The 41,717-nt window shown below is 67.7% G+C and carries 40 protein-coding genes and 2 pseudogenes; 21 read left to right on the forward strand and 21 right to left on the reverse strand.

Features of this window, described 5'->3' with window-relative positions:
- Nucleotides 1-135, reverse strand: a pseudogene (locus AB0878_RS47115) (IS5/IS1182 family transposase); the annotation flags it as partial.
- Nucleotides 136-251: 116 nt separating this feature from the next.
- On the opposite strand from AB0878_RS47115, the gene AB0878_RS47120 reads away from it, so the two are divergent.
- A complete protein-coding gene (locus AB0878_RS47120; RefSeq protein ID WP_366589640.1) occupies nucleotides 252-1,013 on the forward strand; it encodes an IS630 family transposase in 762 nt (253 codons plus the stop codon).
- 35 nt (nucleotides 1,014-1,048) lie between these two features.
- On the opposite strand, the gene AB0878_RS47125 is transcribed toward AB0878_RS47120, so the two are convergent.
- Entirely contained in the window at nucleotides 1,049-2,401 is a 1,353-nt protein-coding gene (locus AB0878_RS47125; protein WP_366589724.1) for an MFS transporter, read from the reverse strand.
- 412 nt (nucleotides 2,402-2,813) lie between these two features.
- Between AB0878_RS47125 and AB0878_RS47130 the strand changes: the two genes are divergently transcribed.
- A complete protein-coding gene (locus AB0878_RS47130; protein WP_366589643.1) occupies nucleotides 2,814-3,662 on the forward strand; it encodes an AraC family transcriptional regulator in 849 nt (282 codons plus the stop codon).
- Between the two features lie 47 nt (nucleotides 3,663-3,709).
- Here the strand turns inward: AB0878_RS47130 and AB0878_RS47135 are convergent, their stop codons facing one another.
- Entirely contained in the window at nucleotides 3,710-5,074 is a 1,365-nt protein-coding gene (locus AB0878_RS47135; RefSeq protein WP_366589645.1) for an MFS transporter, read from the reverse strand.
- A 767-nt stretch (nucleotides 5,075-5,841) separates the two neighbouring features.
- Between AB0878_RS47135 and AB0878_RS47140 the strand changes: the two genes are divergently transcribed.
- The 6 genes from AB0878_RS47140 (at nucleotide 5,842) to AB0878_RS47165 (ending at nucleotide 12,138) form a co-directional block, all read left to right on the forward strand.
- Nucleotides 5,842-6,780 (forward strand): zinc-binding dehydrogenase, encoded by a 939-nt coding sequence (locus AB0878_RS47140; RefSeq protein WP_366589648.1) that lies wholly within the window; start codon nucleotides 5,842-5,844, stop codon nucleotides 6,778-6,780.
- A 34-nt stretch (nucleotides 6,781-6,814) separates the two neighbouring features.
- Nucleotides 6,815-7,246, forward strand: a complete 432-nt coding sequence (locus AB0878_RS47145; protein ID WP_366589650.1) for a tautomerase family protein — start codon at nucleotides 6,815-6,817, stop codon at nucleotides 7,244-7,246.
- A gap of 33 nt (nucleotides 7,247-7,279) precedes the next feature.
- Nucleotides 7,280-8,158: an NmrA family NAD(P)-binding protein gene (locus AB0878_RS47150; RefSeq protein WP_366589652.1), complete on the forward strand. Its 879-nt coding sequence runs from the start codon at nucleotides 7,280-7,282 to the stop codon at nucleotides 8,156-8,158.
- An 85-nt stretch (nucleotides 8,159-8,243) separates the two neighbouring features.
- On the forward strand, nucleotides 8,244-10,199 hold the full coding sequence (locus tag AB0878_RS47155) for an acetoacetate--CoA ligase (protein ID WP_366589654.1): 1,956 nt from the start codon (nucleotides 8,244-8,246) through the stop codon (nucleotides 10,197-10,199).
- 428 nt (nucleotides 10,200-10,627) lie between these two features.
- On the forward strand, nucleotides 10,628-11,062 hold the full coding sequence (locus tag AB0878_RS47160) for a VOC family protein (protein WP_366589657.1): 435 nt from the start codon (nucleotides 10,628-10,630) through the stop codon (nucleotides 11,060-11,062).
- 173 nt (nucleotides 11,063-11,235) lie between these two features.
- The gene (locus AB0878_RS47165; protein ID WP_366589659.1) at nucleotides 11,236-12,138 is read left to right on the forward strand and encodes an NAD(P)-dependent oxidoreductase; all 903 of its coding nucleotides are present in this window, start codon (nucleotides 11,236-11,238) and stop codon (nucleotides 12,136-12,138) included.
- 104 nt (nucleotides 12,139-12,242) lie between these two features.
- Here AB0878_RS47165 and AB0878_RS47170 read toward each other — a convergent pair whose 3' ends face one another.
- Complete coding sequence (locus AB0878_RS47170; protein WP_366589661.1) at nucleotides 12,243-13,154, reverse strand: LysR family transcriptional regulator; 912 nt, start codon at nucleotides 13,152-13,154, stop codon at nucleotides 12,243-12,245.
- 88 nt (nucleotides 13,155-13,242) lie between these two features.
- Here AB0878_RS47170 and AB0878_RS47175 point away from each other — a divergent pair, with 88 nt between their 5' ends.
- From AB0878_RS47175 to AB0878_RS47185, 3 genes are all read left to right on the forward strand, one after another.
- The gene (locus AB0878_RS47175) at nucleotides 13,243-14,466 is read left to right on the forward strand and encodes a CoA transferase (protein WP_366589663.1); all 1,224 of its coding nucleotides are present in this window, start codon (nucleotides 13,243-13,245) and stop codon (nucleotides 14,464-14,466) included.
- A gap of 53 nt (nucleotides 14,467-14,519) precedes the next feature.
- Complete coding sequence (locus tag AB0878_RS47180; protein ID WP_366589665.1) at nucleotides 14,520-15,959, forward strand: aldehyde dehydrogenase family protein; 1,440 nt, start codon at nucleotides 14,520-14,522, stop codon at nucleotides 15,957-15,959.
- 675 nt (nucleotides 15,960-16,634) lie between these two features.
- Nucleotides 16,635-17,471, forward strand: coding sequence for an alpha/beta hydrolase (locus AB0878_RS47185; RefSeq protein WP_366589726.1), 837 nt, complete (start codon nucleotides 16,635-16,637; stop codon nucleotides 17,469-17,471).
- A gap of 218 nt (nucleotides 17,472-17,689) precedes the next feature.
- Here AB0878_RS47185 and AB0878_RS47190 read toward each other — a convergent pair whose 3' ends face one another.
- Nucleotides 17,690-18,457 (reverse strand): DUF899 family protein, encoded by a 768-nt coding sequence (locus tag AB0878_RS47190; RefSeq protein ID WP_366589668.1) that lies wholly within the window; start codon nucleotides 18,455-18,457, stop codon nucleotides 17,690-17,692.
- A 216-nt stretch (nucleotides 18,458-18,673) separates the two neighbouring features.
- Here AB0878_RS47190 and AB0878_RS47195 point away from each other — a divergent pair, with 216 nt between their 5' ends.
- A complete protein-coding gene (locus tag AB0878_RS47195; RefSeq protein WP_366589670.1) occupies nucleotides 18,674-19,192 on the forward strand; it encodes a helix-turn-helix domain-containing protein in 519 nt (172 codons plus the stop codon).
- Between the two features lie 190 nt (nucleotides 19,193-19,382).
- Here AB0878_RS47195 and AB0878_RS47200 read toward each other — a convergent pair.
- The 9 genes and pseudogenes from AB0878_RS47200 to AB0878_RS47240 all read right to left on the reverse strand — a co-directional run.
- A pseudogene (locus AB0878_RS47200) lies at nucleotides 19,383-19,785 on the reverse strand (hypothetical protein); the annotation flags it as partial.
- Nucleotides 19,786-19,985: 200 nt separating this feature from the next.
- Nucleotides 19,986-20,576 (reverse strand): hypothetical protein, encoded by a 591-nt coding sequence (locus AB0878_RS47205; protein WP_366589673.1) that lies wholly within the window; start codon nucleotides 20,574-20,576, stop codon nucleotides 19,986-19,988.
- A gap of 107 nt (nucleotides 20,577-20,683) precedes the next feature.
- A complete protein-coding gene (locus AB0878_RS47210; RefSeq protein WP_366589675.1) occupies nucleotides 20,684-21,727 on the reverse strand; it encodes an LLM class flavin-dependent oxidoreductase in 1,044 nt (347 codons plus the stop codon).
- A complete protein-coding gene (locus AB0878_RS47215) occupies nucleotides 21,727-22,227 on the reverse strand; it encodes an SRPBCC family protein (RefSeq protein ID WP_366589677.1) in 501 nt (166 codons plus the stop codon). Before AB0878_RS47215 ends, AB0878_RS47210 begins: the two co-directional genes overlap by 1 nt.
- 192 nt (nucleotides 22,228-22,419) lie before the next feature.
- Nucleotides 22,420-22,902 (reverse strand): helix-turn-helix domain-containing protein, encoded by a 483-nt coding sequence (locus tag AB0878_RS47220; RefSeq protein ID WP_366589680.1) that lies wholly within the window; start codon nucleotides 22,900-22,902, stop codon nucleotides 22,420-22,422.
- 164 nt (nucleotides 22,903-23,066) lie between these two features.
- Entirely contained in the window at nucleotides 23,067-24,461 is a 1,395-nt protein-coding gene (locus tag AB0878_RS47225; protein WP_366589682.1) for an MFS transporter, read from the reverse strand.
- A complete protein-coding gene (locus AB0878_RS47230; protein WP_366589684.1) occupies nucleotides 24,458-26,191 on the reverse strand; it encodes a long-chain-fatty-acid--CoA ligase in 1,734 nt (577 codons plus the stop codon). Before AB0878_RS47230 ends, AB0878_RS47225 begins: the two co-directional genes overlap by 4 nt.
- Nucleotides 26,192-26,285: 94 nt before the next feature.
- Entirely contained in the window at nucleotides 26,286-26,984 is a 699-nt protein-coding gene (gene npdG, locus AB0878_RS47235; protein ID WP_366589687.1) for an NADPH-dependent F420 reductase, read from the reverse strand.
- A 30-nt stretch (nucleotides 26,985-27,014) separates the two neighbouring features.
- A complete protein-coding gene (locus tag AB0878_RS47240) occupies nucleotides 27,015-28,013 on the reverse strand; it encodes an LLM class flavin-dependent oxidoreductase (RefSeq protein WP_366589690.1) in 999 nt (332 codons plus the stop codon).
- A 273-nt stretch (nucleotides 28,014-28,286) separates the two neighbouring features.
- Between AB0878_RS47240 and AB0878_RS47245 the strand changes: the two genes are divergently transcribed.
- The 3 genes from AB0878_RS47245 to AB0878_RS47255 all read left to right on the forward strand — a co-directional run bounded on the left by AB0878_RS47245 (nucleotide 28,287) and on the right by AB0878_RS47255 (nucleotide 29,458).
- Nucleotides 28,287-28,598 carry an LLM class flavin-dependent oxidoreductase gene (locus AB0878_RS47245; protein WP_366589692.1) on the forward strand — a complete coding sequence of 104 codons (312 nt, stop codon included), beginning with the start codon at nucleotides 28,287-28,289 and terminating at the stop codon, nucleotides 28,596-28,598.
- A gap of 370 nt (nucleotides 28,599-28,968) precedes the next feature.
- Nucleotides 28,969-29,286 (forward strand): hypothetical protein, encoded by a 318-nt coding sequence (locus tag AB0878_RS47250; RefSeq protein ID WP_366589694.1) that lies wholly within the window; start codon nucleotides 28,969-28,971, stop codon nucleotides 29,284-29,286.
- Entirely contained in the window at nucleotides 29,279-29,458 is a 180-nt protein-coding gene (locus AB0878_RS47255; protein ID WP_366589696.1) for a hypothetical protein, read from the forward strand. The genes AB0878_RS47250 and AB0878_RS47255 overlap by 8 nt, the downstream gene beginning before the upstream one ends.
- Nucleotides 29,459-29,844: 386 nt before the next feature.
- Here the strand turns inward: AB0878_RS47255 and AB0878_RS47260 are convergent, their stop codons facing one another.
- The 6 genes from AB0878_RS47260 to AB0878_RS47285 form a co-directional block, all read right to left on the reverse strand.
- Entirely contained in the window at nucleotides 29,845-30,312 is a 468-nt protein-coding gene (locus tag AB0878_RS47260) for a CGNR zinc finger domain-containing protein (protein ID WP_366589728.1), read from the reverse strand.
- Nucleotides 30,313-30,431: 119 nt separating this feature from the next.
- The gene (locus AB0878_RS47265; protein ID WP_366589730.1) at nucleotides 30,432-31,385 is read right to left on the reverse strand and encodes an alpha/beta hydrolase; all 954 of its coding nucleotides are present in this window, start codon (nucleotides 31,383-31,385) and stop codon (nucleotides 30,432-30,434) included.
- Nucleotides 31,386-31,419: 34 nt separating this feature from the next.
- Nucleotides 31,420-32,301: an NmrA family NAD(P)-binding protein gene (locus tag AB0878_RS47270; RefSeq protein WP_366589699.1), complete on the reverse strand. Its 882-nt coding sequence runs from the start codon at nucleotides 32,299-32,301 to the stop codon at nucleotides 31,420-31,422.
- A gap of 72 nt (nucleotides 32,302-32,373) precedes the next feature.
- On the reverse strand, nucleotides 32,374-33,141 hold the full coding sequence (locus AB0878_RS47275; RefSeq protein ID WP_366589702.1) for an SDR family oxidoreductase: 768 nt from the start codon (nucleotides 33,139-33,141) through the stop codon (nucleotides 32,374-32,376).
- Nucleotides 33,142-33,184: 43 nt separating this feature from the next.
- Entirely contained in the window at nucleotides 33,185-34,093 is a 909-nt protein-coding gene (locus AB0878_RS47280; RefSeq protein ID WP_366589704.1) for an MBL fold metallo-hydrolase, read from the reverse strand.
- Nucleotides 34,094-34,417: 324 nt separating this feature from the next.
- Complete coding sequence (locus AB0878_RS47285) at nucleotides 34,418-35,005, reverse strand: TetR/AcrR family transcriptional regulator (RefSeq protein ID WP_366589706.1); 588 nt, start codon at nucleotides 35,003-35,005, stop codon at nucleotides 34,418-34,420.
- 161 nt (nucleotides 35,006-35,166) lie between these two features.
- On the opposite strand from AB0878_RS47285, the gene AB0878_RS47290 reads away from it, so the two are divergent.
- Together AB0878_RS47290 and AB0878_RS47295 are read left to right on the forward strand one after the other, a co-directional pair.
- Nucleotides 35,167-36,174: a zinc-dependent alcohol dehydrogenase family protein gene (locus AB0878_RS47290; RefSeq protein WP_366589708.1), complete on the forward strand. Its 1,008-nt coding sequence runs from the start codon at nucleotides 35,167-35,169 to the stop codon at nucleotides 36,172-36,174.
- Complete coding sequence (locus tag AB0878_RS47295; RefSeq protein ID WP_366589711.1) at nucleotides 36,171-37,019, forward strand: patatin-like phospholipase family protein; 849 nt, start codon at nucleotides 36,171-36,173, stop codon at nucleotides 37,017-37,019. The genes AB0878_RS47290 and AB0878_RS47295 overlap by 4 nt, the downstream gene beginning before the upstream one ends.
- A 362-nt stretch (nucleotides 37,020-37,381) precedes the next feature.
- Here AB0878_RS47295 and AB0878_RS47300 read toward each other — a convergent pair whose 3' ends face one another.
- Nucleotides 37,382-38,041, reverse strand: a complete 660-nt coding sequence (locus tag AB0878_RS47300) for a maleylpyruvate isomerase N-terminal domain-containing protein (protein ID WP_366589732.1) — start codon at nucleotides 38,039-38,041, stop codon at nucleotides 37,382-37,384.
- A gap of 27 nt (nucleotides 38,042-38,068) precedes the next feature.
- Here AB0878_RS47300 and AB0878_RS47305 point away from each other — a divergent pair, with 27 nt between their 5' ends.
- The 4 genes from AB0878_RS47305 (at nucleotide 38,069) to AB0878_RS47320 (ending at nucleotide 41,641) form a co-directional block, all read left to right on the forward strand.
- Nucleotides 38,069-38,797 (forward strand): hypothetical protein, encoded by a 729-nt coding sequence (locus tag AB0878_RS47305; protein WP_366589714.1) that lies wholly within the window; start codon nucleotides 38,069-38,071, stop codon nucleotides 38,795-38,797.
- A gap of 101 nt (nucleotides 38,798-38,898) precedes the next feature.
- Nucleotides 38,899-39,735, forward strand: coding sequence for an alpha/beta hydrolase (locus AB0878_RS47310; RefSeq protein ID WP_366589717.1), 837 nt, complete (start codon nucleotides 38,899-38,901; stop codon nucleotides 39,733-39,735).
- A gap of 62 nt (nucleotides 39,736-39,797) precedes the next feature.
- Complete coding sequence (locus AB0878_RS47315; protein WP_366589719.1) at nucleotides 39,798-40,151, forward strand: Lrp/AsnC family transcriptional regulator; 354 nt, start codon at nucleotides 39,798-39,800, stop codon at nucleotides 40,149-40,151.
- A 101-nt stretch (nucleotides 40,152-40,252) separates the two neighbouring features.
- Complete coding sequence (locus AB0878_RS47320) at nucleotides 40,253-41,641, forward strand: protease pro-enzyme activation domain-containing protein (protein ID WP_366589722.1); 1,389 nt, start codon at nucleotides 40,253-40,255, stop codon at nucleotides 41,639-41,641.
- Nucleotides 41,642-41,717: the final 76 nt, after the last annotated feature.

Genomic DNA, 41,717 nt, shown 5'->3' on the forward strand with positions numbered 1-41,717 from the left:
CGCCGTGAACACCTGCCGCGGTTCCAACGGCGCTGTTCCTCCGCCCTGGGGACGCGCCACGAACACCGGGATCAACGGCTCCACCAGGTCCCACAGCTCGTCCGGCACCAGCCGCAACGACAAACGATCAACCACAACCAAGATCATGACGCATCAGTCGTTGATCACCACGTAAGACACGCTCTAAGTTCGGGCCGGCCGCCCGTGATCAAATCAGCCGCATCGCCGCCTGCAAGCCCGCCGAGCTGGGATTGCCGTTCACGACCTGGAGCCTGACCAAGCTGGTCGCCTACCTCGCCGAACACGCATGGATCAGGGCGAGCACCGAGACCGTCCGGCAGATCCTGCGCAAGGCAGGCGTGTCATGGCAGGCGACGAAGACGTGGAAAGCCAGCAAGGATCCCGATTTCGTGGCCAAGAAGAACCGCATCCTCGACCTCTACGATCGCCCACCCGCCGACGGGCGAGTGATCTGTGTCGATGAGTTCGGGCCGCTGAATCTGCAACCCCGCCCCGGCCGCGGCTGGTTTCCCCGCAGCCGCCCGGCCCGGCAGCGCGCGACCTACACTCGCACCAAGGGCGTCCGGCAGATGTTCGCTGCGCTCGACCTGGCCTCCGGGCAGATGTTCTACCGGTTCCGCGACCGCAAACGCTGGCCGCAGTTCCTCGACTTCTGCAAGCAACTGCGCCGCCGCTTCCCGACCGGGAAGCTCTACCTGGTCAGCGACAACTACGGACCACACGGCAAGGCCGAGGTCAAGACCTGGTGCGCGGACAACGACATCGAACTGATCTACACACCCACCAACGCGTCCTGGCTGAACTGGATCGAGTGCGAGTTCACCGCGGTCCGCTACTTCACCCTCGACGGCAGCGACTACCCCAGCCACGCAGCCCAGGAAGCCGCCATCACCGGCTACCTCCGCTGGCGCAACCGCCACAGCCACCCCAAACGCCACTTCGCCATCAACTCCAAAATCCGCCGCCCCGATTACCTACCCAACGTTGCTTGATACGGCACTAGTCCGACCAGGACGCCTTCGCCCGGTCAAATGTCAGAGCGAATGCCCCGGCGCGCGCTTCGGGAGTCGCGGCGGCTCCCGAAAAAGGCGACGATCGCCGCAGCCACCGACGACCCGAACACAAACAACCAGCCACGTCGAAATCCGGTGACACCACTGTGTGACGTGCCGAGGAGTGCGACCTGGACCGCGACCCCGAGGGCACTGCCGATCTGCCGGGACGTGTTGAGCACAGCACTGCCGGTCGTGGCCCGATCCGAGGGCAGGGTGGTGACGGCCGCGAACAGCGGCGCCTGGGTGAGACCAGAGCCGATTCCGCACAACAGCAGGCCTGGAAGGAAGTGGGCCACGTATCCCGGCTCGGGCACCGCGGCGACGTACCAGAACGCGCCGGCTGCCGCGAACGAGGCCGTGCCGAACGCCGCGGTGAGCGGCCTGCCGAACAGCCCGGCCAGGCGAGAGCTGCCGAAGGCCGCGACCACGGCCATCAGTGGTCCGGGCGCGATCGCCAGCCCGGCGTGGAGGGCGTCGTAGTGCCAGACATCCTGTAGGAAGAGCACACTGCCGAGCAGCCAAGCCGAGAACGCCAGAAAGAACAGAAACAATGCGGCGGTGGCGGCGGTGAATGGAGGACTGGTGAAGAGGCGTGCTTCCAGCAACGCGTGCGGGTGACTGCGACTACGCCACACGGTGAGGGCGACGGCGGCCAGCGCGGCCAACAGCAGGACCAGGCCGCGCGGCGAGCCCCAACCCCACTCACCGCCCTCGATCGTGACGAGGGTGATCAGGAAAACGGCCGCCAGCAGGGCCACCGCCGACAAAAGGTCCGGCAGCCGAGCCTCGCCCGCGTCTTTCACTTCGGGGACAACTACGTACGCACCAACCAGCGTTACCACCCCGATGGGCGCGTTGATCAGGAAGATCCACCGCCAGTCGACCGCGACGAGCAGGCCACCCACCGTCGGCCCGGATGCGCCCGCTATCGCGGCAACGCCGGCCCAAATGCCGACGACGAGGTTGTGTTCCCGGTCAGGGAAGGTCGGCCACAGCAGTCCCAGCGACGTCGGCACGATCAACGCCGCTCCTGCCCCCTGGACTGCCCGTCCGGCGACCAGCACCGCGACGGACGGCGCGAACGCACACACCACCGAGGCCGCAGTGAATGTGACGACACCCACCATCAGCACCCGGCGCCGGCCGAACTGGTCGGCAAGCCTCCCGGCCGGAACGAGTAGCGCCGCGAACACCACGGTATAGCCGTTGAGAATCCAGGACAGCACGCCGAGCCCTGACCCGGCGAACGTGGCACCTATCGCCGGCATCGCCACGTTCACGATGAACAGGTCCAGCTGGGCCATGAACGCCACAGCGGCGAGCACGAACAAAACACCCCACCGCCGCCGGGAACCTTGGATCGAGCTCTTAGGTGCTCCGTCGTCACTCTCCGTCGCCACTTGGGTCAATCCGTCCTGCGGGCTTCAGCCCAGCCGTCGACAGTCTTCAAAGATCGGAGTCAGTCCGTCGCGTCATAGAACTAACCTTGTGCGACACCGCAGCGAGGAGCCAGCGGATCACCACTCGCGACTATTATTCACGTTGCTCAGAAACGTCTGCACAGCAAGGAGAAAATCCGGAACGGCTCTCCTGCGAGCGGAGCAGGCAAAAGCCGTCGGAGGAACTTCTCACATCCTGTCATGCAATGGTCGATTCGGGGCGTACATTGATTCGAGGACCGCGCCGGCGCTGTCGACGCCCGCGTGGCCGCTTGGACAGCCAAAGGAGTTGATGGCCGTGGCCACGACGGAGTCCGCCGCGGTGCGCCGGTCGCTCAGCGACGAGCTGGTGAACCGCATCGTCGAGGAAAGCCCCACCGTCCGCCTCGAGGTATTCGAACGACACGCCCGCGGCATCGTCGACTGGGCCTTCTGCCAGCCCTCGCCCGCGCTCTTCTGGTTCAGCCGTGGGGTCCGGCGCGTACGCCTGTCCGTCGACGGACGCCGGATCGACGCCAGCTTCTCCCCTTCGGCCGACCTCGGACTCGTACCCGCGCTGTCAAGTCTCGAGGGTGAGATCGAGACTGATGAGTACTACCGGTATGCCGTCGCCTTCCTCGACGAGTCCCGGCTGGATCGGCCATTGGGACCAGGGCAGTGTGTGTTCGCGTTCGGCAATCCCACCGTGCAGTCGAGCTTTGCCGAGGTGGTGCGCAAGGCCGGGCGGAGCGATTCCAGGTTCACCCTCCTGCTCGAAGGCTGGTCCTTGCAGACCCTGGCCAGGCTCGGACCAGCCCTTGCCGGCACCGGGCGTCCGAGCGCCCTCCCGGCAGCCTCACTGCGGAAGGTTTCCGATTTCGTCCATGCCAACCTGAACGCAACCCTCACGGTCAGGCTCCTCGCCGAAGTCGCCGGTTACAGCGAGCGACACTTCGCACGGGCCTTTCGCGACTCCACCGGTCAGACCCCGATGGAGTTCGTCACCGAGGTCCGGATAGCCCGCGCGAAGGAGTTGCTCATCCAAAGGCGGCGTCCCATCACGGAGATCGCCCTCGACTGCGGTTTCAGCCAGGCACAGCATTTCTCGGTTGTCTTCCGGCGAGTCACCGGCACCACACCCCGTCGTTATTCGCTGCACGGCGAATGAGCGCACCCGGGCGGCGCCCGTCCTGGCGCCGCCCGCGGGTGCGGTACTCAAGCCGTGGTCACCTCCGCCTCGTCCGGCGCTACCTCATCCGGATCTACGACGCCGGACTCGGCGCGCCGCATGCTCCTGAGGAGCCCGAGACAGCCCAGCGTGATCAAGCCCATCACGACGACATACACCGACACGGAGTACGAGGAGCCGGTCGCGGCGAGCAGGGAAGTCATGATCAGCGGGGCGAATCCACCACCGACCACGTTGGACAGCTGATAGCCGAGCGATGCGCCGCTGTAACGCATGTCCACCGGGAAAAGTTCGGAGAACAGGGCCGCGGTCGGCCCGTACATGATCCCGCTGATGAACATGCCGACCACCACGGCGATCCCGGCAAGCAGCGGCTGCCGAGTGTCGAAGAGCGCAAACATCGGCCAAGCCCAAAGTAGGGTGAGAACGACCCCGAGCACGTAAACCCGGCTCCGCCCGATCCGGTCACTGAGGATGGAGAAGCCGGGAATGGACACGCACATGGACAGGGCCCCCAGCGAGATCACGGCCAGCATCGTGTTGCGGGAAAGACCGAGGGTGCCAGTCCCGTACGCCAGTGCACCGGTCGTGCAGACGTAGAACGATCCCCCGACGACGAGGTAGACCCCGACCGCGATCAGGATCCGGCGCGGGTGCTCGCGAAGGACGCGCAGGACAGGAGAGCGCTTGGGTTGCTTGGCCACCGCACGGAACGCCGGAGTGTCCTCGAGGCGCAACTGCAGGATCAGCGCGCCGATCACCACGACGCCGCCGGCCAAGAAGGGAACCCGCCAGCCGTAGGCCAGGAACGACGCCTTGTCCGTCAGGCCGGCGGCGGCGAAGAACGCACCACTCGACAAGATGAGCCCGATCGGCAGGCCGATCTGGGCCCAGGCACCGAACCGGCCACGTTGCCCCTTGGGCGCGTACTCGGTCGCGAGCAGCACGGCGCCGCCCCAGAGACCGCCCAGCGCGAGTCCTTGCACGACCCGCAACGCCGTCAGAACCAGCGGCGCCATAAGGCCGATCGCCGCGTAGCCCGGCAGGACGCCGATCGCGAAGGTCGCCAATGCCATCAGGACGAGCGTCACGGCGAGCGCGGGCTTGCGACCGCGGAGGTCACCGAAGTGACCGAAGATCGCACCACCGATCGGCCGGGCCACGAATCCCACCGCGATCGTGGCGAACGAGGACAGGGTCGCGGCGAGCGGGCTGAACGACGTCGAGAAGAAAACCCGCGGGAAGACAAGCGCGGCCGCAGTGGTGTAGAGGAAGAAGTCATACCACTCGGTCGACTGCGCCAGGATCGTCGCGGCACGGACTTTTCGCAGCTCCGCCCTCGATGGCGGCGGGACGCCGTCCGTGCTCGCCCCTGGGGTTGTCGATGTCATGTGAGGCCTCCTGGGCTCGGCAGCCGTTTCGGGCTGATGGAAGGGCGCAAGCGACGGGCTCGGTCATGCCCGCCGCCCCGGCTCACCGGTCCCTCCGGGTCCGGCGGTCACCGTGGCGGGTAGCCCCAGAACCGTGGTTCCGGACGCCGCACGGACAAATCCCGGGCGTGTGGCGAGCATTCTTGAGCGCGCGTCGCTCGTAGCGCGCGAACACATCCGGGCAACCAATTCCGGGAGATAGATCGCTATTCGCTTCACATCGATCTCCAGGGCACTCAGGCGCGATAAATGTTCCGGACGGGTCCACGTCGCGACGCCGGTTATCGAGCCAGAAGAGGCCCCGGACCGGCACCACTGCCAGGTGACGGCAGACTGTACCGATGTCAGCCACATCCCTCAACGCTTTCTTCCGACTTTCTCCGCGTGTATTATTGTTGAAGTTCGACTCAACGAAGTTGCTTTCAAACATGGCAGTCAGAGAAACTTTTCGACCGTATTTCGGAAGACTTCCGGAATACGTTGCGGCATACTCACATTTCAGCCGTGGCCGATGATTTCAAGGCATTCGGCAGTTCCTGGCCACCCGACGGCATCGGTGCCCGCACCGGTGCCGGGAAGTAGGTGAAATGGCATACTCCGAGTCCACTGCTCCCGCGCTCTTTCGAGCTGAGAGTGGGCCGTGCAGGGCGGTCGGCTACACCACCGCAGGTGACGCCGACGTGCTGCGAGACGCTGAGCTCGCCGGCAAGCCGCCGGGACCGGGAGAGGTGCAGATCGAGATCGCGCGCTCCGGGGTCAACCCCACCGATGTGAAGGCGCGCAGCAACTTGCGCCTGCCCATTCCCGATGGCCTGATCCAGGTTCCTCACCACGACGGCTCCGGCGTGATCCGCGCGGTCGGCGCCGGAGTCAAGGAGTTCACGCCCGGACAGCGCGTATGGACCCACTTGGCCGCGTACCGCCGGCTCGATGGCACTGCCCAGCAGTTCGTCACCCTGGCCACGGACCTGGTCGCGGCTCTGCCGGATCACGCATCGCACGAACTCGGCGCCGCGCTCGGCGTCCCGTTCCTGACCGCGCACAGGCTACTCACGCTCCGCGCCGGCGGTCCGGAGGAACTCGGGCCGGGCGCCCTCACCGGCACCGTGGTCCTCGTGGCCGGCGGCGCGGGTGCGGTGGGCAACGCCTCGATCCAGCTCGCCAAGTGGGCAGGCGCCACCGTGGTGACCACGGTCAGCTCACCCGAGAAGGCGGAACTCGCGACTGCCGCCGGGGCAGACCACGTCATCGACTACCGCCGCGAGAACGTCGTGGCCAGGGTGCGGCGGATCGCGCCGGAGGGAGTCGACATCGTCGTCGAGGTCTCCCCCGCGGTGAACGCGCGCATCGACTTCGGCGTCGTGGCGTCCAGCGGAACCCTGGCCATCTACGCCAACGACGGTGGGACCGACCTCGCCATCACCGTTCAGGACGCCATGTGGCTGAACCTGCAGATCGGGTTCGTAATCCTGTACACGCTCCGGGCAAGTGAACGCGCCGCCGCCGTGCGTGCCATCGTCCGCGCGCTCGAAACCCAGGCCATCGGGATCGGACCGCGTTACGGCCTCCCCGTACGCACCTTTGGCCTCGACGAGGCCTCCGCCGCGCACTCTGCGGTCGAGAACGGCTTCATCGGCAAGGTGCAGCTCGCGGTCGCCGAGCTCTGAGTACTTCCCACCCATCCCATCCGAGGAGGAACAAATGCCCATCTACCGCTGCTCGCTGCCCGAGGGGCTGCTGTCGTACGAGCAGAAGCTGCAGATGTCGAAGGAGTTCACCGACATCCACTGTGAACTGACCAATGGCACGCCGCGCAAGTTCGTGCACGTGATCTTCGAGGAGGTACTCGAGGGCGGAGCGTTCACCGGAGGCGCACCGTCGACCGTCTCCAAGACTGTCGGCTTCATTCGTACCGGCCGCACGCAAGAGACGCGCAGCGAGCTGGTCCGCCGGCTCACGGAGATGTGGCAGCGCATCTCCGGGCAGGACAATGCCGACATCGTCGTGGCGCTGCACGAGGTCCGTCCGAAGGACGTGATGGAGTGGGGAGAGTTCCTGCCCGATGACGGAGCCGAGGCGGACTGGGTCGAGGAACACGACCTGACCCGCGTCGGCGTGTACGCCACCAAGTAGGCCGGCTCCGGCCCCCACAGAACGGACACGACATTGTCAGCAGAACTACCTTTTCTGGTCGCCTCGGCCTCCGGCTTCACCGGGACCCGTGTGGTCGAACTGCTCCTCGAGCGAGGGCACGCCGTGCGCGCGCTGGTGCACCGGGAAGACGCGCGCTCACAGCGGCTTACTGATATCGGCGCCGAGGTCGTAGTGGGGGACCTGCTCGACCTCGGCTCCGTCAGCAACGCGCTACGGGGAGTCGGCTCGGCCTACTTCGTGTACCCGATCGCCCCGGGCCTGCTCGACGCCACCGCCGTCTTCGCCCAGGCAGCGGCCGAGAACGAGATCCGCGCGATCGTGAACATGTCGCAGATCTCGGCCCGGCGCGACTCGGAGAGCAAAGCCGCCCAGCAGCACTGGATCGCGGAACAGGTCCTGAACTGGGCCCCCGTGCCGGTCACCCACATTCGGCCGACCTTCTTCGCCGAATGGCTCGTGAAGCACGGGAAGTCCGTGGCCCAGGAGAACATCCTGCGCCTGCCGCTCGGCGACGGCAGGCACGCCCCGATCGCGGCCGAGGACCAGGCCCACGTCATCAGCGCGGTGCTGGAAGACCCCCGGCCGCACGCTGGGCAGGTCTACACCCTGCACGGCCCGGTCGAGATGAACCACTACGAGGTCGCGGACGTCTTCTCGCGGGTGCTCGGCCGTCCGATCAAGTACGAGCCGATCGAGCTGGACACCTTCGCCGCCAACCTCACTAGGGCGGGGCGCTCCGAACACCTCGTGCAGCACCTCTGCGCCGTCGCGGTCGACTATCGCCACGGCCTGTTCGCGGGCACCAACGATGTCGTCGAACGGATCGGCAAGACGTCCGGCACGACCGTCGAAAGCTTCGTGGAGCAGAACCGAGGCTTTTTCACCGCCTGAGGCGGCCGGCCCGGTGCGGTACCAGTGGCGAACAGCCGCAGGTACCGCACCGGGCCCGTCGTTTCCCTAACCCCTGGAGGACGAGATGCGTCTGCCCGTCACCGGACGCCCGCCGGAGGGCAGCGGTATCGCTGCCTACACGCACTGGCTCGCCGCGGAGCACGGTTTCGAGTTTCCCGACCACGAAGCGCTGTGGCGATGGTCCGTCGAAAAGCCGGCCGACTTCTGGAAGTCCGTCGCAGACCACTTCGGTGTGCGAGGCACGACCGGACCGGCGCTCGGGAAGCGCACCATGCCGGGTGCCGAGTGGTTTCCCGATGCCCGCTTGAATTATGCCGAGCACGCACTGGGCCTGCCCGAGGACCGGGACAAACTGGCGGTGATCGCGCGCTCCCAGACCCGCGCGCCTTCGGAACTGACCTACGGACGGCTGGCCGAACTCGTCGCGAGGGCCCGCGCCGGCCTGCGACGCCTCGGCGTGGGCCGCGGCGACCGGGTTGTCGCTTACCTGCCTACCATCCCCGAGACCTTGGTGGCCTTCCTGGCCACCGCCTCACTCGGCGCGGTGTGGGCTTCGTGCGCCCCCGAGTTCGGCGCCCGGAGCGTCGTCGACCGCTTCGCGCAGCTCGAGCCGCAGGTCCTGATCGCCATCGGCGGCTACCGCTACGGGGACAAGAGCGTCGACAAAAGCGCGGACCTCGCCACCATTCGTGCCGGTCTCCCGACGCTGCGCCACGTGGTCGGCGTCCCCTACGGCGAACACGTACCGACGGGCACATCGACCTGGGACGACCTGCTCGCCGTGAACGAGCCGCTCGAGTTCGAATCCCTCTCCTTCGACCACCCGCTGCACGTCCTCTTCTCGTCAGGCACGACCGGTTTGCCCAAGGCGATCGTGCATGGCCATGGCGGGATCCTGCTCGAGCACCTGAAACTGCACGGCCTCAACCTCGACACCCGCCCAGGCGACCGCGTGCTCTGGTTCACCACGACCGCCTGGACGATGTGGAACATCCTGATCTCGGGCCTGCTGCGCCGGGCCGCCGTCGTTCTCGTCGATGGAGATCCGCAATACCCTTCGCCGGACGCACAGTGGCGGCTCGCCGCGGAAACCCGGGCAACTCTGCTGGGCACCAGCCCGGCCTACCTGACGGCGTGCCGGCGAAGCGGGGGCGGGCTGTCCGATCTCGACCTGTCGGCGCTGCGAACCCTCGGCGTGACCGGCGCGCCTCTCACGCCGGAGGCGTTCTATTGGGCGAACGACCAGCTCGGCGCCGGCGTGCTGATCAACTCCATCAGCGGTGGCACCGACGTCTGTTCGGCGTTCGTGGCCGGAAACCCGTGGTTGCCGACCGTTGCCGGCGAGATCGCGGCGCCGTGCCTCGGCGCAGACACCGCCGCGTTCGACGACTATGGCCGTGAAGTCGTCGGCTGCGTGGGCGAGCTGGTCGTCCGCGCAGCGATGCCGTCCATGCCCTTGCGCTTCTGGAACGACCCGGGGGACGCCCGCTACCGGGCAGCCTATTTCGACACCTATCCCGGGGTCTGGCGCCACGGCGACAGCGTGACGTTCACCGACCGCCGCAGCTGCATCATCAGCGGGCGTTCGGACGCCACCTTGAACCGCGGTGGGGTACGCATGGGGACCGCCGAGTTCTACAGTGTGGTTGAGGAGATGCCGGAAATCGCCGACAGCATCGTCGTGCACCTCGAGGACGCCGGCGGCGGCCCGGGCGAGTTGCTGCTCTTCGTCGCTTTGCGTTCCGGCACGCGTCTCGATGACGACCTCCGGGTACGGATCGGCAAGACCGTGCGGTCGCAACTCTCGCCGCGTCACGTTCCCTCGGAGATCGTTCAGCTGCCCGCGGTGCCGCGCACGCTGACCGGCAAGAAGCTCGAGACTCCAGTAAAGCAGATTCTGCTCGGCCGGTCCGCGTCCGAACTCGTCACGTCCGGCACGGTCGCCGGCTACGCGGGGATCACGGCGGTCGCCGAGCTCGCGCGCCGACGTGCGACGGCATCAGCGCCCGAAGACGCCTGACCCTCATCCCGGTGTGGAATCTGGGCCGGCCGGGCTGCTGGCCCGCCCGCGAAGACGCAGGTCCGCTCGCCCAAGTCAACGACACGATTGCCAACCACTCGCGCTCACGTTCGAGCGCAGTCATCGGGTCGGCGTTGACCCGATGGGGAGGCGCACTTTCCCGGACGGGAAAACGATCAAGGTCGCCCTGGCTGTGGCTGGACGCGGCGGCTTGACGCGTCTGTCGTCCTCGTCGACACCGGTGCCCGGCCCAAACCACTGGTGATTCGGTGCGCTGTGGGCCAACGCTCGTGGTCTCGAAGTGCGGCCCGGGGATCGGCCACACGTGACGGACGGCCGACTATGCCAGTTGACAACACAAGCTGGCAACGCCAATTCGGCGACGGGTTCCGACTCGTCGCTGTTCCGGAACAACTGGAGGTATTTTGATGTCCGAGCCGAATGTGTCCTCGCCGGCACGCCTGATCGACCACGTCGCCGTCGTCACAGCGGACGCCGATCGTACGGCAGCGTGGTACCAGCGCACGCTGGGCCTGCGCGTGGTGCGTGACGAATTTGTGGTGGCCGCCGACATTCGGCTGGTGTGGTTGTATCCGGACGGGATCGTGGCCAGAGGCGTGGCCGCGGCCGTGCAGGTCGTCGAGCCCGGCGAATCGGGTGCGGCGCGCACATTCCTTGAGCAGCACGGTGAAGGGCTGCATCACATCTGTTTCGCGGTTGACGACATCGAAGCAGCTTTGCGCGACGTCGGGCAAAGCGCGAAGAACGTGTTCGTCGGGGGATACGGTCTCCCGTGTGCGTTCCTGACCGACGCTCCCGGTCGAACCGTCATCGAATTCGTGCAACGCCCGACAATCGTGTGACCGTGTCGACAGCTTCGTCTACCGTTCTGGCTGTCGTACTGCGCTTTTGCGTCGGTGCACAAGGCGTCTGCAGTGATGCTTGTTGTCTGCTCCCCCACCGGATCGCACGATGAGGGTATTCGCGGCGGAGAAGAGATCCGGTGCGCCGCACTCGGCTTCCGAAGGAGTGAGCGATGAGCACTATTGCGTGGATCGGACTGGGGCACATGGGTGTGCCGATGTCGAAGAACATGGTCGACGCGGGCCATACGGTTCGCGGTGTGGACATCGTCGAGTCCGCGCGCGCGGCCGCGCGCGCGAACGGCGTCGATGTGGTGGGTTCGGTCGCAGAGGCGGTGCGGGACGCCGACGCGGTTTTCACAATGCTGCAGAACGGCTCGGTCGTCGAGCAGGTGCTGACCGGACCGGACGGTGCGTTCATGAACATGCCGGCAGGTTCGGTCGTCGTGGACTGCTCCACCATCGGATTCGAAACGGCCCGGTCACTGGCAGACCAGGCCAGGGAGCAGGGTGTCGGGTTCGTCGACGCACCGGTGTCCGGCGGTGTCGAAGGCGCCGAGCAGGCGAGCCTCACACTGATGCTCGGTGGAGATGCGCGTGACGTCGGTATCGCGGAGCCTCTGCTGAAGTCTGTCGGGTCGTACATCGTGCACGTCGGCCCCAGCGGGGACGGCCAGGCGATGAAGGTGGTCAACAACGCAATGCTGGGTGTCTGCATGGCGAGCGCCTGTGAGGCGTCAGTGTTGGCCAAGCGCCTTGGTCTTGACCCTCGGGTCTTCTACGACATCGTCCTTCATTCCTCCGGGGACAACTGGGCGTTCCGCAAGTGGTTCCCGCTCCCGGGCGTCGTCGAGTCCTCGCCGAGCTCGCATGGCTACGAGCCCGGTTTCATGGTCGACCTGTTGCACAAGGACCTCTACCTGGCCACCACGACCGCTGAGGACTTCGACGTCCGGTTGGACACGGCCGCGGCTGCGATGAAGCTTTTCGCCGAGGCATCCGCGTCCGGCGCCGGGCAGCGTGACTGCACCGCGTTGGTGCTCGAATTGGATGCCGCCGGGGAAACGCGGTCCTAACAGCTTTCGTATCGGGTGCCACCGAGGCATCCCGAACGAGGTGAATTCCCACAGCTCATATCGTGCAGCGGCCGGACGCTCCGGCTCCTGCACGATATGAGCTATCAAATCAGTTCGGCCCGACGGCTTCGAACCTCGTCGTGGAGAGCGTCGCGAACGATCTGCACCGGGCGACGGGTCACGCTGTCCCGCCGTGCGGCGAGAGTGAAAGAGAGCAGCATGGGCTTCTGCCCAGCTCGAACGGCCCGCAGATTTCCCCCGCGGATGGCGAGGAATTTCGGGAGCAGGCCGATTCCCGCACCAGCGCAGGTGGCTTCCAGCTGGGCGAGGATGTTCGTCGAAGTGAATCGCGCTGTCATGCCGGGCGCGAGCTTCGCGGCGTCGAGATCACCGACCTGGAGCAGCGAGTCGATGTAGAAGATCAGCGAGTGGGTCTTCAGCTCGTCCATTGTGGTCGGTTCGCCGTACCGGGCAAGGTACTCGTCGCTGGCGTAGAGATCGAGCGTGTAGTCGGTGAGTCGTTCGGTATACAGCCGGCTGGCGACCGGTTTGCCAACCGCGATAGCGAGATCGAACCCGGACTGGTGCAGACCGAGCTGACGGGTGGCGGTGATGAGCTCGACGCTGAGGTTCGGGTGCTGGTCCCGCAGCCTTGCCAGCGCGGGAACGACGAACGCGGTCCCAAAACCGTCCGGTGCGGTGATCCGGAATGTGCCCGTCAGTGAGTCGTCGTGGACTCCGGCGGCTGCTTTGGCAGCCCGCTCCACCGCTTCCTGGATCGGGCGGGCATGTTCTGCCACTGCGCGGCCGGTCTCGGTGAGTTCCCAACCATCGGCGCCACGCTCGACCAGCCGGACACCGAGCGTCTTCTCCAGTGCACGCACACGACGCGACACCGTGGTGTGGTCGACGGCGAGCGCATCGGCCGCGGCGACCAGGCGTCCGGTGTTCGCGACCGCCAGAAGATAACGAAGGTCGTCCGCGCGAAGGCTGCGGACATCGACTGTGCCGGACATCGACCACTCCTTCTGCGGTGCAATTCTGCACAGATGGTCTGTGTCTTTGGTGCTTGTCCGCAGAGCGTAGCACCCGGACATTGGAGCCATGGAAGAATGGAGCCCACGTGCCGACAAGGAAATCGGGCCGCTGTCAGGCGCACTCGTGGTCGACCTGTCCCGTGCTCTGGCAGGGCCGCACGCCACCATGATGATGGCAGATCTGGGCGCTCGGGTGATCAAAGTGGAACCGCCGGGCACCGGGGACGACACCCGGACGTGGGGGCCGCCGTTCGTTGGATCGGGCGAAGCCCGCGTGGCGACGTATTTCCTCGCGGCGAACCGGAATAAGGAGTCGCTGCAGCTCGATCTGAAGCGGCAGGAGGACTTCCAGACGCTCTGTGCGCTCATTCGCCGTGCCGATGTGCTTGTCGAGAACTACCGGCCGGGCGTGCTCGACCGCCTGGGACTGACTGCGTCCACATTGGAAACCCTCAACCCCGGTCTGGTCGTACTCTCGATCAGTGGTTTCGGCCACGACGGACCGGAGGGCGGCCGCGCCGGGTACGACCAGATCGCCCAGGGCGAGTCCGGGTTGATGAGTCTGACCGGCCCGTCGTCCGACCAGCCCACCCGAATCGGAGTTCCGATCGGTGACATCCTGGCCGGCCTCAACGGCGCGGTCGGGGTGCTCGCGGCGCTGGTGGCCAGGGCGCGTACCGGTCGCGGCATGGTGGTGCGGACCTCACTGCTCGCCGGGCTGGTGGGTGCGCACGCGTTTCAGGGGACTCGCTGGACGGTCGCGCACGAGGTGCCACGCTCTAGTGGCAACCAGCATCCGCAGATCGCACCGTACGGCGCGTTCCGCTGTGCTGACGGCCAGCTGCAGATCGCCGTCGGCAGCCAGCCACAGTGGCGGCGCTTCGCAGGGCTCGTGGGGCTCGATCCGGATGATCCGCGCTTCGCCGACAACGCCGGCCGGGCCCAGAACCGCGCAGAGTTGACCTCCGTCATCGAACGTGTCTTTCGACGGAAAACCCGGACACAGTGGCTGGCCGATCTCGCTGAAGCAGGAATTCCGGCAGGCGCCATCCGCACCCTCGACGAGGTGTACGAGTGGGACCAGACGCGCAGCCAGGGCTTGGTGATCACCGTCGACCACGTCACCGCAGGAAAAATCGAGTTGCCGGGCCCCGCACTCCGGCTCGAATCCTTCGACGGCACACCGGCAGGACGCGCCAACCACGAGCCACCGCCATTGCTGGGCGCAGATGCTGTGCGGATCCGCGAATGGCTGGCAGGACAAACGAGTTCTCGGGAGGAAGTCGGATGACAACCACACACGCGACACAGGAATCCGCTGCGGGCCCAGCACCCGATCGCCTGATGCTGATCGACGGTGAGTGGGTCGAAGCCCGGTCAGGACGGTGGCGCGAAGTCACGTCCCCCGCACACCGCGGGACTGTGCTGGCTCGCGTACCCGAGGCCGACCGCGAGGACATCGACCGGGCCGTGACTGCGGCGCGTGCCGCGCTCGGCCCGTGGCGGGCCCAGCACTTCAAGACGCGGCAACGTGCCCTCGGCAAGATCGCCGACGCCATCGAGGCACGGGCTGAGGAATTGGCCCGCACGACCGCCGCCGACACCGGTAACGCGCTGCGGACCGAAGCTCGTCCCGAGGTCGCCACGCTGGTCGATCTGTTCCGGTACTTCGCCGGTGTCGCCGGCGAAGTAAAGGGCACCACCCTGCCCGCCGGAGACGGGCAATTGCAGTACACCCGCCTGGAACCGCTGGGGGTCGTGGGAGCGATTGTGCCGTGGAACTCGCCGCTGGCAATCGTGGGTTTCAAGATTCCTGCGGCGCTGGCCGCAGGGAACACCGTCGTCCTCAAGGCGGCCGAGGACGCGCCGCTGTCCGTTCTCCAGCTGGCCCAGATCTGCGCAGAACATCTGCCGGCAGGAGTGCTCAACGTGCTATCCGGAGACGGCAGAGTCGCCGGAGCGGCTTTGGTCGAGCACCCCGGCATCGACAAGATCTCGTTCACCGGCTCGACCGAAGTCGGCCGAGTTGTCGCCCGCAGCGCAGGGGAACGCCTCATTCACGCGTCCCTGGAACTCGGCGGGAAGAGCCCGTCCATCGTGTTCCCGGACGCTGTCGACGACCAACTGATCGACGGACTGCTGCTGTCCACTCGGTTCTTCCGCCAAGGTCAAAGTTGCACAGCAGGAACACGGCTGTTTCTCCACGAGGAGATTCACGACGAGGTCGTCGAGAAACTCGTGGCCAGACTCAGGACATTGACCGTCGGCGACCCGCTCGACGAAGCGAGTGACATGGGCGCCGTGATCAACGAGAAGCAGTTCGACGCGGTCAGGGCTTACCTCGACGACGGTAGAGCGCAGGCAGGCATGACCGCCGCCATCGGCGGAACTGCGCCTTCCGACGGGCCACTCGCCAACGGCCTATATCACATTCCGACGGTGTTCACCGGTGCCCGCAATGACTTCCGGTTGGCCCGGGAGGAAATCTTCGGCCCTGTACTGGTGGCCATCCGCTGGCGGGACCGTGACGAGGTCATTCGCATGGCCAACGACAGCAACTACGGCCTTGCCGCCTACGTGTGGACCGGTGACCTGGATCAGGCATTGACCACGGCACATCGGCTGGAAGCCGGATGGGTACAGGTCAATCAGGGCGGAGGCCAGGTGGTCGGCCAGTCATACGGTGGCTACAAGGACAGCGGACTCGGTCGTGAGGTGTCCCTGGAAGGCATGCTGGCGGGATTCACCCAGACCAAACAGATCAACGTGCGCCTACGCGGCTGACAAGGGAGCCGACGATGCGACCGGTTGCGGGGACCAGTCCCGCGGGCCGGGCATGCTGACCGTCGTCGACACTCGCGAGCCGGCACCCGGATCGAGGTGCCCGGCCCACCCGTCACCGACCACACGGCCACTACACCAGAAATGCGCGCCCAAGACGGCCGGAGTATTCGGCTGGATCGCGGCCCGAGGACTCAAACCGCGGATCGGTGGCGACCATCCCCTGGACCAATTCGTCAAGGCCCGCAGCGAACTGCAATCATGTCGCACGATGGGATAACTGCTCGTACGACCGGGATCGCGGACCCTGTTGCTGGTGCCGTGAGGCCTGAACGGGTGGGCGTCCGTAATGGGCCCGCGTTCCGACCGTGCCCGCAGCCACGGTGGGCCAGTAAGGGGCCGGTTCACCGCTAGCCATAAGGCATTCGCTACGTCCAATTCGGATTCGGTCACCAGCCACCGGCCGAAACCGGCGAGGTGGGACCACTCGGTGGGCATCTCGGGATGTTCAGAATTCCGTCCCGTCAAGGCGGTGGGGAAAACGCGTTGTGTTGACCAGGTCGAGACACAACGGCCCGCCGAAGAAAACCCAATCCATGTCACGCAGTCCAACCATTGCCCGCGACTAGGGAGCAATCTAGAATCGACCTCGTGAAAGGATCAGAAATATCTTCGAAAATGACACGGGTCGGCGATCTGCGGATGCACTACCTGCGCGGCGGTGAAGGCCCGCCATTGTTCCTGCTGCACGGCTGGCCGCAGACGTCGCACTGTTGGCATCGCATCGCGGGATCGCTCGCGGAGACGCATACCGTGGTCATCCCCGATCTGCGCGGCTATGGCCGCACCGACAAGCCCCGCGACGGCTACGACAAGCGCACCATGGCTGCCGACCTCGCTGGCCTTGCCGAAGAGCTGGGTTTCGAACGCTTTGCGGTGGCCGGGCACGACCGCGGTGGTCGCATTCTGCACCGCTGGGCGCTGGATCGCCCGGACCAGATCGATCGGCTGGCCGTGCTGGACATCGCACCGACGCGCGAGATGTGGCGCCGGATGGACACCAAACTCGCGAGGAGCTACTGGCACTGGTTTTTCCATCTCCAGCCCGATCTGCCGGAGTTGCTGGTCGGTCAGAACATTCCGGCGTACCTCGGTTACATCTTCGAACACTGGACCTTCCAACGTCAGAGTCTGCCCGCCGAGGACGTCGCCGAGTATGTCCGCGCCTTCCAGGCACCCGGTGCGTTGCGGGCCGGGTTCGACGACTGCCGCGCCGCATTCCCGGCCGACGAGGAACTCGACGACGCGGACTACGCCGCGGGCAGACGAGTCACGCAGCCGGTGCTCGCACTCTGGGGAATGGCCAGCATCCTCGGAGGAATGCCGGTGCTGGACATGTGGCGCGAATATGCGGACGACGTGACCGGGCACGGCCTCGAAGACTGCGGCCACTTCTTGCCCGAGGAACAGCCCGAGCAAGTGCTTCGCCACCTTCGAGAGTTTCTGAGCACCTGAGGGCTTGCGCACCAATGTCGGACGCCGCGGGCTCATCCGACATCCCCGACAGCGGATGGAGCAAGACCCACGCCTGGCGCGTGGGTCTTGCTCGACGGGACCGGTTCGGTGGCGCCGCGAGACCGTGGTGGCCGCAGCGGCGGCGCCGTGACACTGCCGGCATCGTCAAAGTCCGGCTGGGAGTCAGCGAGCGCTGCTGGCTCCAGCATGCGGTACGCCTAGTACTGCAGGGAGGGGTAGGCGGCCAGATCCCCACGGCCTTCCGGAGTCAGGTCGAGGGCGCCGAAGATCGGCCAGATCGCGTCCATGGCGCTGGAGTCGCCGCGGGCGAAGACCTGTTCGCTCGTCCAGCGGTGGTTGATGCCGTCGTCGTCCTTAGTGAACACGTGCAGCAGCGGAATCTGCACGCCGTCCGGGGTTTCCGCGTGGTAGTCGCGGTTGAAGGTATTGTTCTTCGACGACACCGCGCGGATATTGCGCCAGCGGCGTTCCCGGGCGTAGGTACCGAGCCGATCGGCATCGGCCTTCGCCACGACCACGAGGTTGATGCGTTCGGCGAGGTGGAAGGCCGCGCCTTCGAGCCCGTCCACGACCGACGTGCACGAGGGGCACGGCTGCTCGACCAGCGGCAGCTCGGCGGTCTTGCCCCCGGACGCTCCCGCCCGCGGGTCGTCCGCCCAGCGCGGGAACATCATGTTGTAGATGACCAGCGTGTTCCGGTCGGGCTCGAACAGCTCCGAGAACCGCACCGGGGTGCCGTCCACTCCGGACTCGAAAACGTAGTCCTCGGCGACGGGGCCACCCACCGGCAGCGAACGGCGCTGCGCCGAGACCTGCTCGGTCAACAGCTTGAGCTGCGCCTCGGACTCCAACAGCCGTTGCCGCGCCTGGCGGTACTCGCTCGGCTCGCCGGGGAACCGGACGTCGGGGTCGCGAAGGATCTCCGACCACTTCTTCATGTCACGCGGACCGCCCACCAGGGCCATGACTACCGTCCTTTCCGTGGCTCCGCGCCGGGTTCACCGCAAAAGGGAGACCGAGCCGGAGCAGTTGTTGTTATCCCTCGCGCGGCCCGGGACAGCGGCGCCGCCGGAACTCGCGGCAGGCGCGCGACGAGATAGTTCGTTGACCAGACTTCCTACGGTCATTAGAGCACAGCGAGGATGGTTCGGTCAACGAACCCTACCTGGTAGCATGAACTTATGGCTCTCCCCAAGTACTACGCGGGTCAACAGTGCTCCCTGGCTCGCAGCCTCGAGATTGTCGGCGAACGCTGGACGCTGCTGATCGTGCGCGACGCCTTCTTCGGCGTGCGCCGCTTCGGAGATTTCCAGGCCCACCTCGACGTGTCGCGAGCCGTGTTGACCGAGCGCCTCGCGGGCCTGCTCGAGGCAGGTGTGCTGACGGAGGCTCGCGGCAGCCACGGTTACCGCGAGTACATGCTGACCGATAAGGGCGTGAGCCTGTGGCCGGTCGTCCGCGACTTGCTCGCCTGGGGTGACGAACACTGCTCGGAGCGGGGCCCGCGTCGGGTGTTCCGGCACGTGCAGGATTCCGGTCTCGTCGCACGCGACGGGTCGTGCGCGACGTGCCGTCGCACGATCGCCCCATCCGACCTCATCGTCCTTCCGGGCCCCGGCTACGACGATCACGCCGACGACTTCGTCAGCGAAGCGCTTTCAGAGGCACACCGCATACTGGAACCCCTCCGCGGTCGATGATTCCGGCCGCATTCGCCAAGAACGCCGAAACAGCCCTCATCCCGGCCTGGACCGGCAACCGGACACGCTTCCGACTCAATCGCGGGCGGCAACCGATAACGCCGCCCTGCACCAGATCGCCGTGAGCCGAAGGCGCGTAAACCGGCTCATCCGGAACGGGGTGTAGTCGTCGTCTGAAGCCGCCGGCGCAGACCGCGAGGGCTTCGGCGACGCGAGCGACCGGCAAGCGCTGGCACATGATTGCCTCCAGGGCCCAGCGCAGCGCGTCGCGACAGACGAGCCCGCGGCTCAGCCGCGTGGCTGGTGCCCTGGCCCCAGACGTGTCGGCACTCGGCGCAGCGGAAACGGGTGAGCGTGAGCAGCAGCGTGATCTGCCGGTACCCGGACGGCTCGTGCGCGAGCTCGCGGATCACCGCGTCGCGTGGCGATCTCTCAGCGCCGCAACGGTGGCACCAGCGGTCGAACTCGCCCTGCTCGACACGGCAGGCAAGTACCGCGCGTCCGGGCTCGAGCCGTTGACCGACCACCTCCAAACCGAGCTCGTCGCGCCCCCACAGAACGCGATCTTCGCCGATCCGCCACCGGCGGTAAATCACCTCATGCCGCACCGGCGGCGGGGTGACCCCCTTATGATCGGGCCTTGCCGCGGGTGACGTCGATTCATCGCTTCGCTCCACGATCTTCGACATCGAGATGCGGTGAACATGCTGATCGCACCACCATCGGCGAAAGCCTTGAACTTCCGAACCGCATGTGATCCGCCGGCGGGCTCACGGGGGGGTGCCTTGGCCGTTCACAACGGATCGCGGCCGCAGGCGACCCGGCCCAGCAGGCGGCTCTCGAGGGCGAAGACGGCTTCGTCGTGGTCGGAGGTCGCCGGGTCGAGGATCCAGATGCGGCTGTCATAGGGGCGGAAGCCGAGGGTGGCCCATGTTCTGCGGGCACGGTGGGACGCCGGACCGCCGGTGCTTACGAACGGCGCCACGGCGATCAGGCAAGGCTCGGCGCACAGCCACTGCAGCAGCCGGCTCGTGAGGAGCCTGCCAACGCCGCACCCGCGCCAGGCCGGTGCGAGCACCACGTGTCCGATCAGGACGACGTGGCTGCCCGACGCTCTGATCGACCCGTCGAGCGATTCGGTGAGCCTGCCGTACCCGGAACCGTCCGGGTCACCGAAGAGCGCGCCGAACTCGGTGAAGCCGCTGTGAGCGCCCAGTTCGGCGACAACGTCGCCCACGTTCTGGAGATCGACGAGGAGCCCGCCGGCTTCGAAGAACGTGCCTGTCACACTGCCGTCGGCCGCGCGGCACTCCGACAGGAACGCCGCACTGGCGGCGGCCCGGTCCGCCGGCTCGACCGTGACGCTCGCCTCGCCCGACCACACCGCCACACCGGAGCTGCCCAGCGTGTCACCGGTCAGGGAGGTGGTGGTGCCCACGGTCATCCGCGCCCGGCCGAGCAGTCCGGCGAGCCCGGCCGGTGAGCCCGGGGTCACGAGAGGTTGTGCGCGAGGTCGATGGCGCGGCCGAGGTTGTCCAGCTTCTCCGCGACGGTCGACCCCGCCGGGTAGAACCGCACGGTCGTGATGCCGCGGTCCCGCCAGGCGCCCAGCCGCTCCCGCACCATGGACTCGGTGCCGATCAGCGTGGTCGCGAAGATCATGTCGTCGGTGATCAGGGCCGCGGCGTCCGCGTGCCGCCCGGCCTGCCAGAGCAGCTGGACCTCGGCCGCGATCTCCGACCACCCCTGGCGGCTGTAGGCGCTGTTGTAGAAGTTCGTGGTCGCCGAGCCCATGCCGCCGAGACTGAAGGCGAGATCTTTCTTGCGCCTCGCGGCGACCGCGGTGAGCTGGCCTTCGTCGTCGACGAAGTTCACCTCCGCGCCCTGACACAGGTCGATTTCGCCGAGCGATCGCCCTACGCGCGCGGCTCCGGCGTTCAGCGCGTCGAGGTAGGCGGAAGCCCCCTCGGGCACGAAACTGCTGCCCAGCCAGCCGTCGGCGATTTCACCGGCGAGCTCCAGCATCTTCGGCATCAACGCCGCGATGTAGATCGGGATGTCGGGGTTCGCCGGCAGCGAGGTGCGCATCGGGACGCCCTCGCCGCCGGCACGCGGCACGGTAAAGACCTCTCCGCCGTACTTGATCTTGCCACCGGCGAACACCTGCCGGACGATGTCGATCGTCTCCCGCATACGGCGCAGCGGCCAGTCGAACGGCACCCCGTGCATGCCCTCCACGACCTGTGGGCCCGAACTTCCCAGGCCGAGCACGAATCGGCCACCGGACAGCTCAGCGAGCGTCATCGCCGTCGTCGCGATCAGCGTCGGGGTGCGCGTCGCGAGCTGGATCGTGCCGCTGCCGAGGGTCATGCGGTTCGTGCGCGCCGCCAGATACCCCAGCGGCGAGGGCGCGTCCGAACCCCAGGCCTCCGAGATCCAGCAGATGTCCAGGCCGAGCTTTTCCGCTTCCACGGCGAGCGTGACGTTGTCCTGCCACGAACCGACCAGCGCTTCGATCGTCGTCGCCGTGCGCATCAGCGTGCTCCCTCGGCCAGCTCCTTGATGAGGCGCAGGTTCGACTCCAGCCCCGCCTGGAACTCCCCGAGCCGGTTAGCGACGATCTTCTCCTCCTTGTGCGGGAGACGGTCGATCGCGTGGTTCAGGCCGGACCGGCCCGGGCCCATCTGCCCCCACTGGCTCAGCTCCGTGCCTACCGGGCACGGCTGTAGGGAGAAACCCCACACCGACGACGGCCGCACGTCCTGGCCGGCGTTGACCTCCCACGTGAACGCGGAGTTCGGCTCGAACTCGATCACCGTCGAAGTCGATTCCCACTCGCCCAGCGCTTCGTGGAAGCAGCGTCCGCGGAACCTCTTGCCGACGCCGGGTTCGCCGGCACCGTCGAGCCAGGTCAGTTCCAACAGCTCTTCGCTGAGTTTCACCATCAGGTGGATGTCGCTGACGAGAGCCCAGACCGCCTCGGGGGTGGCGTTGATTTCGACGGTGGCCCGGGCGGTCGGAAGATCGGCATACATCATCGGAGCCGCTCCTTGATCGAATTGTCAGTGAGTTTTATTATAGAACTAATAAGCTGTGTTCACAATGCAGTGAAATCCTGGGTTTTCTGCGACTTTCCCTTAGACGCAGCAATCCGCTCCGCAAAAAAGCCCGCCATCGCGTCGTCGCGATGGCGGGCCCCCGGATCGGCTTCCGGCGTGGGTGCTGGCTCAGGAGGCGAACCGCTTCCCCTTCTGCTGGACGTACGGTGCATCGCGCCCTTCGACGGTCCGCCCGGTGAACGGCTCGCCGCAGTGCGAGCACGTCTCGACCGCGCGGGCGTCGTGGCCGCAGGTGGTGTGGTGCAGCAGCACCGGGGGCCCGTCGGGACCGGTCGCCCACTTGTCGCCCCAGTTCAGCAGCGACATGATGATCGGGAACAGATCCTTGCCCTTGCGGGTCAGGTGGTATTCGTACCGGGGCGGGTTCTCCTGATACGCCCGCTTCTCGACCACACCGTTGCGGATCAGTCCGTCGAGGCGCTCGGTGAGGATGTTCCGGGAGATACCCAGATCCTCCTGCAGCTCCTCGAACCGGTTGTGCCCTTTGAACCCGAACAGGTCGCGGACGATGAGCAACGTCCACCACTCGCCGACGACCTCGAGCGTCTGGGCGATCGAACAGTCGAAATCAGCAAAGCTCTTCCTGCGCATGATGCAACTGTACCTTGATTGAGACCTGGACTGAAGGGGATCGAAACAGCTGCTCTCCGGGACCGAATAGCCGTGCCAGCACTTCCGAAATCCATGTCCCGCAGCGTCTCGCGCTAGCGCGTTCGATGAAAGAACTGTGGATCTCGAAGCGCCCGCTTTCACGATCAGCTCGAGCCGTAGCCCGCCGACGATGCCGGCACCTCCCGGCCCGGCTCACCGGCTCCCGCGGTGACATCACCCTGCCCGGACCACGAAGGCCGCAGAGCGAGCAGCGCCCCGATCGTGATGAGGCCCATCACGATCACGTACGCCGACACCGAGGCCGAAGTCCCGGTGGACGCCAGCAGCGAGGTCATGACGAGCGGCGCGAAGCCGCCGACGACGTTCGACAGCTGGTACCCGAGCGAGGCACCGCTGTAGCGCACCGACACCGGGAACAGCTCCGAGAACAGCGCCGCGGTCGGTCCGTACATCACGCCGTTGGTGAACATCGCGACGGCGATCGCGAGAGCCACGACCGGCGGTGCGGCGGATTCGAGCAGCGAGAAGTACGGGAAGGCCCAGAGGATGGTCGCGACCGCGCCGACGAGGAACACCTTGCGCCGGCCGAACCGGTCGCTCAACCTCGACGCGATCACGATCGACACGGCCATCGCGACGGCCCCGATCATGATCGACACCAGCATCATGTTCCGGGAGATCTTCAGAACCTGGGTGGCGTACGCCAGCGTGCCGGTCGTGTAGACGTAGAACGACCCGCCCACGACCAGGAAGACGCCGATGGTCACGGCAATGCGCCGGGGGTGCTCCCTGAGTACCTGCAGCACCGGCGACCGGTGCACTTCGATGCGTCGCTTCGCCGCACGGCGGAACGCGGGCGTGTCGTCGATCCGCATCTGCACCAGCAGCGCCACCACGACGAGTGCGCCGCCGAGCAGGAAGGGAACCCGCCAGCCCCAGGAGAAGAAGGCGTCCGCACTAGTGACGCCGGCCACCACGAAGAACGCCGCGCTGGACACGATCAGCCCCAACGGCAGCCCGAGCTGGGCCCACGCGCCGTATGCGCCGCGCTTCCCCCGGGGTGCGTACTCGGTGGCGAGCAGGACCGCGCCACCCCATTGGCCGCCGAGCGCCAGCCCCTGACTGACCCGCATGACCAGCAACGCCGCGGGCGCGCCGAGGCCGATCGCGGCGAATCCCGGGAGCAAGCCGATGACGAAGGTCGCCACCGCCATCAGCGCCAGCGCGATGACCAGTGCCTTCTTGCGGCCGTACCGGTCACCCAGATGGCCGAACAGCGCGCCGCCCACCGGGCGCGCGACGAACCCCACCGCGATCGTCGCGAACGAAGACAACGTCGCCGCGAGCGGGCTGAACGAGGCACTGAAGAAGACCCGTGGAAAGACGAGCGCCGCTGCGGTGGTGTAGAGGAAGAAGTCGTACCACTCGGTCGATTGGCCGAGCAGTGTCGCGATCCGCACTCGTCTCAGCTCGGCGGGACCGATCGTCGGATCGCCCGGCGTGGAGCCGGTGGGGAAGCGGGCGTTGTTCGAGTTCATGACAGGCCTCCGGTTGCTCGTTGACGCGAGGTCGCGATGGGTTCGTTGTCCTGGAACGGCTCTGCGACAGCGGGCGCCGGAACCGTCGCTCGGGCGGCACGGTCCGGGCCGGTGCCCGGCACGTGCTCGATCCGCAGCTCCCCCGAAGCGGCGACAGCGCGAAGCCGCTTCTTATCGATCTTTCCGACACTGGTGCGTGGCAACGTTTCCGCCAGCACCCACCGTTCGGGCAGCCACCAACGGGGAACGGCTGCCGACAGGTGTCCGTGCAGGTCGGCCATCGATGCGGTGGCCGTCTCGCACAGGACGACCACCGCCAGTGGACGTTCCTCCCAGCGCGGGTCGGGCACGCCGATCACCGCGGACTCGAGCACGTCTGGGTGCGCGTCGAGGTGGTTTTCCAGAGCCACCGAGGAAATCCACTCGCCACCGGACTTGATGACGTCCTTCGACCGGTCGGTGATCCGGAAGTACCCGCGGCGATCGAGCGCACCCAGGTCACCGGTGCGCAGCCAGCCGTCAGCGCTGAAGCAGTCTCCGCTCTTGCCTCCGACGTACGAGCCGGTGACCCACGGCCCGCGCATCTGCAGTTCGCCGACCGACTCGCCGTCGCGAGGGAGGACGTCGCCGAACTCGCCCACGACGCGCATCTCGGCGCCAGGCAGCAACCGGCCGGACCAGCCGCGCCACGGTTTCGCCGGATCGGACAGATCACGCGCGGCCGGGAGCGAAATCCCGCCCCACGGGCTGACCTCGGTCATACCCCAGCCCTGGAAGAGACTCGTGCCGTGAACCCGCTCGTAGTAGTCGATGAGCGCGGGAGCCACCGGCGAACCGGCGCACACGATGGAGTCCAAAGAGGACAGGTCCACCGGGTGCGTTTCCGCGTAGACCTTGACCTGCGCCCAGATGAGCGGAATCGAGACCGCCAGTGTCGGCTTCGCCGCGGCGGTCAACGCCGTGATCGCTCCGGGGCTCACGTCCCGGCCCGGGAGCACGATCCCCGCGCCGGTAAGCAGGGCCGCGTGCGGCAAGCCCCACCCGTTAACGTGGAACATCGGGGTGATCTGCAGGATCCGGTGCCGGTCGGAAAGCGCGAACGCGGCGCCGGAACTGATCGCGAGCGCGTGCAACCAGATCGAGCGGTGGCTGTAGACGACGCCCTTGGGCAGTCCTGTCGTCCCGGTCGTGTAGCAGATCGCGGCCGGCGCCCGCTCGTCCGGCTCGTGCCAGGTGTCGTGCACCGCGACGCTCGCGAGCAGTTCGTCGTAGCCCGCGTGTTCTCCCCTGTCCTCGCCGACCACGACCAGTGTGTGCACCGACGGAAGTCGCGGGAGCAGCGCGGTGAGACGGGGCAACAAGTCGTCGTCCACGATGATCACGCCGTCCTCGGCGTCACCGATCACGTAGACGAGCTGCTCGTCCGACAGGCGCGAATTGATCAGGTGCAGGACGGCGCCCATCGCCGGTACGCCGTAGAAGGCTTCGAGATGGGGCTGGTGGTTGCAGCAGAACGTGCCGACCCGGTCGCCCGGCCGAACACCGAGGCCGCGCAGGGCGGTCGCCAGCCGTGTCGCGTTCTCGGCGACTGTCCTGAAGTCCGTCTCCCGGACGACCCGCCCCGCGGAGCCGCTGACGACCGGGCTGTCGGGGTGTACGTCGTAACCGTGGCGCAGCATCGCCGCCACAGTCAGCGGGAAATCCTGCATCGTGCTCATGAGCTCGCTCATGGCCCGACCACCTCCACTTCGTTGTGCGAGGTTGAGCCTCGGCTGCGCCACCTGCGACCCAGCCGAGTTGTCCTGGTGTATCGGAAACTCCGGCTCAGGCGATGTCCACGTCCTGGTCCATCTCGGGCAGGTTGACCCCCACGAGCCGGACCCCGGCCTGGGTGCGGTAACGCTTGTTGACGCTGATCAACGTGGCGGTGAGGGGTTCGAGCTGGCGGGCCAGCCGCAGCGGGCCGGCTACGACGCCGGGCCTCCCCGTGACCGCCGCGCACAGCTCGCCCGCGACGGTGAGCGCGTGCTCGTCGTCGCCGACCATCAACACGTCCTCGTCCGCGAGGTCCTCCTTGGCGCTCCACAGCGTCACCGCCGACAGGTGGTGGAACGCGCCCACGACCCGGGCTTCCGGTACGAGCAGCTGCAGTTCCTCCGCGGCGCTGCCGTCCGGTACGTCCAGCCCGAAGGGGCCGCGCCGGTCGAACCCGAGCGGGTTACAGCAGCTCACGATGACCTTGCCGGCCAGGGCATCGGCGAGCGACTGCACCAGGTCGGAGTGGCCGCGGTAGGGCACGGCCAGGATGACGACCGGTGAACCCGCCGCCGCTTCCCGGTTTTCCGCCCAAGCCACCGATTCCGTGCCCGCGAGGCGCTCGTTGACCGTCCGGGCTCCCTGTTCGGCCCGTTCCGCGTCACGCGACCCGATCACCACCCGGCGACCCGACCGCGCCAGCCGGTAGGCCAGTCCCCTGCCCTGCGGGCCGGTGCCGCCGATGATGGCGATGCGCTCTTCTTCCACCCGTTCCTCCTGTTGGCTCCGAACCGGCGATCACAGATCTGCGATCGCCGGGATGACGCTGTCGCCGATGCGGCGCATGGAATCGAGGATCAGCTTGTGATCGCCGACGATGTGGCGCACCAGAACCGTTTCGAATCCGATCTTGCGGTAGAACCCCAGTCGTTTCACGACGGTTTCCGCCGACCCCACGAGTGAGGTGTCCCGTTCGCGGCCGAATCCGCGATAGCCGGCCGCGACAACCGGTTCGACCGCCTCCCACGCCTTCTCGTCCGTTTCCGCGACGTAGATGTCGCGGCGCAGGACAGCCTTCGGAACTCGGCCGTGTTCCGAGCAGATCCGGCTGTAGACCTCGAGCTGTTTCTCCAGTTCCTCAGGAGACGTGCCGGGGGCCGTTTCCCAGGCGTCGCCGAGCCGTCCCGCCCGTTCGACGGCCTTGCCCGCCATGGCGGCCACCCAGATCTCCGCCGGGGTACTCGGGACCGGGTTGATCTGCAGGTCGTCGAACTGGAAGAACTCGCCCTCGTGGCTGAACCGCTCCCCGGCCAGGAGCCGGCGAACGACGGTGAGGAACTCTTCGCTGCGCCGGCCGCGGGAACCCTTGGCGATTTTGAACGCGTCGAACTGCTCGCTCACGTCGCCGTTGCCGACGATGAGCGTCAGCGGTTCCGGCGCGAACGCGGCGAGCGTGCCTACCTGCTCCGCGGCCAGCACGGGGTGGTGGAAGGGCGCGAGGTAGAGCAGGCCGACTGGCATGTCGCCGGTGACGGCGAGCATGCGGGCGAGTGTCGGAGTCGGCGCGAAAGCGTTCGCGTACGACGAGGCGTGACTGTCGCCGACCATCAGGAAACCGTAGTTCCACTCGGCGGCGGTCTTCGCGATCTCGAGCAGCTGCCGCGCCTGGAGCCGGACGTCGGTGACGCCCAGCGGGATGTCGCTGAACTCCCCGCGGTCGACGACGATTTCGTGGTACTTGCGAAGGGATTCCTCGGACGCGGCGAAGATGAAGCGAAGTGAAGTTCCGAGCTTCATTCACGTTCCTTCCGGTGTGGGCTTCGGTGCCCTCCGGCGCGAGGGGAATGGGCTCACGCATGAGGATCAAGTGAGTTTCAACATAGAACCCTAGACTCCGTCATCGCACTGGAGCAAGGGTCATGGAGCGGCTATTTTTCAATCGATCTTGCAGGTCACAGGGCTATCCCCCCCGAGCGCCCTGTGGTTTTATCAAGCTACCCACATGCTCCTTTGCCGGAGACAGGTCGGCGTAATCGGCCGAAATGATCAATCACCTTCGAGGAGGATGGCATGCGCCTGGGGTGGGATATGGGGTACTGGAGTTCGGCACCACATCCGTTCCTCGACGAGGGCACGCGGGAGGCCGATCGGCTAAGCCTGCATTCGATCTGGGCCGCCGAGTCCTACGGCTCGGACTCCCTGACATCACTGGCGTGGCTGGGTTCGCGAACGACCGGACCGGCGCTGGGCGCTGCGTGCACCCAGATGGCGGCGCGCACGCCCATCGCGGTTGCGATGGCCGCGATGACCACGGACCACCTGCCCGACGGCCGGTTCATCCTCGGGCTCGGGTCGAGCGGGCCGCAGGTGGTCGAGGGCTGATCGCACGGGAATGTCCGGTCGAGTTCCACGCGGAGCACTTCAGGATTCCCGCGGTCGGCGGCACCGGTTTCGGGAAGCCGCTGCGGGCCAACATTCGGCCGCGGCGGTCCGAGATCCCGATTTTCCTCGGTGCCCAGGGCCCGAAGAACGTGGCCCTCGCCGAGATCGCGGACGGCTGGCTCTCGATGTTCTTCGGCCCCATGCTCGACGCGTGCTACCGCGCGGCACTTGTCGAGGGCTTCGGTCGTCCGCGCGCGCGCCACCACCGAATCGTTCACCGTCGTCGCCACCGTCAACGTGCGCGTCGACGACGACGTGGAGCGCGCCGCCGACGGCCTGCGTCCGCTGCTGGCGCTCTATATTCGGCGGCATGGGCGCTGCCGAGGTGAACTTCCACCGCAACATGTTCACGAGGCTTGGGTACGAGACGGAGTGCGAGAAGATCTCCCGGCTCTACCTGGACGGCCATCGGACCGAGGCGATCGCCGCGGTCAGCACCCGGATGGTGGAGGGAGTCGCCTTGATCGGGCCCACGCACAAGATCCGCCACGACCTCCAGGCCTGGGAGACGACCGTCGTCGACGTCATCAGCGCGAGCATGGCGGACCCGGCAACGCTGCGGACCCTCGCCCCGGGAATTTGCCGAGGAGGCCGACCGGGCCCCAGAGGACGAGCACGGGATGCGTGAGGGGCTTGCCTGCCGCGTAATCGACGTCGCCGGCATCGGCGTCGTCCAGGAAGGCCACGTGGCAGTCGTCGAAGCCAACGCGCAAGGCGCCCGGGGCGGAGAACCCACGTACTCGTCGACGCCTTCTGCGGCCAGACCCTGGCGCTGGAACGTGCAGCGTTCGAAGGAATAGCCCGGGCACGCGACGGTGTTGCTGCCCGCCGGCAGCTGAGGGAAGAACCCCGTGTCAGTAACTCTCCTTCGCGAGGACGGAATCCATCCGCCGCCACATTTCCCGCTTCGGCGCCATGTCGAGCACGGCCAGGCGCTCGACCCGCTCCGGGCGGTCCAAAGCCCAGCGGTGCCCTATCCAGGCGCCCCGGTCGTGTCCGACGACGGCGGGCGCGCGTTGGTTTCCCGTGTGAGTCCGCACCCGACGTGACGAACCGGTCGCCGCCGCGATACGCCGCACCGTCGGACACGAAGTCGGCGTCGAAGTCAGCGAGCACGAGTTCCCCGCACCGCCGACTCCCGGCGCTGAGCGAAGCTCTCTCCGGGTTCGGGTACCACCCAACGCGGTCACCGTCGTGGCCCCGCGCGGCCGGCCCGGGCGGCGGCGCGAGCCCGGGAGGCACGCAGTTTGATGGCGTTGCCGCAGGCGCGAACGTCGTGCCAGACCGCGCTGTTGTTGCGCGACCTGTCGTAGAACGCCGCCCGGCAGGTCGGGCTACGACAAATCTTCACTCGCCGCCACTCGTCCAGCTGCTGCGCCCGGTGGACTTCGAGCAGCACTGCGCCCGCGACGACCTGCCACCCGGTGCCGACGGGTTCGAGCACCAGCCGCCCGCCGGAATCCCACCCGGCGACAACGGGCAGCGCGGCCGGCAACGGTCCACCCTCGTCTCCGACGACTCCCGCGAGCTGGTCGCGGAGCGTTCGGAGCTCCTCGACGTCAGCGGCCCTGAGCCGAACGCGGCGGATGCGGCCACCGCGAGCGCCCGCCCACTCCGCAAGCGCCGCACTCGCCCACTCCTGAGCCGAGCGCACCGACGACAAGAGGTCACCGTGGCTCCCCCGCGGGCCGACACCAGTGTTGAGCAAATCCTGGACGATGCCGAGTCCACCCGGCGCCGGGGCGAGAGCGTAGCGGCAGTTCCCCGGCCACGTCACGACAACTGCGCAGAAGTCGGCGGCGAATCGGCCAACGCTCGCCGCAACGCGTCGGTCAAGTCGGCCGTCATTCGGCGCGATACCGAGGCACCGGCGACGAACGTCGACCCGTGGAACGTGCCCGGGTACAAGTGCAGTTCCACCGGCACGTTCGCCTGCGCGAGCCGCCGCGCGTACTCCAGTGCCTCGTCCCGGAACGGGTCGAACTGGCTCGCCGTGACGTACGCCGGCGGCAGCCGGGTCAGGTCGGTAGCACGCGCCGGTGCGGCATACAGCGACACGAGCGGACCGCCGGCCTCGTCGCCCAGGTAGGCGGCCCAGCTCTGCTTAGCGTTGCCTCGGTGCCAGACCGGCGTGTCCGCATAGGTCCGCATCGACTCGGTGCCGAGCCGGTCGTCGAGCTCCGGGATGCCGAGTGCCTGGAACGCCAGTGCCGGGCCGCCGCAGTCGCGGGCCAGCAGCGCCATGGCCGCCGCCAGTCCGCCGCCGGCGTTCTGCCCGGACACCGCGATCCGCGCCGGGTCCACCCCGAGACCTTCGGCCGTCTCCGCCAGCCACAACAGCGCCGCGTAACAGTCCACTACTGCCGCGGGGTGCGGGTACTCGGGCGCGAGCCGGTAGTCGACGGAGACGACGACCGCCCCCAGCGATTCGGCGATCGCCGCCGCGCCGTCGTGTTCGGTGTGCAGGCCACCGGTGACGAAGCCACCGGAGTGCATCTGCAGAACCGCTGGCACGCGTCCGCTCCCCCGCCGCGCCCGGTACACGCGGACCGGCACAGGCGGCGCGCCGTGCCGGCCGGGCACCTCGCGATCTTCGACGGCCAGTCCGGCCAGGTCCGGTGCCGGGCGCCGCGCCAACAGGGAACGCTCGGTCTCACGAGCCTTCCGGGTATCGCCGACGTCGATGTCCGGGACCCGGGGCAACCAGGGCGCGGGCTCCGGGTCCACCGCGTACGACAAGGAGAACTCCTCGGATGAGCCGTCAGGGAGCGGGGACGAAGCGCGGTCCGCTGGCCTCGAAGTCCGCGCGCTTCTCCCGCACGAACTCTTCGACGGAAAGCGGTGAGCGGCCGCCGATCTGCTCGATGACGTCGTTCGTGCCGGCGAAGACGCCGTTCTGGTAGTCGACCGCGACGTTGCGCAGGTGCTGCACGAGGTGCGGGTCGTGACCGCGCTCGAGCATCGACGCTGAGAACTCCTCGACGCCGATCGGCTCGTAGTGCACCGGGTGACCGAGCTCGCGGGCCATGGCCTCGGCGATGTCGTGGTGGTTCATCTCGACGGGTCCGTGCAAGGAGTAGACCTCGCGGTCGTGCGGCTCGGGATCGACCAGGAGAGCCGCGATCACGTGGGACTGGTCGGCCGAGGCGATCGGCGCGTGCCGGCCCTCGCCGAACGGGAGGCGCAGGTAGCCCTCGCCGTCACGCAGTTCCCACGACACCGTGAGCCACTCGGCGAAGAACGTGGGCCGGACGTGCGTGGTCAGCAGGTCGGTCCGGTCCAGCAGGCGTTCGCACAGCCAGTGCTGCCGCGCGGCGTCGCTGCCTGCCTCTCGGCGGGCGGGCAGCTGCGACATGTTCACCACCGAGCGCACCCCGGCTTCCGTCGCCGCCTGGGCGAAGATCACCGTCGCCTCCACCAGCCCGGGGAGGATCGGGTGGCAGAAGTACGCACTGGTGACCCCCTGCACCGCGGCGGTCACCCCGTCGAGGTCGTGCAGGTCGGCCACGACCACCTCGGCACCGGCTTCCGCCAGCGCGCGAGAGCGGTCGTCCTCGCGGTGCACCATCGCGCGGGCACGGTGGCCGCGTTCGAGGAGCAGCCTGATCGCCCCTCCCCCGGTGCGGCCGGTCGCTCCCGTCACCAGGAAAAGCCTGTCGTCTGCCCCGTGAACACCTTTCGCAGGGCCGAAAATCGTGATCGGGGAGAGAAAGCGTTACCAGTCGATCTCGCGCATGAGGAAGGGCTTGTCCTCCGGCGCCGACTTGCGCGCTTCGAGGACTTCCCAGGCCGGCGCACCGACCGGGACGCGCAGCGGGGGTTCGGCTTGCTCGATCGTGTCGGCGACCGCGGCCGCCACCGTTTCCCGGGTGACGACCGCACCACGAAGGATCTCCAGCGCGCCGATCAGCGGCGTGTACGGATCACCGTCGGGCAAGGTCACCTTGGCAGGCCGGCCGTCGCCCGAGGACACGACGCCGGGCTGCACGATGCTCACCTTGACGCCGAAGTGGCCGGCCTCGATGGCCAGGGTTTCGGCGAGCGCCTCCAGCGCCCACTTCGTCGCGCCGTAGGGACCGACCAACGGCAGCACCAGCCGCCCCTGGATGCTCGAGACGAACACGAGCCGCCCCGATCCCCGCGCGCGCATGGCCGGCAGCACGCCCTGCGCCACCCGCAGCGGCCCCAGCGTGTTGAGCCGGAAGAGCCGCTCCACCTCGTCGGGCGGCGCACTCTCCAGCGGCACGCGCACGGTCGCGCCGGCGTTGCTCACCAGGACGTCGACCTCACCGGCTTCGCGCAGCGCCGCGTCGACGCTGTCCTGATCGGTGACGTCGAGGCGCAGCCGCTGGTCCACCGGCAGATCGGCGAGCGTCTCCGGACGGCGCGCGGTGGCGATCACGCGGTGGCCGCGACCGGCCAGCTCGATCGCGATGGCGCGGCCGATACCTCTCGACGCGCCGGTGATGAGGACAGACGACATCGTGGTTCTCCTTGGTGTTGAAAGGGTTCACTCGGTGCGTCCCTCAGACGGTCGTCCAGGAGTCGATGCGGAACGCGCCGCCGGCCGCGCTGATCCGCGCGCCGCGGCCGCCGGGGAAATGACCGCCGAAGACGGGTGCGGAGTGCTCAGCCGCCCAGCCGAGCATCCGGATCCGCGACTGCTCGGCGGTCGCGGCATCGGCGTCGAGGGCGTTGCGCTGCCTCGGGTCGAGGATCTGCATCGGGTGGTGCACGAGATCGCCCGCGAGCAGCGCGTGGTCACCGCCCGAGGAGATCGTGACGGCGGCCGCCCCCGGCGAGTGCCCCGGCACCGCGACGAGCCGGAGGGCTTCGTCGATCACATGGTCTTCGCCGTCCCACAGCTGCGTTTCGGCGTGCTCCACGACGGGCGCGATGCTGTCGAGGAACCCGGTCACGTACCCGAGCGGGTCGGGTGCGTCGCCGCTCTTCGCCAGGCCGGACAACAGGTCGAAGTCGGCCTTCGGCAGCAAGTGCGTCGCGTGGGGGAACGTCGGGCGCCACACCCCGTCCTCCAGCGTGGTGTTCCACCCGATGTGGTCGGGGTGCAGGTGCGTGCACACCACCAGGTCCACGTCCTGCGGCCGCACGCCGAGCGCGGCGAGGTTGGTGAGGTAGCCGGTGTCGAGGTGGTCGAACGGCGGCACACCCGGGCGCGGTTTTCCGTTGCCGATCCCGGTGTCGACCAGGATGGTCCGGCCGCCACTGCGTACGAGGAAGCTCTGCGAGGTCAGCCAAGCGTCTTCCGACTCCGCCGACCAGAAGACGGGCTCGAGCCAGTCCTTCTCCGCTTCCCACTCCTGGCGGGCGGAGTCCGGCAGGAGGTCGGGCCGGGAGAACAGGTGATCGGTCCACTCGTGCACGCGGGTGATTTCGACGTCGCCGAAGGAAGTCGAGGTGGTCTTGTCGGTCATGGAATTTCCTTCCCGCTGTGGTTGGACGGCCGCAGGGCCGAGTCATCGGCACCGCCCGCAATCCCGACAGCCTGGCCGGCCTCCCCCTCGCCGAGAGGCTCCGGCTGGACGTGACCGATCAGTCCAGTGTGGACACGGCGATTAAGGCCGCGGGCGAGACCGATTGAAGACATGTCTGGATCTCCCGTTCGCAGCGCGGCGCTGCAGTCGCGGCGGTTGGGTGACACGTCGCGGCGAGCAGGCCCTGAACCGACGCTATCACATATATATACTGACCGACATAATTTGAGTGTATCGGTCGGGTGATCCAGGCGGCTCGGGAGATCAGTCGCCGACGGCGGTGAGCGCGCACGCCCGGGCTGCGACGGTCTCGCGGATCGCGTCGAACGGCTCAGGGCTGCGCAGCGCGCGCGAGGTCACCATCGCGCCTTCGACCCCCGCCACGGTGGCGTGCGCCAGCTCCCGCGCGGCGGCGGCATCGGCGCCGAGCACCGTGAGCCGCAGCGCCAGCGTCTCGGTCATGAGGATGAACGCCCGCCGGCTGGCGGCGCCGAGCTCCTCCGAGTCCTCACCGACCTCGAGCACCAGGGGCGCGATGGTGCACCCACGGCCGTAACCGCTGGTCAGCATGCCTTCCTGGGCCGAGTCGACGTAGGCGCGGACCAGCTGCTCGGCCGACGAAGCCTCGCCGGCGAGCTCGTTGATCATGTCGACCTGCTCGCGCGTGTGCGCCTCGGCCGCCTCGGCGGCCATCTGCACCTTGCCCTGGGGGAAGTGGTAGTAGACCGACCCGCGGGGCGAGGCGCTGCGCTCGACGACGTCGGACAACGCCATGGAGTGGTAGCCGTGTTCGCGGATGAGCTGACGGGCGGCCCCGACCATGCGCTGCTTGGTGTCCGACCGTCTGACCATGCCGTCGAGTGTACCCCGGTTGCCTGTATGTCGACCGACATATATAGTCGCTCTCAGTTCTATGTCAAGCGACATAATACGGTCGCCATTCCGGAGCCGCCGTCCCCGAGGGCGTTCGCACCGGTCGGATCCGGTCCATCCCAGTTTCCCGAGGAGTAACCATGAGCCGTGCTGTCCGCTTCCACGAGATCGGCGGTCCTGAGGTACTGCGACTCGACGACGTGCCCGAGCCGAAGCCGGGTGCCGGCGAGGTCCTGATCCACGCCCGCGCGTGGGGGCTCAACCGCGCGGATTCGCTGTTCCGCCAAGGGTTGTACAGCGTCGCCCCGGTCGTGCCCGCCGGAATGGGTTTCGAGGTCGCGGGGGTGATCGCGGCCGTCGGCGACGGGGTCGGCGAGCTCCGCGTCGGCCAGGCCGTGAGTGTGGTGCCGAACTTCAACCTGCTCGACTACCCGATGCACGGTGAAGCGGTTCTCGCACCCGTCCACGCCGTCGTGGCGCATCCCGAAGAGCTTTCCTTCGAGCAGGCGGCCTCGACGTGGATGCAGTACATCACCGCGTACGGCGGTCTGGTGGAGTTCGCGAACACCCGCCCCGGCGACACCGTGGTGATCTCGGCCGCGTCGAGCAGCGTCGGTCTCGCGGCCATCCAGATCGCGCGGCGGGCCGGCGCGAAAGCCGTGGCCCTGACCCGCACCAGCGCGAAGCGGCAGCAGCTCCTGGCCGCCGGAGCCGACGAGGTCATCGCCACCGCCGAGGAGGACGTCGCCGCCCGCATCCGGGACCTGACCGAAGGCCGCGGCGCGCGCGTCGTCTTCGACCCGGTCGGCGGCGCCACCCTGGCCACCCTGATCGAGGCCGCCGCCCAGGACGCGGTCCTCGTCGTCTACGGCGTGCTCGACTTCAGCCCGGCCACGGTGAACGTGATGGACGTGCTGCTCAAGCGGCTCACCATCCGCGGTTTCGGCGTCGCCGAACTCGCGGCGGACCCCGGCCGCCTGGCCCCCGCCGTCGACTACGTGCGCAAAGGCATCATCGACGGCGACCTCGTGCCGGTCATCGACAAGGTGTTCCCGCTGGAGAAGTTCGCCGACGCGCACCGGTACCTGGAGGGCAACGACCAGGTCGGCAAGATCGTGATCGCCGTCGGCCCGGGTGTTTCCCGGTGAAAGCTCTGGTTCTGGGTGGCGGAGGACCCGTTGGTGCGTCGTGGGAGGCGGTGCTGCTCGTCGCCCTCGGCGCAGGGGGGTTCGCGGCCGCCGATGCCGACGTCGTCCTGGGCACCTCGGCCGGCGCGATCGTCGGCTCCTGGCTGACGATGCGCCCGGAAGGCCTCACCCAGCTGCCCGACCGGATGCGCGAACGGGCTGCCTGGCACGCCGCCCGCGCAGCGAACGGTCGCAGCGACCGCGAGAAGCTGACGAGCCTCATGACCAAGAAGTCCGATGCCGGCGCGCCTTCGATGTTGACCATTGCCCGGGCCGCGGTCGAAGCGGAGTCGCCGCTGTCGGCGGGCGAGGCCGAAGAACTGTGGAAACCGGGCGCACCCAAGGGATCGTGGCCGCGCAATCTGGCGATGGCGGCAGTGAACGTCAGAACCGGGCAGGCACACGCGTGGTCGGCCGAAGACCACATCCCGGTGGCGGTCGGCATCGCGTGCTCCACCGCCGCTCCGGGCGTCGCCCCGGCCGTCGAGGTGACCGGCACCGTCTGGGTCGACGGCGGAGTGCGCTCAGCCACCAACGCCGACCTGCTGGCCGAGGCAGAAGACGACCCGATCCGTGGCCGGGGCAAGGTGCTGATCGTGGCGTGCCGGCCGTCGGACGACCTCGCCCGCGAGAAGTCCGTGCTCACCGAACGCGGGTACGACGCGCGGGTTCTCGTCTCCGACCCCTACTACGAGAAGCCCACGGATCTGCTGGACCCACACTTCATCGACGCGGCCACGGAGGCCGGCGCACAGCAGGGGCGCAACGTCGCCGAAGATCTCGGGAACTGGTGGAACAAACACTAGGAATCGTTGCGAGTCCACTTCGGACACCGGATGCAACACCCGGCCCCGGATCTTCTCCCGGCCGGGTTCGGGCAGCCCCACGGTGTCCGGAGTGGACTTCCAGCGCCTCGACCTTCGAAGGGGGAAGCCGCACCACTGATGGCGGTCGGCGGCACCGAATCAGAGGTGCGCCTCGCAGGCCCAGACGTCCAGCGCGCGTCCATCTCCCCGCACGTCCAGGCCCGTGGCGTCACGCCGGTTCCAGAGCAGCAGGAGCAGTTCGCCCGGCCGGGCGGTCACTCGGTGTCCACTGTGGCGGGTCCGCGGCCGAACTCCGGTGCGTCCGGTCCGATCCGCACCCACCATCGCGATCCGGTGCCCGATCAGGTCAGGCCGAGTGACGTGGGGACTGTGGAGCGCAACGTGGTGGCGTATCGCTGTGCGAACCCGGTGACCATCTCGTCGACACCGCCTGCAGCAAGGGCCTGCTCGAGGTCGTCGCCGGTCTCGCGGCTGCCCCGGCCAGCATTGCGCGCGTCCACGGCGTGGACGACGGTCTCGTGCACCATCCGCCGGGCCCAATACAGCCGAGACTCACCGGCAGGCCACATCGTCCAGCAGTCCAGGTCTGCCGACGCGGTGCGAAGGGCCTCGAGCACGTCATGGTGAGCCGCAGTCAGCGCCTCGACGCGATCGGTGAGGGAATCCGGCTCCGGCTCAGGCAGGGCCGGTGGCCTGCTCCGTGCACCTCGGACGATCAGCTCGACCCAGCGGTACACGCTGGTGGTGTGCGTGACGAGGTCGTCGCGTGTCCAATCAGGACAGAACGGGACGCGGTCCCGGGGGGGGGCAGCCCGCTGGGCCGCAACCACCAAGACAGGGCCGTGTTCGGCCAGTTTGTCGAGGTAGTACCCGGCATCCGGCCGCAGACGATGGACCGCGGTCCGGGCATCAGGGCTGGGCCGAAAGGGCATCGAGGCACTCCGTTTGCCGACTGGGCTTGATATGTATGTCAGACGACATAGTATCGGAGGCGTGATCATCGCCAACAGCAGACGGAGGTGCCTGCGGTGCCCGAAGCCGATCTCCACTTCTACTTCGATCCGGTGTGCCAGTTCGCCTGGATGACCAGCAAGTGGATCCGGAAGGTGATCGCCGCGCGCGACTACCGGGTCGAGTGGCGGCTCATCTCGTTGCGCATGATCAACTCGCACGTCGCCTACAGCGCGCACTTCCCGCCCACGTACGAGGAAAGCCACAACGCCGGGCTGCGGATGCTCCGCGTCGCTGCCCGTGTCCGCGAACAACTGGGCTCGGAAGCCCTCGCTCCGTTGCAACGGTCGTTCGGCGCGCACATCTTCGACATCCCGCCCTGGCGCGACGACGCCGAGCGCACCGCCACGCTGGGGCACCCCGAGCACATGGAGCGGGTGCTGAAGCACGCCGGCCTGCCGGTCGAGTTCGCCGGTGCGCTGTTCGACGAGTCGTGGGACACGGAGATCCGTGCCGAAACCGACGCCGCCCGCGCGCTGACCGGAAAGGACGTCGGCACCCCGATCCTGCACATCGACCCACCCGACGGCGTCGCGTTCTTCGGCCCCGTGATCAGCCGCCTGCCCGGCGACGAGGAGGCCGTGCAGCTGTGGGACAACGTGCTCGGGCTGGCGCGATTCGGCGGCTTCGCCGAGTTGAAGCGCAGCATGCGCGAGCGCCCGCAGCTGCGGGTCTACGGCCTCGACGAGTCGCAGGTCGGCAAGCAGGAGGACTGGCACCAGGGCAGTCGCCGGCTCAAGCACTAGGACGCCTCGTCCGCCTAGCCTGACGGCCGGACACCGGCGCTCAACCAGTTTGCAAGTCGCGTTCAGGCCGAACGAAGTCCGAACTTCCCCAGGAGCAAGAAATGCGCACACGTACTCACCTCGCCCGGATCACCGCCGCCACAACAGCGCTGGCCGCCGTCGCCGTTTTCGCCGCCGTGCCATCGTCGGCGGCACCGCAGCAGGTGGAGCATCATGCGCAGGCGAAGGCGAAGGCGAAGCCGACGATCGTGCTGGTGCACGGCGCGTTCGCCGACACGTCCAGCTGGAACGGTGAGATCACGCGGCTCGAGCAGCGTGGCTACAACGTGATCGCCGCCGCAACCCCACTGCGCGGCGTCGCGTTCGATGGCGCCTACATCAAGGCTTTGGTCGACAGCGTCGACGGATCGGTCGTGCTGGCCGCACACTCCTACGGCGGGTCCGTGATCACTGACGCCGCGCTGAACGACCCCAAGGTGCAGGCACTGGTCTACATCGCCAGCTTCCTGCCCGACCAAGGGGAGAACGCGCTCGACATCACGAAGAAGTTCCCGGGCAGTACCCTCAGCGCGTCGCTGCAACAGGTCGCCCTCCCCGGCGGCGAGACCGACCTCTATGTGAAGCAGGACCTCTTCCCGGAACTCTTCGCCGCCGACATCCCTCTGCCACAGGCTCGTCAGATGGCCGCCGGCCAGCGGCCGGTGACGGCGACCGCTGTGAACGAGGTATCGGGCGCGCCCGCGTGGAAGAACATCCCGGTGTGGGACCTGATCCCGACCGCTGACAACAGCATCCCGTTGGCCGCGCAGGAATGGATGGCCGAACGCGCCCACGCCCACACCGTCGTAGTGCGGGGCGCCGCGCACGACGTGTACGTTTCGCACCCTGATAAGGTCACCGACATCATCGTGGCTGCCGCCGACGCGACCACACGGTGATTCGCGGACTCCCGACCGGAAGCCCGGAGCACGGCAAACCGGTCTGCCCCTCATCCATTGCGATGGGCGACCGCATTCGCCAATTCAGCAAGCAGACGGGGAAGGTCGTGTTTGCCCAGCACGACCTCGATGAAGACCATTCGCCCGGTTCGTCAACGGCGCTGGTGCGGGTTCGCGCCCTGCGCGACTCAGGCGTGATCTCGGGCTACCACGCACAACGTGATTCTCCAAGCGGTCGGCCGGACCGTGCACGCGATGGTCTCCGTCCGCATCCGCCGCCTTCACGCAAGGTCATCGCCGGCTTCCGCGAGTGGGCGATCCAGCTGCCGGAGACGCTGAACATGTTCGTGACCACCGGTGGCTGGGACTTCCTGATTCACGTCGCCGGCACCGGCACCGGCACCGACGACCTGTAGGCCTTCATCCGGGGCAAGCTCAGCACCCGGCCGGAAGTCAACGATGCGGGGAAAACACTTCTCTGACAGGACGCTGACATCCGCGTCCTACGGTAATAGGCATGACATCCTCCAGGTGGTTCGCCGTTCTCGCCGCGGTTCCCCTCCTTGCGGCGGGGCCAGCCCCGGCGACAGCGGCGCCACCGCAGATCACCGCTCGGGCCTATCTTTCGGGACAGGATCCACAGGGAATGGAAGCTCTCGCCAAGGCGGTGTCCGATCCGGCCGGCCCCGCGTACCGGCATTTCCTGTCAGCCCAGCAGTTCTGGCACGAGTTCGGCCCGACTCCCACGCAGACCGCCGAAGTGCAGAACGAGTTGCGGGCGGCGGGAGCCACCGTGACCGGGACGATGTCTCACTACGTCGCATTCACCGCGTCGCCCGCCCAAGTCGCCGCGTGGGCGAAGGCGGCACCGCGCCACGTGATCGCCGTGGTGCCGACAGCGGGAAACGGCTCGCCCACACAGCAGGCGGACGACGCTGAAACGGACGCTCCGGCAACCGCCTGTTCCCACTACTACGGCGAGGCGTTCGTGAAGTCCCTGCCGGAGGCGTACGGACGAACCGAGCTCCCCGCGACGTCGTGCGGTTACCTGCCTTCACAGCTGCGCAAAGCCTACGGTGTCACGCATTCCGGTCTCACCGGCAAAGGCACCAGGATCGGTGTCGTGGGCATCGGCACGGACCCCCAGCTCGAGAAATCCGTCAACGCCGACGCCACCGCGTTCGGCGACAAAGCCCTCGCGCCCGGCCAGTTCGCCCAGCGCTACCCCACCGGCCAGTCCACTGTGTGCGACGAGCCGACCTGGGGAATCGAGCGTGAAATGGACGTCACCATCACGCACGGCATGGCACCGGACGCTGGCGTGGTCTACTCGGCCGCTGCTTGCGCCACCGACAAAACCGATCCCCAGGCCACCATGATCTCCCTGCTCGACGGCCTCGATCGGCTGGTCGACGACCGGGCGGTCGACGTGGTGTCGACCTCCTGGACCACGCTCGACTCGAACGTCTCTCCGGCGATGATCGCGGCCTGGGACCAGACGTTCCAGCAGTCCGCAATCGAGGGCATCGGCCTCTACTATAGCTCGGGCGACAAGGGCGACGATTCCGCCGGAGGCACCCGCGCCCCGCAGACGGAGTACCCCGCGTCGGATCCGTGGGTGACCGCCGTGGGCGGGACGACGCTGGAAGTCGACAAGAACAGCAACTACCTCTTCGAAACCGGCTGGGGCACCAGCAAAACCGACGCTTCGGCCGACGGCAAGGCCTGGACCACTCCGCCTCCCGGCTCCTTCGACGGCGGTGCCGGAGGGGGCCGCACTGCCCTGTTCAACCAGCCTCCGTACCAGCACGGCGTGGTTCCGGCGACACTGTCCAAGGAGGACCGAGTGGTCCCGGACGTGGCTGTGGATGCGGACTTCTACGCAGGCCTAAGGGATGTCTCGTAACTGGTGTTGTGGTTAGTGGGGCTAGTGTTGCGGTCAGACGTCCATAAGGATGTTGTGAAGGTTCGCGATTCCGGAC

Source organism: Amycolatopsis sp. NPDC047767 (genome assembly GCF_040704195.1).
GTDB lineage: Bacteria > Actinomycetota > Actinomycetes > Mycobacteriales > Pseudonocardiaceae > Amycolatopsis.

Bases quoted from the DNA above. Each gene is read 5' to 3' on its own strand.
- AB0878_RS47320 (WP_366589722.1), top strand. From the start codon at position 40,253: ATGACATCCTCCAGGTGGTTCGCCGTTCTCGCCGCGGTTCCCCTCCTT.
- AB0878_RS47280 (WP_366589704.1), bottom strand. From the start codon at position 34,093: ATGACCGACAAGACCACCTCGACTTCCTTCGGCGACGTCGAAATCACC.
- AB0878_RS47220 (WP_366589680.1), bottom strand. From the start codon at position 22,902: ATGCGCAGGAAGAGCTTTGCTGATTTCGACTGTTCGATCGCCCAGACG.
- AB0878_RS47310 (WP_366589717.1), top strand. From the start codon at position 38,899: ATGCGCACACGTACTCACCTCGCCCGGATCACCGCCGCCACAACAGCG.
- AB0878_RS47195 (WP_366589670.1), top strand. From the start codon at position 18,674: ATGGCTCTCCCCAAGTACTACGCGGGTCAACAGTGCTCCCTGGCTCGC.
- AB0878_RS47175 (WP_366589663.1), top strand. From the start codon at position 13,243: ATGGAAGAATGGAGCCCACGTGCCGACAAGGAAATCGGGCCGCTGTCA.
- AB0878_RS47185 (WP_366589726.1), top strand. From the start codon at position 16,635: ATGACACGGGTCGGCGATCTGCGGATGCACTACCTGCGCGGCGGTGAA.
- AB0878_RS47285 (WP_366589706.1), bottom strand. From the start codon at position 35,005: ATGGTCAGACGGTCGGACACCAAGCAGCGCATGGTCGGGGCCGCCCGT.
- AB0878_RS47215 (WP_366589677.1), bottom strand. From the start codon at position 22,227: ATGTATGCCGATCTTCCGACCGCCCGGGCCACCGTCGAAATCAACGCC.
- AB0878_RS47170 (WP_366589661.1), bottom strand. From the start codon at position 13,154: ATGTCCGGCACAGTCGATGTCCGCAGCCTTCGCGCGGACGACCTTCGT.
- AB0878_RS47145 (WP_366589650.1), top strand. From the start codon at position 6,815: ATGCCCATCTACCGCTGCTCGCTGCCCGAGGGGCTGCTGTCGTACGAG.
- AB0878_RS47160 (WP_366589657.1), top strand. From the start codon at position 10,628: ATGTCCGAGCCGAATGTGTCCTCGCCGGCACGCCTGATCGACCACGTC.
- AB0878_RS47230 (WP_366589684.1), bottom strand. From the start codon at position 26,191: ATGAGCGAGCTCATGAGCACGATGCAGGATTTCCCGCTGACTGTGGCG.
- AB0878_RS47250 (WP_366589694.1), top strand. From the start codon at position 28,969: ATGGGCGCTGCCGAGGTGAACTTCCACCGCAACATGTTCACGAGGCTT.
- AB0878_RS47180 (WP_366589665.1), top strand. From the start codon at position 14,520: ATGCTGATCGACGGTGAGTGGGTCGAAGCCCGGTCAGGACGGTGGCGC.
- AB0878_RS47275 (WP_366589702.1), bottom strand. From the start codon at position 33,141: ATGTCGTCTGTCCTCATCACCGGCGCGTCGAGAGGTATCGGCCGCGCC.
- AB0878_RS47290 (WP_366589708.1), top strand. From the start codon at position 35,167: ATGAGCCGTGCTGTCCGCTTCCACGAGATCGGCGGTCCTGAGGTACTG.
- AB0878_RS47225 (WP_366589682.1), bottom strand. From the start codon at position 24,461: ATGAACTCGAACAACGCCCGCTTCCCCACCGGCTCCACGCCGGGCGAT.
- AB0878_RS47315 (WP_366589719.1), top strand. From the start codon at position 39,798: ATGGGCGACCGCATTCGCCAATTCAGCAAGCAGACGGGGAAGGTCGTG.
- AB0878_RS47255 (WP_366589696.1), top strand. From the start codon at position 29,279: ATGCGTGAGGGGCTTGCCTGCCGCGTAATCGACGTCGCCGGCATCGGC.
- AB0878_RS47135 (WP_366589645.1), bottom strand. From the start codon at position 5,074: ATGACATCGACAACCCCAGGGGCGAGCACGGACGGCGTCCCGCCGCCA.
- AB0878_RS47300 (WP_366589732.1), bottom strand. From the start codon at position 38,041: ATGATCACGCCTCCGATACTATGTCGTCTGACATACATATCAAGCCCA.
- AB0878_RS47245 (WP_366589692.1), top strand. From the start codon at position 28,287: ATGCGCCTGGGGTGGGATATGGGGTACTGGAGTTCGGCACCACATCCG.
- AB0878_RS47155 (WP_366589654.1), top strand. From the start codon at position 8,244: ATGCGTCTGCCCGTCACCGGACGCCCGCCGGAGGGCAGCGGTATCGCT.
- AB0878_RS47165 (WP_366589659.1), top strand. From the start codon at position 11,236: ATGAGCACTATTGCGTGGATCGGACTGGGGCACATGGGTGTGCCGATG.
- AB0878_RS47210 (WP_366589675.1), bottom strand. From the start codon at position 21,727: ATGCGCACGGCGACGACGATCGAAGCGCTGGTCGGTTCGTGGCAGGAC.
- AB0878_RS47190 (WP_366589668.1), bottom strand. From the start codon at position 18,457: ATGGCCCTGGTGGGCGGTCCGCGTGACATGAAGAAGTGGTCGGAGATC.
- AB0878_RS47240 (WP_366589690.1), bottom strand. From the start codon at position 28,013: ATGAAGCTCGGAACTTCACTTCGCTTCATCTTCGCCGCGTCCGAGGAA.